This window comes from Rathayibacter sp. VKM Ac-2927 (assembly GCF_022815525.1).
GTDB classification, from domain to species: Bacteria; Actinomycetota; Actinomycetes; order Actinomycetales; family Microbacteriaceae; genus Rathayibacter; species Rathayibacter festucae.
In genome coordinates, this window is record NZ_JALGRT010000002.1 from 739144 (window position 1) to 796354 (window position 57211).

The following is a 57211-nucleotide window of genomic DNA, read 5'->3' on the forward strand; positions in this document are numbered from 1 at the left end:
CCGTCCGCAACCACACCGGCCGGGTCACCGCGCACACCGTCTCGGGCGACGTCACCACCGCCGGCGCGCTCACCCGCTTCTCCGTCGACGGCGTCTCGGGCAGCGTCTTCGTCGACGCCGAGGACGCACCGGACGAGATCCAGTGCAACACCGTCAGCGGCGACCTCACGATCCGGATCGACGAGGGCCTCGGCGCCCGCTACCGGATCAACACCGCCACCGGCACGCTCCAGCTCGACGGCGAGGTGGTCAAGGGCACGTTCGGCCGCGGCTACACCGCGACCACCGGCTCGCTCGACTCGAAGTGGGTCGACGTCACCGCCAACTCGGTGACCGGCGCCGTCACCGTCGTCCGCCGCTCCCCCGCCGCTCCCGCCGCGCAGCGCCTCACCGACGCGAGCGCGCTGTGAGCCCCGTCTTCGCGCACGGCCGCCTGCGCCTCTACCTGCTCAACCTCCTCGCGGAGTCGCCCAAGCACGGCTACGAGCTGATCCAGGCGCTCAGCGAGCGCTTCGGCGGCACCTACGCCCCGAGCGCCGGCACGGTCTACCCGCGCCTGGCGAAGCTCGAGGAGGAGGGCCTGGTCACCAAGGAGGCCGACGGCCGCAAGACCGTCTACTCCATCACCGACGCCGGCCGCGCCGAGCTGGCGAACCGCGCGACCGACCTCGGCGACATCGAGGAGGAGCTGACCGACTCCGTCCGCCGCCTGGCCGACGAGGTGCGGCTCGGCGTCGCGGAGGCGATGAAGAGCCTGCGCGCCGATCTGGCGAGCGCCGCCCGCGACTCGCGCCCGTCGCGCGGCGGTCCGGAGCACTCGGCCGAGACGCCCGCCCCGGCGGAGTCGACGCAGGACTCGACGTCGGGCTCGACCACCGGCGAGCGCCCGCAGGACGCCCCGCCCGCCGAGAACCCCGCCGCCGACACCGCCGCGGTCGACGCGCGCACCGCCTCCCGGCTCGCCCTGCGCGACGCCGAGGTGCTGCTCACCGAGTTCCGCGACGAGCTGCGCGCCGAGCTGCGCACGGCCGCTGCGCACGGCTCCGTGAGCGCGGCGAGCACGGACGCCCTGCGCAGCGCGCTCGACCAGGCGCGCGCGGCCGTCCGCTCCACGCTGAGCTGACGCCCGCCGCACCACCGCACCACCGCTGACGGCGGGGATCCCCTCGGGGGTCCCCGCCGTTCGGCTGTCCGCCCGCGCCGCCGCGCTGCACGACGAAGGACTCGTGGCCCCGGCCCGGTCCGACGGGATCGGCCGGCTCCTCCGTACCGGAGCGGTTCCGACGTGCCGGAGACACGCCGACTGACCGGTGCCGGAGGCTCGGCTCGCTCGATCGGCTCGGGCTCGTGGAATCAGCCGGTTCCGGCGTGCCGTACTGGTTCTCGCGTGCCGGAGGTGGCCGTGGTGAAACTTCGGCTCGCGGATCCGGCTCACGCTCGCGGAATCGGGCGGTTCCGGCGTGCCCAAGCGGTTCTCACGTGCCGGAGGTGGCCGGTGGCGGATGTTCGGCTCCCAGTTCCGGCCCGGGCACGCGGAATCGGACGGTTTCCACGTGCCGGAGCAGATTCCGCGCGCCGGAGGTGGCCCGGGCGTAAATCCGGCTCGCGGTTCAGGCCCGGGCTCGCGGGATCGCACGGTTCCGACGTGCCAGAGCTGTTCTCGCGTGCCGGAGGCGGCTGGGACGGATCTTCGGCTCGCGATTCAGGCCCGGGCTCGCGAGATCGCACGGTTCCGACGTGCCAGAGCTGTTCTCGCGTGCCGGAGGCGGCCGGGACGGATCTTCGGCTCGTGATTCAGGGCCGGGCTCGCGAAGTCTTCCCCGGCTGGCGGAATCGGGCGATTCCGGCATGCGGGGGAGGTTCTCACGCGCCGAGGATGGGCGGACTGTCCAGGACCGTAGGTTCGGCTCGCGAAGTCGGCCTCGGCTCGCGGAATCGAACGGTTTCAGCGTGCCGGAGGAATTTCCGCGTGCGGGAGGCAGCCGGGGCGAATCCTCGGCTCGTGGTTTCGGCCTCGGCTCGCGGAATCGGGCGGTTTCAGCGTGCCGGACTGTTTTCCACGTGCCGGAGGTGCCTGGGGCGGATGCTCGACTCGTGGTTTCGGCCTCGGCTCGCGGAATCGGGCGGCATCAGCGTGCCGGAGCGGCTGCCGCGTGCCGGAGGTGCTCGGCGCTGATGTTCGGCTCGCCGTTTCGGCCCGGGCTCGCGGAATCAAACGGCTTCAGCATGCCGGAGCGGTTTCCACGTGCCGGAGGTGGTCGGGGCGGCGGGCCGCCGACCGCTCGGTTCGGACGACGGCACCGCGCGCCACCCTCGCCGAACCTCGTCCCGCCGACCGCGCTCCCACCCGCCCCTTGCGCTCCGCCGCTCCAGGACTATATTTCCTATAGGATCTTTTGTGCGACCAACGCCGGTCGCAATCGAGCGCAATGGAGCACTGATGAGCGAGAGCACACCCGCGCGGGCCGTCCAGGGGGCGCCGAACCTCCAGGGGGCGCAGTCCTGGGACGGCGTCGACTGGAACCCCGACAGCTGGACCGCCGAGACCTGGCCGATCGCCACCTGCCTGCACGGCATCCCGCCCGTCGGCCGCGACGGCGTCGCCCTGCACGACGCGGCCCCCGAGGTCTGGGACGACATGTTCGCCCAGGTCGAGCAGGTCGGCTTCACCCTCGCCGAGCTGGCCGACAGCCACGTCCGCCCGGCGGACCTCGAGCCCTCGCGCCGCGACGAGTTCCTCAGCATCGCGAAGTCGCACGGCATCGGCATTCCCTCGGTGCACCTGCAGCGCCAGAGCGTGATCATGCCCGGGCACGAGGAGAAGAACCTCGCCTACGCGCACCGCACCATCGACGCAGCCGCCGAGTGGGGCATGCAGGTCTTCTCGACCGGACTGCACCAGCCGTTCAGCGCCGCGCAGAAGCGCGCGCTCTGGTTCTGGACCGCCGAGGGCCCCAAGGACCCCGACGACCCCGACGTCTGGAACGCCGCCGTCAGCCGCATCCGCGAGCTCGGGAAGCACGCCGCCGACGTCGGGCTCCCGCTCGCGCTCGAGCTCTACGAGGACACCTACCTCGGCACCGCCGACAGCGCCGTCCGCTTCGTCGAGGAGGTGGGTCTCGACAACGTCGGCCTCAACCCCGACGTCGCGAACCTCATCCGCCTGCACCGCCCCGTCGAGGACTGGCGCGAGCTGTTCGCCAAGACGCTCCCCTACGCCAACTACATGCACGTGAAGAACTACACCCGCGACGAGTCGGCCGACGGCTCCTGGGCCACCTCGGTCCCCTCGACCATGGAGGCCGGTCTCATCAACTACCGCCAGGTCCTGCGCGACGCGGTCGAGGGCGGCTTCCGCGGCATCCTCCTCGCCGAGCACTACGGCGGCGACAGCCTCGGCATGTGCTCGACCAACCAGACCTACATCCGCTCGCTGCTGCCCCGCGCGGCCCGGGCCTCGCAGTAAGGAACGACAGACATGAGCGACACCACCGGCACCACCACCCCGACCGCACGCACCATCGCCGTCGTCGGCTCCGGCTACATGGGCGGAGGCATGGCCCAGGTCCTCGCGCTCTCCGGCGCCACCGTCGTCATCGCCGACATCTCCGAGGAGATCGCCCGCAGCAACTACGAGCGACTGCTCACCGAGACCGCGCAGTTCGTCGCCGACGGCCTCTTCCCCGAGGACGCGGTCGAGCGCATCCGGCGGAACCTCTCCCCCGCCGCCTCGATCGAGGAGGCCGTCGCGACCGCCGACTTCATCGAGGAGGCGGTGCCCGAGAAGATCGAGATCAAGCACGAGACCCTCCGCCGGATCAGCGCCGCCGCGCGCCCCGACGCCGTGATCGGCTCGAACACCTCGACCATCCTGATCGGCTCGCTGGCCGAGGCCGTGACGAACCCCGAGCGCTTCCTCGGCGTGCACTTCTCCAACCCGGCGCCCTTCATCCCCGGCGTCGAGCTGATCCCGCACGAGGGCACCGCCGAGAGCGCGATCGCGCTGGCCGAGGAGATCGTCGCGGCGACCGGCAAGGAGACCGCCCGGGTCAAGGACTCCACCGGCTTCGTGCTCAACCGCCTGCAGTACGCGCTCTTCCACGAGGCGACGCAGATCGTCGAGGAGGGCATCGCCACCCCCGAGGACATCGACACGATCGTCCGCACCACCTTCGGCTTCCGCCTCCCCGTCTTCGGCCCGTTCGCGATCGCCGACATGGCCGGACTCGACGTCTACGCCTTCTGCTACGCCTCGCTGCAGACCCGCTGGCCCGAGCGCTTCGCCACCCCGGAGTCGCTGGCCGCGCTGGTCGACGCCGGGAAGTTCGGCACCAAGTCCGGCGCCGGCTACCTCGACGTGCCCGCCGAGCGGACCGCGGAGCTGATCGCGTACCGCAACCGCGCCTACGTCGCCATCAAGAAGCTCATGGACGAGCTCGGCCCCGCGCCGATCGCCTGACGCGCCGACCGAGAAGGAGCACCCTCATGACCGCATTCCCCGAGTCCCGGACCGTCGTCCTCACCGGCGCCGCGTCCCCGCGCGGCATCGGCCGCTACTCCGCCCACCACCTCGCCGAGCTCGGCTGGAACGTCGGCGTCATCGACCTCCACGCCGAGGCCGCGCAGGAGGTGGCCGCCGAGATCGCCGAGCAGCACGGCGTCCAGGCCGCCGGAGCCGGCGCGAACGTCGCCGACTACGCGCAGGTCCGCGCCGCCTTCGACACGCTCGAGGCCGCCCTCCCGCCCGTCGTGGCGCTGGTCAACCTGGCCGGGATCGCCTCCCCCGTCTCCTACCTCGAGGTCACCCCCGAGGAGTGGCAGCGGGTCCTCGACGTCAACCTCAACGGCGTGCACTTCAGCACCCGCCGCGCGGTGGAGTCGATGGTCACCCGCGGCGTCGGCCGCGTCGTCAGCCTCTCCTCCGTCTCCGCCCAGCGCGGCGGCGGCACCTTCAGCAAGACCGCCTACTCCGCGGCCAAGGCCGGCGTGATCGGCTTCACCCGCAGCGTCGCCCGCGAGCTCGGCGGACAGGGGATCACCGTCAACGCGATCTCCCCCGGCCCGATCGACACCGACATCATGGGCGGCACCCTCACCGAGGAGCGCAAGACGGCCATGGCCGCCGACGGCGTGCTCCCGCGCATCGGCACGCCCCGCGACATCGCCGCGGCGATCGCGTACCTCATCAGCGAGGACGCCGGCTTCGTGACGGGTCAGACCCTGAACGTCGACGGCGGCCTCTACATGCACTGATCCCCGATCCCTTCTCGCCCCGACTCGAACGGACACCCCATGAACAAGCTCACCGGAACCTGGTCGCTCGGCCGCTGGATCTTCCTCGGCGTCGGCGTGATCCTCGTCGCCGTCGGCATGGCGCAGATCCTGCCCGCGCTCGGCTCCTGACCCCTCCCACCCCTCACCGCATTCGGCCGACTCAAAGGAGAGCGCCTTGACCACCTCGTCCCCAGCCCTCGGATCCACCCGTGATCCCGCGCTGAAATCCGCCATCTCGAAGGCGTCCCGGCATCTGATGCCGATGCTCGTCATCCTCTACTTCGTCGCGTTCCTCGACCGCACCAACGTCGGCTTCGCCGAGGAGGCGCTCTCGGTCGACCGCGGCATCTCGGATGGAGCGTTCGCGCTCGGCGCCGGCATCTTCTTCATCGGCTACGCGATCTTCGAGATCCCGAGCAACCTGCTGCTCAAGCGCTTCGGCGCCCGGTTCTGGCTGGCCCGCATCGCGGTCACCTGGGGCATCGTCGCCGCCGCGTTCGCCTTCACCACCGGCGACACGATGTTCATCATCCTGCGCTTCCTGCTCGGCGTGACCGAGGCCGGGCTCTTCCCGGGCGTGATCATGTTCCTGTCGGAGTGGTTCCCCAACAAAGTGCGCGTGCAGATGTTCGCGATCTTCTACCTGGCGCAGCCGTTCTCGCAGATGCTCGGCGCCCCGCTCAGCGGCGGCCTGATCAGCGTCGGCAACCAGATCACCCCGTGGGAGGGCTGGCAGGTGATGTTCTTCACCGAGGGCGTGCTCGCGGTGCTCGCCGGCATAGCGGCGCTGAAGTTCCTGACGAACCATCCGCAGAAGGCGAAGTGGCTGACGCAGGGCGAGAAGGACTCGTTGACGGCGGCGATGGAGCGCGAGGACACCGTGCGCCAGGCCGACGGCCCGACCGGCATCTGGAAGGCGATGGCCAGCTGGAAGGTCTGGTACTTCACGATCATCTACTTCTGCCTGCAGATCGCGGTCTACGGCACCACGTTCTACCTCCCGCAGCAGGTCGCGAACCTGATCGGGCAGGACGTCGGCTTCCAGGTCGGCCTCGTCTCGGCCATCCCGTGGCTGGTGGGACTGTTCGCCTGCTACTACGTCGGACAGCACGCCAACACGATCCGCCGCCGCCGCTCCTGGGGCGCGATGTTCTACATCTTCACCGGCCTGTCGATCTTCGGCTCGGCCTGGGCGGGGTCGGCCGGCCAGCCGATCCTCGGCCTGCTGTTCATCACCCTCGCGGTGGCGAGCTTCCTCTCCGTCGGACCGATCACCTGGGCCTACCCGACCGCGTTCCTCACCGGAGCGGCGGCCGCGGCCGGCATCGGCCTGATCAACTCGCTCGGCAACCTGGGCGGCTTCGTCGCCCCGCTGATGCGCAACGGCTTCAACGAGGCCGTGCCCACCGAGAGCGGCGTGTGGGGAGTCGTCTCCCTCGGCGTCTTCGCCTTCCTCGCCGCCGCCATGATGTTCTGCACCAAGTTCTTCCGCGGCTCCAAGGCGGACGAGCTGCTCGAGACCACGAGCGTCCAGGCGGGCCACTGACCCGCCGCCACCGTGAAGGGCCCGACCGCACCCGCGGCCGGGCCCTTCGCCGTTCCGCCCTCCGCCGTCGAACGGAGCGGCTCGGTGCTCCCACGCCGAGCCGCCGACGCATGCTGATCGACCAGCCCGCGCAGCGCCATGCTGATCGAGTAGCCCTCATCGCGGGCGTATCGAGATCCACCCCCCTGCAGACGCCGGGTCTCGATACGCCGCTCCGCGGCTACTCGACCAGCATGGGTCGCCGCACTCGCGCACACCTCTCGCCCCGAGCGCGCACCGTCGGACCACCTCCGGCACGCGGAACGACCTCCGGCACGCGGAAACCGCTCGATTCCACGAGCCCGGGCCGATTCCCCGAGCCGGACCTCAGCTCCTGCCACCTCCGGCGCGCGGAACGACCTCCGGCACGCGAGAATCGCCGGGATCCACGAGCTCGGGCCCATTCCGCGAGCCCGAGCTCACCCCCGGCCACCTCCGGCACGCGGAACGACCTCCGGCACGCGGGAATCGTCAGATTCCACGAGCCGAGGCCGATTTCACGAGCCGGAGCTCAGCCCCGGCCACCCTCGGCACGCGAGACGGCCTCCGGCTCGCGGAAACCACCCGATTCGACGAGCCCAGGCGGATTCCACGAGCCCGAGCTCAGCCCCGGGCCACCTCCGGCACGCGGAACGACCTCAGGCACGCGAGAACCGCCCGATTCCACGAGCCGAGGCCGATTCCACGAGCCGAAGGTCACGCCCGGCGCCGACCCCCGCGCAGCCGCAGCGTCAGCGGACGGAGTCGCGGCGCGAGCGCTCGCGCACCCGCTCGATGTGCACGCGCATCGCCGCCGCAGCCGCCTCCGGCCCGGCCGCGAACGCGTCGACGATCGCGCGGTGCTCCAGCACGGCGTCGTCCGCATCGCTGACGCCGGTCTGCACGGTCTGGCGCATCCGATGCACGCGCGTGGAGATCGCCTCGGACATGTCGATCAGGAACGGGTTGTGCGTGCCCTCGAAGATCAGGTGGTGGAAGTTCCAGTCCACCGCGAAGTACTCGCGCAGCAGCGCCACCGGCAGCTCGCCCTCGGTCGAGGCCGCGCGCACGACGGCGGTCATCGCCTCGTGCGCGGCGAGCGCCTCCTGCAGCCGCGGCACCAGCGCCGCCTCGTGCGCCGAGGCGAGCGCCGCCGCGCCGCTCTCGAGCACCAGCCGCGCGTCGAAGAGCGCATCGAGCTGGTCGTCGGCGAGCGGCGGCGCCACCCGGTAGCCCTTGTTGGCCACCCGGGTGACGAGGCCGGTCCGCTCGAGCTGCACGAGCGCCTCGCGCACCGGCGTCGGCGAGACGCCGAGCTCGCGCGCCACCGCGTCGATCGACAGGCGCATGCCCGGCTCGATGTCCGGGCCGAGCAGCACGTCGAGCACGCGCTCGTAGACGTGGTCGCGCAGCCCCCGCCGCTCAATCGACTCCGCGCCGGTCAGGCGGAACACGGCGTCGGTCATCACAGCCTCGCGGGTCGGTGCGGAAGGGGCGCGCCGCGGATCACCCGGTTCGGGGCGCTCGGCACAGCGGTCGGCTCAGCTTACGCAGTCGCTCCCGAGCGCTCGTACGCGACGATCTCCTCCACCTTCGCGGCCGAGGCGCTCGACTCGTCGAAGACGTAGCCGAGCCACTCCCGCACGTTCCGCCGGGCGACCTCGATGCCGACGACGCGCTGCCCCATGCAGAGCACCTGCGCGTCGTTCGAGAGCACGCCGCGCTCCACCGAGAAGGAGTCGTGCGCCGTCACGGCGCGGATCCCCTCGACCTTGTTCGCCGCGATGGCGACGCCCAGGCCGGTGCCGCAGATCAGCAGCGCCCGGTCGGCCTCGCCGCGCGCGACCAGCTCGGCCGCCGCGATCGCGACGCTCGGGTACGGCGTGTGCGACTCCGCGTCCACGCCGACGTCGACGACCGAGACGACCCGGTCGTCGGCCTCGAGGTCGCGCTTCAGGATCTCCTTGTAGTCGTAGCCGGCGTCGTCGGATCCGACGACGATCCTCCAGGTGGTGCTCATGCGGTCTCTCCTTCGTGGGTGGTCGGTGCAGTCGTGGACGGTGCGTCCGTGGTCGATGCGGCGCCGGAGGCGGCACCGAGCTGCGGCGCGATCGCCTCGACGATCAGCGCGAACGAGATCGCGCCGGGGTCGGGCGTCCCGAGCGACTTCTCGCCGTGCGAGCGAGCACGCCCGAGTCCGGGCATCAGGTCGGAGGTGGCGTCGGCGGCCGAGCGCGCGGCCCCGGCGGCGGCGCCCCACGCGTCGGCGAGCGCGTCGCCCGCCCCGGCCTGCTCCGCCAGCGTCTCGGCGAACGGCACCAGCGCGTCCACCATCGTCTTGTCGCCGACGCTCGCCTTCCCGTAGCCGCGCACGGCGTCGGAGGCGGCGGTCACTCCCGCGCTCACCTCGCGCGCGCTCACGGCGCGGTCGTCGCCGAGCGCCTCGCCGACACTCCGGAGGATGACCCCCCACAGCGCGCCGGAGGTCCCGCCCGCGCGGTCCGACCAGGCGTCGCCGGCCCGGGTGAGCAGCGTCTGCGCGCCCGCCCCGCGCTCGAGCACGTCGGCGGCCTCCTGCGCGGCCGCCCGCGCCCCGCGCTGCATGCCGATGCCGTGGTCGCCGTCGCCCGCGATCGAGTCCAGACGGCCGAGCTCGTCGGCGTTCGCGTCGATCACGTCGCGGATCGCCGCGATCGCGTCGGACAGCCGTGCCGCCGCGGCGCGCGACTCCTCCGAGGCCTCGCCGACCTCGGCGGCGACCTCCTCGGCCTGCGTCGCGGTGACGGCCACGAGCGCGCCGCCGTCGACCGCCCCGGTGCGGAAGGCCGGCGTGTCGCTCGGCGCCGTCCACAGCGTCTCGAGCTCCTCGTCGACCCAGAACAGCGTCAGCGAGACGCCGGCCATGTCGAAGCTGGTGCAGAACTCGCCCACCTGCGGGTCGACGAGGGTGATCCCGCGCGCCTCGAGCAGATCGGCGATCGTGCTGAAGACGACGAACAGCTCCTCGCTCTTCACCGAGCCGAGCCCGTTCAGCACCGGGACGACCCGGGCGCCGTCGACGCTCACGCCCTCGGGGATCTCGGCGTCGGCGAGCAGGTGCGTCACGAACAGCTCGGCGAGCTCCGCAGCGCTCGGGATGTCGACCTCGTCGATCCCGGGCTCGCCGTGGATGCCCAGGCCGACCGCCATCCTGCCCTCGGGCACCGAGAACAGCGGCTCGTCGGCTCCGGGCAGCGTGCAGCCGGTGAAGGCGACGCCGAGCGAGCGGGTGCGCGCGTTGCCGAGCACGGCCACCCGCTCCACGTCGTCGATCGCGTAGCCCGCGGCGGCCGCGGCCCCGGCCACCTTGAAGACGGTGAGGTCGCCGGCGATCCCGCGGCGCTTGTGCGCCTCCTCGGGCTTCGCGCTGAAGATGTCGTCGGTGACGGTGACGGTGCGGCAGTCGATGCCGTCGGCGAGCACCGCGTCCTGCGCGGCGGTGAAGTGCAGCACGTCGCCGGCGTAGTTGCCGTAGCTGAGCAGCACGCCGCGGCCCTGCTCGCTCGCGCGGATCACCGACTCGACCTGGTGCGCCGAGGGCGAGGCGAAGAGGTTGCCCATCGCGGCGCCGTGGGCGAGGCCGGGACCGACCAGTCCGGCGAAGGCCGGGTAGTGGCCCGAGCCGCCGCCGATGACCACCGCGACCTCGGGCTCCTCGGAGCGGGTCGAGCGGGAGACGCCGCCGACCACCTTGCGGACCCAGCGGCCGTTGGCGCGGACGAAGCCGTCGACCATGTCGTCGGCGAAGTCGGCGGGTTCGTTCCAGAGACGGGTCATGCTCGTCGGCTCCTCATCATCGAGTGGGCCGGCCCTCCGGCCGGACCCGTCGATCCTATAGGATTTTCACCGCTCGCTCCAGGCGGCCGAGGCAGGTCGCCTACTGCCGCCCCACCGCCAGCGCCTCCTCCTCGACATCGAGGAACGCCAGCGCGCTGCGCACCGCCGGCTCCTGGTAGCGCCCCTCGGCGCGCGCCTTCAGCACCGCCTCGCGCTCGGCCGCGATCATCACGCGCCGCAGCCGGTTGTAGGAGTGGGTCAGCGGCTCCGCACCCTCCCCCTCCGGCGGGTTCTCCAGCGCGTCCGCGAGGAACACCGCGTTCCGCCGCAGCCGGTCGAGCACCCGCTCCTCGATGCCGTCCTGCGGCTCCTGGTCGAGCCGCGCCAGACCGGCCGACTGCGCCTCCGCCAGCAGCATCTGCTTCTCGACGTGCTCCTGCTGCTCGTTCGGCGCCGGCAGCTTGAGCAGCCGCACCACCCGCGGCAGCGCGAGCCCCTCGACCAGCGTCCCCGCGACCACCACGAACGCCAGGAACTGCAGGAACGCCCGCTGCGGCGTCTCCACCGGCAGCAGGAAGGCGGCGGCGAGCGTGACGACGCCGCGGATCCCGGCCACGGACACCCCGAGCGCCGTCGGCCAGGTCCAGCCGCGCTGCTGCAGCCGCCGCGGGCCGTGCCGGAAGAGGACGGTGGTCAGGCACATCCAGAGCACCCGGCTGCCGATCAGCGCCCCGAGCAGCGCGGCGCTGATGCCGACGCCCTGCCAGACGCCGATGTCGGAGTCGGCGGTCGCCGCGACCACCGAGGACAGGCTCAGCCCGATGAAGAGGAAGACGGCGTTCTCGAGCAGGAACTGGATGGTGCGCCAGTTCAGCGACTCCGCGATCCGCGCCTGCGCCGACTGGATGACCGGCGCCCGGAAGCCGAGGAACAGCCCCGCGACCACGACCGCGAGCACCCCCGAGCCGTGCAGCAGCTGCGCCGGGATGAACGCGACGTACGGCGTCACCAGCGAGAGGCTCGTGTCCAGCACCGAGGAGGACACCTGCTTGCGCACGAAGCCGAGGACGACCGCGATCAGGATGCCGACCCCCGCCCCGACCACGACGGCCAGCACGAAGTCGAGCGCGATCCCGCCGGGCGTCACGGTGCTGACGATCGCGAGCAGCGACGCGTTCAGCGCCACCAGCGCGGTCGCGTCGTTGAGCAGGCTCTCGCCCTCCAGCACCGTCAGCATCCGCCGCGGCAGCCGCAGCCGCCCCGCGATCGCGGTCACCGCCACGGCGTCGGTCGGCGCCACGATCGCGCCGAAGGCCAGGGCCGCGGCGATCGAGATCGCCGGCACCACCGCCCAGGCGACCGCGCCGACCACCAGCACCGTGAAGACCACGAGCCCGACCGAGAGCAGCAGGATGCTGTCGCCGCGGGCGCGGACGTCGAGCACCGAGGTGCGGATCGCCGCCGCGTAGAGCAGCGGCGGCAGGATCCCGTAGAGGACGACGTCCGGCTCGACCACCACCTCGGGGATCCCGGGGACGAAGGAGGCCAGCGCCCCGACGGCGACCAGCGCCACGGGAGCCGACCAGCCCGCCTTGCCCGAGAGCCCCGTCACCAGCACGGTGACGACCACGAACGAGACGATCCAGATGATGGCGACGACCGGTTCCTCCACGCGGCTCCCTCCCGAGAGCCGAGCCTAGGCCCGAGGGCCGACGCTAGGCACCGGCCTCGTGGATGTCGCGGGCCTTGGTCACGCGCCCCGCGTCGACCGGATTCATGCCGAGCACGATCTTGCCTCGGGAGTGCCGCTTCTCGAGGTCGTCGAACGCGTCCTGGACGAAGCCGTAGGGATAGAAGCCGGAGACCAGCACCCGCAGCTTCTGGTCGCGAACCAGCGCGACCAGCTCGCCGAGGATCTCGGTGTCGCGCCGCGCGGTCTCGGCGTCGGGCCAGACGGCGCGCAGCTCGATCTCCTTGCGGTCGTCGCTGGAGTGGAAGCGGGCCGGCTCGATCCCGAGCTCCTCGGCCAGCGCCGCGTTGTCGCCGCCGAAGTTGTCGAGGAAGACGGTCACGCCGTTCGGCGCCGCGGCGCGGATGCGGTCGGCGATGCCGTCGCCGTAGACGATCGGCTTCACGCCGATCTGGCGGAGGTAGTCGAAGTTGCGCTCGCCGCAGGTGCCCAGCACGGTCGCGCCGCGCAGATTGGCCAGCTGGATCTCCATGCTGCCCACGCCGCCCGCCGCCGCCGAGACGACCACGGTGTCGTCCGGTCCGATGTGGGTGGCCTCGATCGCGCGCCAGGCGGTGACGCCGGCGAGGAAGAGCGCGCCGCCGACCTCCCAGCTCACCGAGGCGGGCTTGGCGACCAGGTTCTCCCGCGGGACGACGATGTGGGTGGCGTGCGAGCCGACCAGCGCGTGGCCGACGACGTCGCTGCGGAGCTTGAGGTCGGTGACGCCGTCACCGAGGCCGACGACGATGCCGGAGAAGTCGGTGCCCTGGCGCATCGGGAAGGCCGCGGAGTGGTCGGAGTCGAACATCCCGCGCCGGATGAACGCCTCCATGTGGTTCACGCCGGCCGCGAGGACCTCGACCAGCACCTCCCCCGGCCCGGGCTGGGGCCGCGCGATGTCGGCGATCTCGAGCACGTCCACGCCGCCGAAGCGGGAGAACTGGACGGCACGGGCGGAGTCGGAGCGCAGACGGGACATGCGCTCATCATCCGCCCCCGGCGGCGCGACCCCGTGACCCCCGAAAGGGGACGTGCGACGCCGGAGGGGCCGATCGGGCCGTCAGGCGACGGTGCCGGCGTCCCCCTCGGCGACGGCGTCCGGGCAGTAGAGCTGCGTGCGCGGGCCGCTGCGATCGATCACGTGCTCCGACATCAGGCGGCCGCAGAGCGGGCAGGCGCGGCCGGCGGGAGCGTCGGGCTCGGGCTGGTCGTAGGGCCCGAGCGGCGGCGGGCCGAGCCAGGGGAAGAGCCGCGCGTTGAAGCGCTGGTAGAGGGAGCGGGTCGGCTTGGCCATATGCTTAGTGTACTAATGATCAGTGCGCGAGGGGAAAGGGAGGACGAATCCGTGGAGGACGAAGCCGTGGTGACCGATCCCGGGGACACCGATCCGCTCGCCCTGCGGAACCAGGTCTGCTTCTCGCTCGCCGTGGCCGCCCGCACCGTCATCGGCCTCTACCGGCCCGTGCTCGAGCCGCTCGGCCTCACCCACCCGCAGTACCTGGTGATGCTCGCGCTCTGGGAGCGCGCCCCGCGCTCGCTCGCCGACCTCGGTGCCGCCCTGCACCTCGAGCCCGCCACCCTCAGCCCGCTGGTGAAGCGCCTGGAGGCCGGCGGCTACGTCACGCGCGCCCGCAGCACCGAGGACGAGCGCCGCCTCGACGTCGCGCTCACCCCGGAGGGAGCCGCCCTCCGCGAGCGGGCGCTCCAGGTCCCGCCGCAGATCGTCGAGCGCCTCGACCTCCCCCTCGACGAGCTGATCGCCGTCCGCGACACCCTCACCCGCCTGATCGGCGCCGCCACCCGCCCCTGACGCTGCGGGCGAACCGACTCCGGCGGCGTCATGCCGGTCGAGTAGCCCCGCAGGGGCGTATCGAGACCCACCACCGTCAGCAGGGCGGGTCTGCAGACTCGCGTCCTGACCGTGGTGGATCTACTTGGAAGAGACACCCGGAGACATGCCGGTCGAGTAGCCCCGGAGGGGCGTATCGAGACCCACCACCGCCAGCAGGGCGGGTCTGCAGACTCGCGTCCTGACCGTGGTGGATCTACTTGGAAGAGACGCCCGGAGACATGCTGGTCGAGTAGCCCCGCAGGGGCGTATCGAGACCCACCACCGTCAGCAGGCGGGTCTGCAGACTCGCGTCCTGACGGTGGTGGATCTCGATACGCGCGCTCCGCGCGCTACTCGATCAGCATGGATGCGCCGCGCCCCGCTTCGCCGACCCTGCGCGTCGGAGACTTCCGCTTGCAGAACGAAGGTCTTAACCGAGAAGAGCGGTTCAGGGGTGTGCACACGGCACGCCCCTGAACCGCTCTTCTCGGTTCTCAGTAACTCAGTTCGCGACGCGGAGCGTGATCGCCGAGCTGGTCGTCACGTTGCCGGCCTTGTCCTGGGCCTTGGCCGTCACCTGGTAGCTGGCGTTCGGGTAGGACTTCGAGTTGGCGGACAGCGTCCACGTCCCGTTCGACTGCAGGACGCCGTTGCCGAGCTTCGTGCCGCCGGCGTAGAACGCGACGGCCGTCACTCCGACGTTGTCGCTGGCCGAGGCCACCAGGCGGATCGAGCCGACGACCGTGGTGTTGGTCGAGGGCGACGTGATGCTCACCGTCGGCTTCTGCGTGTCGGTCGCCGGCGGGGTGGTCGGCGTCGCGGTCGGCGTCGGGGTGGCGGTCGGCTTCGGAGTCGAGGTCGGGGTCGCCGTGGGCGTGGCCGTCGGAGTCGCGGTGGGCGTCGGAGTCGCGGTCGGCGTGGCCGTCGGCGTCGGGTCCGGCGTCGGAACGGTGCCGACGGGGATCGTGCTCACCGCGTAGCCGAAGTAGCGGCCGGCGACGGGGCGGGTCGGGTCGCCCTGGAAGGTGCGGCCGCGCTCGGTCGCCGCCTTCGCCTGCGCGATGACCTGGGCGCGGACCTGCGCCGGGCTCTTGCCCGCGCAGGATCCACCGGAGCTCATGCAGTCGAGGACGACGCCGCTGGTGCCGGCGGCCGCCATGCTGGTGCCCGACTGGATGTAGGCGTAGGTGCCGCCCTTCTTGGTGGTGTACGGGCACATGCCGGGGGCGGCGATGGTGTGCTTCTGGTCGGCAGCCGAGACGGCGAAGTTGCTGTTGGTCGAGACCGCGTCGTCCTTGGTCTGGACGCCGCAGGGCGCCGAGCCGAGTCCGCCGGGCTTGCCGTCGTAGTTGGCCATGTTGGTCACGGCGAGCACCTCGTCGTAGGCGGCGGGGATCCAGCCCGCGAGGTCCTCGGAGGTGTTGCCCGCGGAGCCGACGGAGACGATGCCCTTGGCCTCGAGGTCGCAGATCGCCTGGTGGATCACGTCGCCGTTCGAGCGGCCGCAGTTGCCGTCGTCGGTGCCGTAGGTGGCGAGCGACATGTTGACGACCTTGATGTTGTACTTCGCCGCGTTCGCGGAGACCCAGTCGAGGGCGCACATCAGGGTGCCGGTGTTGCCGCGGTTGTTCGCGTCGAGCGCGCGGACCGAGTAGATCGGAGCGCCGGGGGCGACGCCGACCGAGCCGGTGCCGTTGTCGAGCGCGGCCATGTAGCCCGAGACGCCGGTACCGTGGCCGTTGGCGTCGGCGGCGGTGCCCGAGCCGAAGCAGTTGATCTGCTCCTTGAGGTTGTAGTCGGGGTGCGAGCTGACGCCGGAGTCGATGACCGCGACGGCCGGACCGGTGTAGTTCGTCACTCCGTCGCCGGCGCGCACCGGGGCCTTGTCGGCCTCCGCGGTGAGCACGTGCGAGGGGGTGGTCTGCGCCTGACCGTCGACGACCTGGTCGGCGGGGGTGATGCCGAGGACGCGCGAGTCGGCCTCGAGGACCGCCTTCTGGCGCTCGGTGAGCGGGGCGGTGAAGCCCGCGACGCCGCCCTCGAACTGCACGTCGTCGGCGACGCCGAGCGCGGCGACGACCTGCTCCGAGATGGAGCTCGAGTCGACCGACACGAGGTACTGGCCGGTCGTGGCGGCCTGGGCGGGGGCGGAGCCGGCGAGGGCGATGCCGGCGGTCACGGCGAGCGCGGTGGCCAGGCCGGCTGCGCGCCAGAGGCGCGAGCGGGCCGGCGGCGCGGCGGTGCGGGAAGTGGACACGGGTTCCGTCGATTCTGTCGGCGTCTCGGCCGACCTGTCGTGGTGCGGGCGGGTCGACGCAGGCACTCCGAGCGAGCGCCCGCGCCGCTGCAGCGGGGCTCGGGTCAGAGGCCGGGAGGCGGCGGAACGGTGCAGGCCCCTCCGAGCGTCGACGGGCGGAACCCGTCGGCTCCCCCCATCGGAGTGACCTGTCTTCGACTTCAACAGACTTCGGGCGATTTCACAGCGTCGAGGGTGGCCCCAGTTCGAGGGTGATTTGACCCCCTGTCCCACAGATGGGGACCTCATTGGAACCGCTTGCCCGACAGCTGCGGAAATGCCCGGTCACAGCGCGGGTTCAGCGCTCGTCCGGCTGGAACGCGGGCGGCTTGACTGCCCCCGGCCACGGAGTAGTGTCGTCGCTCGTGACACACGAGGGCCCCCCTTCGGGCGCGAAGGCGTCCCCCACCGGTGCGGACGACGCCGACGCGAACGAGCTCCGCACCGCGAAGCACTTCTTCATCGGCGAACCGCTCTCCAGCGACAAGCTCGAGGGCCAGCTCCTGCAGAAGCGGCTCGCCCTCCCGATCTTCGCGAGCGACCCGCTCTCCTCCGTGGCCTACGCGCCGCAGGAGCTGCTGATGATCCTGCTGCTCGGCGGCCTCTCCTTCCTCACCTTCGCGCCCTGGGTCGCCGGCTGCGTCGTCGTCCTGCTGGTCGTCGTCGTCCTCAGCTATCGCCAGCTGATCAAGGCCTACCCCTCGGGCGGTGGCGACTACGAGGTCGCCCGCACCAATCTCGGCGAGACCGCCGGGCTGACGGTCGCCGCGGCCCTCCTGGTCGACTACGTGCTCACCGTCGCGGTCTCGGTCGCCTCCGGCGTCGACAACATCATCTCCGCGATCCCCGCGCTGGCCCCGCTCCGGGTCGAGCTCGCGATCCTCTTCGTGATCCTCCTGGCCGCCGTGAACCTCCGCGGCGTCTCGGAGTCGAGCAAGGCCTTCGCGGTCCCCACCTACCTCTTCGTCGCGAGCGTCTTCGTGATGGTCGTCGTCGGCCTCGGCCGCGCGGCCTTCGGCGACGCCCCCATCGCGGAGTCGGCCGGCTACACCGTGCAGGGCGAGCAGCTCACCCAGGCCGCGATCGTCCTGCTGCTGCTGCGCTCCTTCGCCAGCGGCTGCGCGGCGCTCACCGGTGTCGAGGCGATCTCGAACGGCGTTCCCGCCTTCCGCGTCCCCAAGGTCAAGAACGCACAGCGCACCCTCGTCGCGATGGGCACGATCGCGATCGTCCTCTTCGTCGGGCTGACCGCTCTCGCCCTCCTCTCGAACGTGCACTACGCCGAGAACGCCTGCCACCTCGTCGGCTTCACCGACTGCGCGACGACGCCGCAGCGCTCCGTGATCGCGCAGGTCGCGGCCGCCACCTTCGGCAACAACACGATCCTCTTCTTCGTGATCCAGGCCGCCACCGCCGCCGTCCTGCTGCTCGCGGCCAACACGGCGTTCAACGGCTTCCCGCTGCTCGGCTCGGTCCTCGCCCGCGACGGCTACGCGCCCAAGTCGCTGAACACCCGCGGCGACCGCCTCATCTACTCCAACGGCGTCATCATCCTGGCGCTCGTCGCGGCGATCATCCTGCTCGTCTACCAGGCCTCGCTGACGAGCCTCGTGCAGCTCTACATCATCGGCGTCTTCGTCTCCTTCACCCTCGGGCAGTCCGGCATGGTGAAGCACTGGATCCGGATGATCAAGAACGGCGAGGGCTCGCGCACCGTCAAGACGAGCCTCGCGATCAACCTCTTCGGCGCCACGCTCACCTTCGCCGTCCTCGTGGTCGTCACGATCACGAAGTTCACCCACGGCGCCTGGCTGGTCTATCTGGTGATGCCGATCCTCGGCGTGCTGATGGCCGGCGTCTACCGCTACTACCGCGATGTGGAGAAGGAGATCGAGGTCGACCCGACCACGACCTTCGGCGCGAACGGCGATCACGCCGTCGTCCTCGTCGGCCGGATGAACAAGCCGACCCTGAAGGCCCTCGACTACGCCATCGCCGCGCGGCACGAGTCGCTGGAGGCGGTGCACTCGTCGATCGACGACGCGCAGACCGCCCAGCTCAAGGCCGACTGGGCGCGGATGGACATCGAGGTCCCGCTGCGCTGCATCGCCTCGCCGTACCGCGACATCTCGTACCCGCTGATCAAGTACATCAAGGCGCACCGCCTCGAGCACGGCTCCGAGATCATCACCGTCTACATGCCGCAGTACATCGTCGGGCACTGGTGGGAGGGCTTCCTCCACAACCACAAGTCGCGCCGCATCCGCCAGAAGCTGCTGCTCGTGCACGGCGTCACCGTCGCGCTCGTGCCGTGGCTGCTCGACTCCTCCGAGCTGATCTACGGCCGCCGCTCGCGCCCGATCCCCGGCCAGTCCCGCCGCGGCGAGCCCGTGCGCCCCGTCACCCGCCGGCCCATCCCGCCCGCCTCCGTCCTGCCCAAGGGCGCCGCCGGCGAGGGCGCCCCGCGCAGCGGCTCGCGCACCGCCGCGGCCACCCGCCCGAAGAAGCCCGCCGGCAAGGGCGGCGGCAAGCGCCGCTAGCCCGGCGCCCGTCGGCGACGGCGGGGCGGACGCGAGCCACGGCTCGCGGCTGGTCCGTCGACCGCCGCTCCTGCCTCATGCTGATCGAGCAGCCCGCGCAGCGGGCGTATCGAGATCCACCAGCGTCAGTAGGCGAGTCTGCAGACCCGCCCTTCTGACGACGGCGGGTCTCGATACGCCCCTGGCGGGGCTACGCGACCAGCATGGATGCGCGAGGCGGCGAGTGGACGCGGAACGGGGTTCAGCAGGGCCGCAGAGCCCCACGCGCGTCCGTTCGCGCGACTCAGCGCTCTCGAATGGACCCGATTCGGGCCCCGCTCGCGTCCGGGGGCCCGATTCGAGTCCGTTCGCCGACTCCGGCAGACCGTGCAGCTGCGGAGCGCCCCCGCAGCCATGCTGGTCGAGTAGCCCCGCAGGGGCGTATCGAGACCCGCCCCCGCCAGCACGCCGAGCCCGCAGACAAGCGTCCGGACGACGTCGGCTGCTCGATCAGCGAGGACGCGAAGCGGTGTCCCTCACTCCGCAGACAGGTAGAGGGCCCGCGGCGACTCGCCGCGGGCCCTCGATTTCCCCTTGTGCCTTCCCCCGAAGGCGGCCCGCCCCAACGGGCCGTCATCGACGCTATCGGCGGGCTATGCACCCGCGCATCCTCCTCACGACGGATCCGCGTCAGCCCCTTGGCGTGGTGCGACGCCGAGCGCGAGGTGCCAGAGGACGGCCACCGCGAGCAGGGCGGCGGTCGTCCAGATCACCATGAGGACGGCCGCGTCGACGACGTAGGAGCGGTACGCCTCCTCGAACGGATCCAGCCCCGAGCCCGAGAGCACCACGCCGGCCGGGACGACCGCGGCGGCGAGGACGGCCGTCCACGCCGCGACCCGCGCGGGGCCTCGGTGGTCGACGGCGACGTGATGCGGCCGGCGGGCGACGTACCAGACGAGGGCGCCGATCCCGAGGCCCACGAGGCCGAGCACCCCGCTGGCGTACTGCGCCCACTTGTAGCCCGCGAACGGGCCGAGCTCCTCGCGGAGGAACGGCAGGGCCGCGACGAACGGACCGCCGTCGTGGGTGAAGGCGTCCCAGAGCACGTGCGACGCCGCGCCGATCACGATCCCGACGATCGCCAGGACGATCGCCGCCGTCCTCGCCCGCGCGGTGCTCGGCGGTGCCGGCGGCGGTCGCAGGCGCACCCGGACGATCCACGGCGCGAGGTCGCGCCAGGCGGGCCGGAGCAGCACCAGCCAGAGCACGAGGCCGACGGCGCCGACCGCGAGGTCGACCGTCACGACCCCGAGCATCGAGTGCGTCGCGTCCCGTGCCCAGCGCAGCGGCAGGTAGAGACCGATGTCCGGGGCCATCGCGCCGATCGCGACCGCCGCGGCGGGAATGCGGCTGTTCGTGAACGCCAGAGCGACGACGGCGTGGCTCGGCGTGAACGGCATAGTGCACGGTATCCCGTGCGCACCTCGCTCCGGCGGTCCCGGACGCCCCCCGCACGGCCCCCGCCCGGGGAGCTCGGAGCGCCGCGACCGTAGAATCGTCCGGACGTCCGGCCCTCCGGGCTGGTCGAGACGACGGATCGGAGCGGGTGTGCGGAAGGCGTTCGCGATCCTCCGTCTCGCGCTCGCGGGGCTGGGGGCCGTCGGGCTCGTCGGCGACTTCCTCTACACCCTCGGCTTCCGGCTGTTCCAGATCGACAACTTCTTCGCGTACTTCACCACGCAGTCGAACATGGCCGGCGTCGTCGTCCTCGGACTCTCCGGCATCGTCGCCCTCGCCCGCGAGCGCGAGCCGCGCTGGCTCAGCACCCTGCGCGCGCTGGTCCTGACCTACATGGTCGTCTCGGGCATCGTCTTCGGGCTGATCGCGGTGGAGGCGAACAACCGCGGTGTCCGCGTCGACGTGCCGTGGTCGAGCGCGCTGCTGCACTTCGTCATCCCGACGCTCGCGCTGCTCGACTGGCTCCTCGCCCCCGGCCGCCGCCCCGTCGCCTGGCGCGGCACCCTCACCGTGCTCGGCTTCCCGATCGTCTGGGGCGTCATCACGCTGGTGCGCGGCGCGCTGATCGGCTGGTACCCCTACTTCTTCCTCGACCCCGCCCAGGTCGACGGCCCGGTGATGTTCGTCGTCTACGACGTGATCGTGCTCGGCCTGATCTCGGGCATCGCGGCCTTCATGCTCGCGCTCAGCCGGGTCCGGCCGCTCGGTGCGGCGCGCGCGACGGAGTGGCGCGGCCCGCTCGCCCGGCTGCGCGAGCGGCTCAGCCGGCAGCGACGGCGAACGGCGTGAGCGCCGACTGCGCGACCACGAGCAGCTCGTCGTCGCTGAGCGACTGCAGCGACAGGGCCTGATCGGCGCCGACGAGCCCGACGAGCACCGCCTCGCCGGTGGACGGCTCGAGGTTCAGCCACTCCGTGATCCCGGCCGCCGAGCCCACCAGCGACCAGCGCGCGGGCAGGGCCGGATCGGTGTCCCAGAACGGCTCGTCGAAGCGGAGCCACAGCGTCTCGACGACCCCGGAGCCGATCGCCGCGATCGCGGTGCGGTGCGCGAACGGCAGCGGCGGATCGAACGCGATCGCGTCGCTCTGCAGCACCCCGATCGGCACCGTGACGAGGACGCGGTCGGCGGTGAACGACTCCCCCGTCGCGAGCCTGATGCTCGCGCCGGTGTCGCTGTAGCCGATGCCGCTGACGGCCGCGCGCAGCGAGATCTCGACGTCGGTCAGCAGCGTCTCGACGAGGGGCGCCAGGCCGTCGGTGAGGACCGCGGAGGCCTCGTCGGAGGAGTCGGAGACGTCCTCCGCGGTGCTGGCGGCCGAGGCGTCGCCCAGCCCGTACCAGGCGGAGAGCTCGGCGGGTGCGGCGCCCGTGCGCAGCACCGGGCCGCCCGCGAGGAACGCGGCGAGGCGGGCGGCGTCGCCGTCCCCGCTGCCGGGCTCGACGGCCGCCGGGTCGGGAGCGCCGGAGCCGGCGAAGGCATCGGCGAGCGGCAGGTCGGTGGGCTGCTCCGCCGCCCACTCGAGCGCACGGGTGAGCGCCTTCGCGGCGGTGTCGCCGACATCGGGGCGGTCGCCGTCCTCGGTGCTGGAGAGGACGGTCGCGAGGTCGACGGCGGAGGTGGTGATCCCGGCGTCGAGGACGCTCTCCCGCAGCGCGGGGCCGGCGCCGGCGAGCGCCCAGGCGCCGCTGTCGACGGCGATCGGCCAGCCGTCGGGGGTGCTGGTGGCGATGCGGCCGCCGACGCGGTCGCGCGCCTCGACGAGCGCGACGTCGTAGCCGGCGTCGAGCAGGCGGCGGGCGGCGACGGCGCCCGCGAGACCGGCGCCGATGATCGCGATCCGCTCGCCCTCCTCGGCGATCGCGGCGATCTCGCCGGCCGCGCGGACCCCGGAGTTCCAGGCGCCCTGCAGGGTGCCCGGCTCCTGGGAGTCGGTGGCCTCGCCGGCGAAGAACAGGCGGTCGAGCACGTTCCCGGCCAGGTCGTCGCGGTGCTCGGGGGTGGCTCCGACCGCGAGGTAGGAGACGGCGCCGAGTGCGTACGGGTCCTCGGCCCAGCCGGAGCGGACGAACGCGGCCGGCGTCGGCACGGCGGTGGTGCTGGGCGTGGGCACCGGGGCCTCGGTGACGGAGCGCGTGGGGGTCGGCCGCGGCGGAGTGCAGCCCGCGAGGACCAGGAGACCGGCGCCCGAGGCGGCTCCCGACAGGAAGAGGCGGCGTCCGATCGTCATCCCCGTCATCCTACGTTCTCGCCGCCCGGCGGGAGCCGCGGACACGGGCCGCCCGGCGGACGCTCGATCCCGAGTGGTAGACCTGTCCCATGAGCAACGACATCCGCGAACTCTCCGAGGGCGAGAGCTACCTCGCCTTCTTCCAGGGCGGGCCGTTCGACGGCCAGACCGAGACCCGTGTCAGCACCGAGGGCGGCTACGAGAAGTCGGTCGACGTCTACGCCGCCGTCGACGGCCAGGAGACGCACCTCGTCTACACGTCCGTCTCGGCCAAGGAGGTCGGCGAGTCGGTCCACGTGACCTACGCGCTCGACGCCCCCGACTCCGACCCCGTCGAGGACCCGGAGGACCGCGGCGGCGGATTCCAGTAGTCCGCAGCAGCGCCTCCCCGCTCCCGCGCGGGAGCACGGACGCCGTCCCGGTCGCGATCTCGCGATCCGGGGCGGCGTCTTCGTCTGCGCCGAGAGGCTCTTCATGACGAACCGTGACGTCGCCCAGGTCCGCTCCGAGTCCGCTTCCCTACGATCGCGCCGGAGCGTCCGATCCACGGCCGCCCGGACGGAGACGACGATGCCCACCGAGCAGACCACCGCGACGATCGGCGCGCAGACCGCCGACTTCACCACCGGCTTCAACGAGACGATCGGCGACGAGCTCGCAACGGTCTTCGCGAGCGAGCAGGCCGACCTCGTCGAGAACGGCGTCCCCGCCGGAGCCGTCGCGGCCGGGGAGCGGCTGCCGAGCGCGACCGTGGTCACCGAGGGCGGCGAGAGCGTCGCGCTCTCCTCCCTCCTCGGCGACGGCCCGGCCGTGCTCGTCTTCTACCGCGGCGCCTGGTGCCCGTACTGCAACATCACGCTGCGCCACTACGACGCGACCCTCGCCCCCGAGCTGGCGAGCCGCGGCATCGCCTTCGTCGCGGTCAGCCCGGAGACGCCCGACGCCTCCGCCACGCTGGGCGGCGAGCTCGGCTTCACCGTCGTCACCGATCCGGGCAACGCGCTCGCCACCGAGCTCGGCATCGTCACCGCCCCCAGCGACGCGGCGATCGAGGCGCACACGGCGCTCGGCTTCGCGGTGAAGGACTCGAACGCCGACGACACCCCGGCGATCCCGTTCCCGACCGTCCTGGTGCTCGACGCCGAGGGCGTGGTCCGCTTCGCCGACGTGCACGTCGACTACACGACGCGCACCGAGACCGAGGCGATCCTCGCCGCCGTCGACGCGCTCTCGTAGCCAGTACGGGGAGGGGCTGTCAAGGGCCCCTCCCCTCACGGCTCGCTCCCCATCCGCGGCGCCACACTCCTTCGAACAGACAGTTGACGCCGATCCACGGCGCCGGAAGGAGCACGACTCATGGCAGAGATCACCGCCCACCACGGCCTCTTCAAGGACACGGACCTCCACGTCGACGACACCGGCGGCTCGGGTCGCCCCGTCGTCCTGATCCACGGCTGGCCCCTCTCGGGCGAGTCCTGGAGCGAGCAGGTCCCCGCGTTCGCGGCGGCCGGCTTCCGCGTCATCACCTACGACCGCCGCGGCTTCGGCCGCAGCGACAAGCCGCTCACCGGCTACACCTACGACACCCTCACCGAGGACCTGCACACGCTGCTCACCGAGCTCGACCTGCAGGACGTCACCCTCGTCGGCTTCTCGATGGGCGGCGGCGAGGTCGCCCGCTACTTCTCGAAGTACGGCACCGAGCGCCTGCACAGCGTCGTCTTCGCGTCGGCCGTGCCGCCGTACCTCATGAAGACCGACGACAACCCGGACGGACCGCTCGAGAAGTCGGCCGCCGCCGAGATGACCGCCGGCCTGACCAAGGACGAGGACTCGTTCTACGAGCAGTTCACGACCGAGTTCTTCTCGGTGAACGGCGAGCTCAAGGTCACCGAGGCGCAGCGCCAGGACGCGCTCGCGCTCGCGAAGCAGTCGTCCAAGCACGCCGCGCTGGCCTGCATGGCCGCGTTCGCCGGCACCGACTTCCGCGAGGACCTGCCGAAGGTCACCGTCCCGACGCTCGTCATCCACGGCGACGGCGACGGCACCGTCCCCTTCGAGGGCTCCGGTGCGCGCACGCACGCCGCGATCCCCGGCTCCGAGCTCCACGTCGTCGCCGGCGCCCCGCACGGCGTCAACGTCAGCCACGCCGAGGAGTGGAACCGCGTCGTCCTCGAGTTCCTGAAGAAGTAGGACGGGCGAAGGGGCGCTCCGCTGCGGCGGGGCGCCCCTTCCGCGTTCCCTGATCTCGATACGCGCGCTGCGCGCGCTACTCGATCAGCATGGAGGGCGCGCTGCTCGCTCTCTCAGATCAGCATGAAGTGCATGCTGGTCGAGGAGCCGCGGCACGCGGCGTATCGAGACCCGGAAGCACAGCGCGCCGTGCGCGCCCTCGGCGTCAGCCCTTCTCCGCGCCCTCCGTGGTGTTCATGATCCGCCGCTGGAAGACGAAGAAGAGCACCGCGACCGGGATCGACATCAGCACCGCCGCCGCGAGCTGCAGCGGGTACTGGTTGCCCGTGCCCAGCTGCCCCGAGACCAGCGAGGCGACGCCCGTGGTCAGCGTGTTCAGCTCCGGAGACTGCCGCGAGACGACGAAGTGCGAGAACTCGTTCCACGAGCCCTGGAACGACAGGATGAACAGCGTCACGATCGCCGGCCGCGCCATCGGCACCACGATCGAGCGGAACGTCCGGAAGACGCCCGCCCCGTCGATCCGCGCGGCCTCCTCGATCGACAGGGGGATCGAGTCGAAGAACTGCTTCATGATGAAGATGCCCGCCGCGTCGACGATCAGCGGCACGATCATCCCCGCGTAGCTGTCGTAGAGCCCGAGCTGCTTGAGGATGAGGAACCGCGGGATCAGCAGCACCACCGCCGGCACGCTCATCACGCCGATGAACAGCGCGAAGAGCAGCCCGCGACCGCGGAAGCGCAGCCGCGAGAGCGCGTAGCCCGCGAGCGAGTCGAAGAACACCCGCCCGACCGTGACGAAGACGGTGACGATCACCGAGTTCAGCGTCCAGAGCGGCAGCGGCACGTCGGTGAACAGCCGCTCGTAGGAGGCGAACGACCAGGTCGCCGGCAGCAGCGACAGCGGGTTCGAGGTCGCGTCGGCGTCGGTCTTGAACGACGACGCCACCGAGATCAGGAACGGGTAGATGTAGACCAGGGCGAGGCCGATCAGCAGCAGGTAGCCGCCGATCAGCGAGGCGCGCCCGCGGGCACCGAGCTGCACGCGGCGGTGCGGCAGCGGTGCCTGGGGCGGCGGCTCCGCCTCGGTGCGCGGCTCGGAGTCGACCAGGGTGCTCATCGCACTCCTCCCGTCGTGAGGGTCGTCGCGGCGTCCGCGCGGGCGGCCCGGCGGGTCCGGCGGGCACTCGGCTCGCCCTTCTCGCGGAGGATCGCGCGCTGCAGCAGCGTCAGGACGACGATGATGAAGAACAGGATGAAGGCGATCGCCGCGCCCTGGCCCCAGCGGAGGTCCGTGAACGACGACTCGTAGGCGAGGTACGCCGGCGTGAGCAGCGTCTTGCCCGGAGCCCCGCCGCCGGTGAGGTAGATCTGGTCGAACACCTGCCAGGTGCCGATCAGCCCCAGGGTGAGCACGGTGAACAGCGTCGGCTTCAGCATCGGCAGCGTCACCGAGAAGAACTTCCGCAGCGGCCCCGCGCCGTCCATCAGCGCCGCCTCGTCGATCTCGGCGCCGATGTTCTGCAGCGCCGCGAGGAACAGCAGCATGAAGGTGCCCGAGGTGGTGAAGATCGCCATGGTGATCAGCACGCACATCGCGACCGACGGCCCGGACAGCCAGTCCCACCAGGTCAGCCCCAGCGGGGCGCCGCCGGCGAACCAGCTGCCGTCGACGCCGACGAGCCCGAGCAGCGAGTGCAGCACCCCGGTCGGGTCCGCCATCCAGGTCGGGCCGTCGGCGCCGAACCAGCCGAGCACCGCGTTCACGACGCCGGAGGCGCTGAAGAGGAACAGGAAGATCACGGTGATCGCGATCGACGAGGTCACGGACGGGAAGTAGAACGCGGTGCGGAAGAAGCCGCGCCCGCGCAGCACCCGGCGGTTGACCTGCACCGCCAGGAACAGCGCGAGCGCGGTCTGCAGCGGCACGACGAGCAGCACGTAGTAGACGTTGTTGCGGATCGCCGTGCCGAAGTCCTTCTGCGCCAGCCCGGAGTCCAGGAGCACCGCCCGGTAGTTGTCGGCGCCGACGAACTGCGCGGTCGGGCCCAGCGGTGAGCCGAGGCCGTTCCAGTTGCTGACGCTCACCCAGAGCGCGAGGGCGATCGGGACGACCAGGAAGACGCCGACGACGAGGATCGCGGGGAGGGTGAACAGCCAGCCGTAGCGGGCCTCGTTCCCGCGGATGCCGGAGCGGCGGCTCCGGGCGGCGGTGGCGGTGCTCATCGGCGTCGTCCCGCGCTACTTCGCGTTCGCGGTGTCGAGCGCGTCCTGCAGGTTGGTCTGCAGGTCCGCGAGGATCGCCTCCGGGTCGCCCGACGCCAGGCCCTCGAGGGCCGAGTTGAAGTCGGTGATCACGGTGGCGGCGCCGGCGAAGGCGACCGGGCTGACGGCGTAGTCGTTCCCGGTCACGAAGGCCGCGTTCTCCGGGTACTTGCTCGCGTACTCCGCCGCGCCCGACTCGGTCGAGGGGATCACGCCGAACGCGTCCGAGAAGGCGAGCTGCTGCTCGTCCGAGGTGAGCGTCGACACGAGCGACTCGGCCTGGTCGGCGGTGGTGCTGCCGGCCGGGATGCCCCAGCAGTTGCTGAAGGTGAAGGTCGACTTCCCGCCGGGGCCCGCGGGCAGCTCGGCGACCGTGTAGTTCACGTCCGGGTAGTCGGCCTCGAGCGCGCCGTTGATCCACAGGCCCTCGATCACCATCGCGGCCGCGCCCTTGCCGAACGCCTCGCCGGACCAGCCGGAGTCGAGGTCGGCCGGGAACTTCAGCACGCCGTCGCTCAGCAGCGTCTTCACCTCGGTGAGGCCCGCGACGTTCTCGGGGGTGTCCGCGGTGACGGTGGTGCCGTCCTCGGAGAGCAGCGAGCCGCCGGCCTGGTTCATGAAGGTGCCGACGCGGGCGTACTCGGGGCCGAAGGAGAGCCCGGTCACGCCGTTCGCGGTCAGCTTCTGCGCGGCGGACTGGAGCGACGCCCAGTCGGTCGGGATGTCGGCGTCGGTGAGACCCGCGGCCGCCCAGAGGTCGGTGTTGATCACGAGGCCGAGCGTCGAGAAGTCCTTGGGCTCGCAGTAGAACTGGTCGTCGTAGGTGAAGGCGTCGCGCAGCGCCGGGTAGAAGGCGTCGGCGTCGTCCGCGTCCTGCGCGTAGGGCTCGAGGTAGCGGTTGCTCGCGTAGGTCTGGAACTGGTCCCAGCTCATGTAGAAGAGGTCGGGCGGGTTGCCGCCCGAGAAGCCCTGGCCGAGCTGCTGGGTGAGGTCGCTGGCCGCGACGACGTCGACGGCGGTGTCATTCGCCTCGCCCCAGGAGTTCACGGCGTCGGTGACGGCGGTGGTCTCGGCGTCGCCGGACGAGCCGATCATCACGGTGAGCCCGGCGGAGTCGTCCGATCCGCCGCCGCCGCCGCCGCTCGAGCAGGCGCCGAGGGAGAGGGCGAGGCCGCCGGCGAGGACCGCGGCACCCCAGCGTGCCGTTCTGGTGCTGTGCGTCATGTTCTGACCTTTCATGGGTTTCGGGAGGGAGTCGTGGCGAGTCGTGGGGGAAGGTGGCGCCCGGTGTGCGGCGTCAGCTCTCGGAGTGGTGGAGCGGGGTGCGCACGACGAGGTGCGGCGTGATGAGGCGGTGCGCCTCCCCCGGTGCGAGGGGGCGGTGGACGACGTCGTCGCCCTGCTCGCCGAGGAGGAGCTCGAGGGCGCCGGCAGCGACCGCGCCGAGGTCCTGCTCGACGCTGGAGAGGCCGACGGCGCCGGCGACCGGGGTGTTGTCGAAGCCGACGATCGCAAGGCTCGGCCGGCCGACCGCGACAGCCGCCATCGAGGCGCCGAGGGCGAGGGAGTCGGAGACGCAGACGAGCCCGTCGACGCCGGGGTGCGCCTCGAGGAAGGCGATCGCGGCGGAGCGCGCGCGCTGCACGTCGTCCTCGGCCTCCGCGACGAGCAGCGGCACGCCGGCGAAGCGCTCCGCCATCACCCGCTCCCAGCCGCTGCGGCGGTCGTCGCCGGTCGCCGAGCCGTCCGGCCAGCCGAAGAACGCGATCCGCGAGCAGCCCTCGTCGGCGAGATGCGCGGTGGCCTGCGCGACGCCCGCGGCGCCGTCGACGTCGACCCAGAGGTGCTGGGGGTCGCCCTGGTCGTCGAGCCCCCAGGGGCGCCCGAAGGTGACGAACGGGACGCCCTGCTCGATCAGCCAGGCCGTGCGCCGGTCGCCGTAGAAGGTCGAGGTGAGCACGAAGGCGTCGACGTCGGCTCCGTCGCGGAGCTTGCCGATCCGCTCGATCTCCTCCTCGGGGCTCGCCGCCGTGTAGAGCAGGATCCGCATGCCGCGGGCGTCGGCCTGCTCGGTGACGGCGTGCAGGAAGCGGTCGAGCAGGCTGCCGGAGACGCCGTCGAGCACCCGGTCCATCCGGACGCCGATCGTCCCGGACTTGCGGGTGCGGAGGCGCCGGGCGGAGGCGTGCGGCCGGTAGTTGAGGTCGCCGATCGCCTTCTCCACCCGCTCCCGGGTGCTCTCGCGCACGATCTGCGGGCTGTTCAGCACGTTCGAGACGGTCTGGCGCGAGACACCGGCTGCGCGGGCGACGTCCTCGACGGTCGGCAGTGCCATGCGTCCTCCTCGACGGGTGTGCGGTGGTGCGATGCTCGGGCTTGATCGTTCAAATCCCCGCGGATCGAATTATTTGATCGATCAAATTCCTGGGTAATGTTACCTGCGGCGACGGCGCTGTCAACCGGCCGTACGCTCCAGTACCGACGATCCAGTGAGGAGTCGACCGTGACGACCGACCACGACGACCACCCCCGCCCGCCCCGGCAGCCCCTGCTGAACGACGCCGTCGTCCTGCTCCGGGCGCCCACCCAGCTCTGGAGCGACGACGCCGGCGAGCTCGGCGCGCTGCCCGCGCACGGGCTCTACCACGGCGACGTCCGCGTCCTGGCGGGCCTGCGCCTGCTCGTCGGCGGCGAGCCGCTCGAGTCGATCGCGGTCGGCCGCGACGGCGCCTCCTCCGCCCGCTTCACCGCCCTCGCGCGCCACCTCGACGACGACGCCGCCGACCCGCGCCTGCGCGTCGTGCGCCTCCGCACGGTCACCCCCGGCCGGCTCGAGGAGCGGATCCGGCTCGAGTCGGCGCTGCCCGGCTCCGTCGCCACCACCGTCGAGCTCGCGCTCGACCCCGACTTCTCGCTCGTGCACGTGGTGAAGGCCGGACTGCGGGACGAGACCGCGGTGGCGACCGCCGTCGACGGCTCCTCTCTGGTCTGGACGCACGCGGGCGCCCGCGCCGAGGTCCGGGCCGAGGGCGCCGCGATCTCTCCCGGCGGGACGCTCTCCTGGGACGTCGTCGTCCCGGCCCGCGGCTCGGTCGAGGTCGCCTGGAGCATCGCGATGACCGACTCCGCGGCCGTCGTCGGCGCCGCCCCCGGCCCCGCGGAGTGGGCCGGCGCCGTCGTCGAGGCCGGCGACTCGCGACTCGCCTCCTGGTGCCGCGCCGCCCTCGACGACCTGGACGCGCTGCGGATGGTGACCCTCGAGCGGCCGGACGAGCCGTTCCTCGCGGCCGGCGCGCCCTGGTTCTTCACGCTCTTCGGCCGCGACTCGATCTGGGCGGCGCGGATGCTCCTCCCGCTCGGCACAGAGCTGGCCGCCTCGACCCTGCGGGTCCTCGCGGGGCTGCAGGGCACCGAGCACGTCGCCGAGACGGCCGAGCAGCCGGGCAAGATCATGCACGAGCTGCGCTCGACGACCCTCGAGATCCCGGGCGAGGGCGTCTCGCTGCCGCCGCTCTACTTCGGCACCGTCGACGCGACCGCGCTCTGGGTCTGCCTGCTGCACGACGCCTGGCGCTGGGGCCTCGCGGACGAGGAGGCCGAGGCGCTGCTGCCGGCGCTGGAGGCCGCGCTGCGCTGGCTCCGCGACGAGGGCGACTCCGACGGCGACGGATTCCTCGAGTACGTCGACACCACCGGCCACGGCCTCGCGAACCAGGGCTGGAAGGACTCGGGCGACTCGATCCAGTGGCGCGACGGCAGCCTGGCGGAGGGTCCGATCGCGCTCTGCGAGGTGCAGGCCTACGCCCACGAGGCGGCGGTCGGCGGCGCGGCACTGCTCGAGCACTTCGGCCGCGACGGGGCGGAGTGGCGCGCGTACGCGGCCGCCCTCAAGGACCGCTTCACCGGCTCCTTCTGGATCGACGACGCCGACGGCGGGCATCCGGCGATCGCCCTGGACGCGGCCAAGCGCCCGGTCGACACCGTCACCAGCAACATCGGGCACCTGCTCGGCACCGGGATCCTGCAGCCGGAGCAGGCGGCCCGCGTGGCGCAGCTGCTCGGCTCCCCCGAGCTCGACTCGGGCTACGGGCTGCGCACCCTGTCGACCGACTCCGGCGGCTACTGGCCGCTCTCGTACCACGGCGGCTCGGTCTGGGCCCACGACACCGCGATCGCCGTCACCGGGCTCGCCCGCGAGGGCTTCGGCGCGGAGGCGACCGCCCTCTCCCGCGGGCTGCTCGCCGCCGCCGAGGGCTTCGGCTACCGGATGCCCGAGCTGCACTCCGGCGACGCCGCCGCCGAGGTGGCGGCTCCCGTGCCGTACCCCGCCGCCTGCCGCCCGCAGGCGTGGTCGGCGGCCGCCTCGATCGCGGTGCTCTCGGCCGCGCTCGGCCTCGCCCCCGGCGGCTCGACGCTCGTCGTCGCCCCGATCACGCCCGCCCTCGCCGGCTCGATCCGCGTCGACGGGATCCGCTACCGCGGCTCCGTCGTCCCCATCGACTGGCGCGACGCCCACTGAGCGGAGGAGGCCCGCGCCTTCTCTGCCGACCGAGCGGCCCGCGCCGCCCTCGCCGAATGAGCGGCCCGCGCCGCGGCCCGCGCCGTTTTCTGCTGATCGAGTAGGCCGCGCAGCGGGCGTATCGAGATCCACCATCGCCAGGACACAGACCCTGCGGACCACCGTCCTGACGACGACGGGTCTCGATACGCCCCTCCGGGGCTACTCGACCAGCAGGGAAGGGCGCCGCCTCACCGGGCCGCGCCGCCGTCAGGACAGCCGCGCCACGACCGCGCGGGCGATCCGCCGGCCGGAGCGGTTCGCGCCGATCGTCGACGCCGTCGGCCCGTAGCCCGCGAAGAAGACCCGGGGGTCCGTGAGCGACGCGCCGTCCTCGACCGCGACCCCGCCCTCGCGCTCGCGCAGGCCGAGCGGCGCGAGGTGCCGCAGCTCCGGGCGGAAGCCGGTGGCCCAGATGATCGCGTCGGCGCGGGTGTAGGAGCCGTCCGGCCAGCGCACCCCGTGCGGCTCGATCGAGGAGAACATGCCGCGCTCGTGCAGCACGCCGCGCTCGATGCCCGCCACGACCCGGCGCGTGCGCTGCACCCCGGTGCCGCCGACGATGCTCGGCAGCGCGCGGCCCGCCCGCGCCGCGCGGTCCTGCTCGGCCACCGCCTCCACCGCCGACTCCAGCGCGAGCTGCTCGCCGTCCCGGTAGACCACCGGTCGCCGCGTCGCCCAGGTCAGCGAGCGCGCGACCCGCTCCAGCTCGAGGAGGAAGCCGATCGCGGAGGTCCCGCCGCCGACCACGATCACCTGCTGCCCGGCGAAGTCGGCGGCGCGCAGGTACTCGGTCGTGTCGATCTGGACGCCCTCGAAGTCGTCCCGGCCCGGGTAGTACGGCAGGAACGGCGAGCCCCAGGTCCCGGTGGCGTTGACGAGGATCCGCGCGCGCTCGCTGCCGGCGTCGGTCTCCACGACGAGCGGTGCCGTCCTGTCGCCGATCGTCGCACTGCTGACGCCGCGCACCGCCACCGGCCGCCGGACGGCGAGCTCGTAGGCGCTCTCGTAGGCCTCGTAGTACTCCGTGACGACGTCGCGCGCGGGCCGGCGGCGGTCCGCGGTCGCGAAGGACAGGCCGAGCCGATCCATCCCGGGCAGGTCGTGCACGCGGTGCGCGGAGCCGAGCCGGAGCGCCTCCCAGCGGAACTGCCAGGCACCGCCGGCCCGCGGCCCGCGGTCCAGGACGACGAAGTCGACGCCCGGGCGCAGGCCCAGACGGCGGAGGTAGTAGGCGACCGAGAGCCCCGCCTGACCGGCGCCGACCACGACGACGGGCCGCGGATCGAGCGCACTGTCCACGGTGCTCCCCACGCGGTCGGGAGGCGCCGCTCACTCCGCTGCTCGCGCACAGGGGGGCCGGTGCCTCGTCTGCTAAACTACCGGCTAGATTTCATACTTCCTGTCTGCTTCTTTTTCTCCAGCCGGCTCACCGCCCGTCTGGCCTGTCATCGTGAGGGGGTCACCCATGGGGCGCGGCCGTCAGAAGGCAAAGAACACCAAGATCGCTCGGGAGCTGAAGTCGTTCAGCCCAACGGTCGATTACAGTGCGCTCGAGCGCGAGCTCAGCCACCCGGACGAGCCGGACTACTCGAAGTGGATCGACGACGAGGACGAGGGCGACGACACCGACCTCGTCGAGGAGCAGCACCAGAAGCGTGCCTGATCCCTCCTCCGCCGCGGGGCCGCTCCAGTCGAGCGACCCCGCGGCTTCTGCGTTCCCGGAGCAGTCCGGGCAGCACGGCCGCGTCGAGCAGCTCTCCACCCGTGTCGCCTACGAGACCCCGTGGATCCGCGTCCGCGAGGACGAGGTGCGCTGGCCCGGCGGCGTCGAGGGCGTCTACTCCGTCGTCGAGCGCGCCGACTACGCGCTGATCGTCCCGCGCGAGCGCGACGGCTTCTGGCTGGTCGAGCAGTACCGCTACCCGATCGGCCGCCGCACCTGGGAGTTCCCGTCCGGCGGCTGGCCGCACGACTCGCCCGGCGGCGACGCCGAGGCGCTCGCGCGTGCCGAGCTGCGCGAGGAGACCGGCCTGCGCGCCGGACGACTCCGACCGCTCGGCCGGCTCAGCGAGGCCGACGGGTTCGTCGCGCAGTCGTTCGACGTCTTCCTCGCCGAGGACCTCGACCACGGCGAGCCCGAGCGCGAGGAGACCGAGCAGGACATGCGGCAGCAGTGGTTCCCGGACGCCGAGGTGGCGGCGATGGTCCGCTCCGGCGCGATCGTCGGCACCTCCGACGTCGCCGCGCTCGGGCTGTTCTGGCTGGACCGGGGGCTCGGCTCGTGAGCGCGCCGACCGCCCGGGCGCGCTCGATGTCGGTCGTCGCTGCCAGGATGTCGAGATGAAGCCCGCGTCCGCGCCGTCGCCCGTGTGGCACTCGGAGACGCGCGGCCGCGACCTCGACGAGGCGCGCGCGTTCTACTCCCGCGGCTACAACGGGTCGGGCTTCCGTGCCGAGCACACCCGCGTCCCGTTCGCCTACCGCTACGCGTCGACCGGCCCGGGCCCCGTGAGCCTGCACGCGGCCTCCTTCCTCGGCTCGGTGCGCGGCACGGTCGAGCCCACCGGCGTCTACATCGTGCTCTGGCTCAACGAGGGGCGCGCGAGCCTCGACCTCGGCCGCGACGAGAACCGGCTGGTCGCCGGCCGGCCGGCGATGTTCCCCTCCGGCCGCCCGTTCGGCTTCGAGACGAGCGAGTACCGCGACGCGCTGGTCCACTTCGACTCCGCCTACCTGGAGCGCGCCGCCGCCGAGCGGCACGGCACCGCGCCCGGCCCGATCCGCTTCGCCCCGCTCGCGCACTCGCCCGCCCCCTGGTGGGCGGCGGTGCGGGTGCTCCGCGACACGCTCACCGGAGTGAAGGCCCCCTCGTCGCTGCAGCGCGAATCCGCGTCGCAGGTCGCCGCCGCGGCCGTGCTGCAGGCCTTCGCGCACCGGGTCGTCCCGCTGCCCTCCGCACCGCACTCGGTCAGCGCCCGGCGGCTGCGACGGGCGGTCGAGTTCGTGCACGCGAACGCCGACCTGCCGCTCGGCGTCGCCGATATCGCCGACGCCGCCGGACTGACCGTGCGGGGCGTCCAGCTCGCCTTCCAGCGCGCCTACTCGATGACGCCGCGGCAGTACCTGCGCGGCGTGCGCCTCGACCTCGCCCACGACGAGCTCGTCGCCGGCGGCCCGCAGACCCTCGTCGTCGGCGACGTGGCCGCGCACTGGGGCTTCATCAGCGGCGGCCGGTTCGCCCAGCACTACACCCAGCGCTTCGGCGAGCTGCCGAGCGAGACCCTGCGGCGCTGAGTCGGCCTCGCTGAGCCTGCGGCGCTGAGTCCGCTGGCCTGTGTCCGGGCTGCCGTGTCCGCGTCATCGAACCGGCCTCACCGACTCCGCGACGCCGCAGGACGCAGCATCGGCCGCCGCTCCCGAGCGTCGGCCCGGCGGACCTGGCCGCACCGCGAGGACTCCGCCGCGCCGACCCCGCCAGGGCTCTCGGAGGCGTAGTGTCCGAAGTCCACCCGCGGAACGACCCGCGGGTCCGCGTCGATGGAGCCGCGATGTTCGAACCCGAAGGATCCGTGCGCCCGGTCGCCCGGATCATGTCCGTGACCGCCGCACTGCTGATCGGCGCCGTCCTCGTCGGCGGCGCGGTCGGAGCCGCGGTCGCCCTGGCCCTCTACCTCCCGAGCGCGCTCGCCGCCGGAGCGCTCGACCCCTCCGCGCTGGTCGGCTTCGGGATGCTGATGGGCGTCGCCTCCGGCGCCGGCCTCGGCGCGGTGGGAGGCCTCGGCGCGATCGCCGGCATGGTCACCGTCCGCGCGATGAGCCGCCGGAGCGGCGCCTTCATCGCCGGGACGAGCGTCGGCGCCGCGTTCGGCGTGCTGATCCTCGCCGCGAACCTCCTCGTCAGCCGCGACGCCGCCACCTGGATCACCGCACTGCTCGCCACGGCGGCCGCCTTCCTGCTCTGCGCGTGGGGCTCCTGGCTGCTGACCCGCCGCGAGCACTCCTGGGAGCGGGCGCACGCCCCCGAGCGCCGGCGCCCTCCCGCGCAGCCCGCCGCCCCGGGTGCTCCGTCGCCGGCGACCCGCCACCGCCCGGCCTGACGCGCCCCGCCCCTCCGGCACGGACCTCCGGCACGCGAAACCACCTCCGGCACGCCCGATCAGCCGATTCCGACGAGCCGAAGCCCGATTCACGAGCCGAAGGTCGAACCGGACGGCTACGCGGTCAGCCCGCGTACGAGCCGACCAGGCGCACCGCGCCGCCGTCGACGCCCTTGGCGCCCTGCTCGAAGCCGTCGAGCGAGCGCTCGCTCAGAGACACCCGGCCCGCGACCCAGGACGGCACGCCCGACGCCTCGAGCGCCGCGATCACCGCGGGCGCCGCGTCGGCGTCGACAACGGCGAACATCCCGATGCCGAGGTTCCAGGTGCCCTCGGTGCTCTCCAGCGTCGCCCCCGACATCGCGGCGAGCGCGCGGAACACGTCGGCAGGGCTCCAGCTCGACCGCTCGACCTCGACCCAGGAGCCGCGCGGCAGCACCCGCGCCAGGTTCGCCGCGATCCCACCGCCGGTCACATGGCTGATCGAGTGCACGCCCGCGCCGAGCGCGTCGTCCTCGAGCACGCGGAGCAGCGGCGCCGTGTAGAGGCGGGTCGGCTCGAGCAGCACCTCGCCCACGATTCCCCCGAGCTCGGCGGAGGTGTCGGTGAAGCGGATCTTCTTGTCGGCGAGGATGTGGCGCACGAGCGAGTAGCCGTTGGAGTGCAGCCCGGAGGAGGCCATCGCGATCACCAGGTCGCCGTCGCGCACCCGGTCGGCGCCGCGCACCGCGTCCGCCTCGACCGCGCCGACGGCCGCACCGGCCACGTCGTAGTCGTCCGGGCCGAGGAGCCCCGGGTGCTCGGCGGTCTCGCCGCCGACGAGCGCGGTCCCGGTGGCCGAGCAGGCGCGGGCGATCCCCGCGACGATGTCCGCGATCCGCGCGGGGACGACCTTGCCGCAGGCGATGTAGTCGGTCATGAAGAACGGGCGGGCGCCGACCACGACGATGTCGTCGACGACCATGCCGACGAGGTCCTGCCCGATGGTGTCGTGCTTGTCGATCGCCTGCGCGATGGCGACCTTCGTGCCGACGCCGTCGGTCGAGGTCGCGAGCAGCGGCGCCCGGAAGTCCTTGAGGAACGAGACGTCGTAGAGCCCGGCGAACCCGCCCACTCCCCCGAGCACGTTGCGGTCGTGGGTCGCGGACACCGCCGCCTTCATCAGCTCGACGGCGAGGTCCCCGGCCGCCGTGTCGACTCCCGCGCGGGCGTAGCTGCTCGTCTCGTTGCTCACGCGACGACCCTACCGAAGGGCCGCGCCGTGCAGACGCTGCGATCCGCCGGGGACGACCCGCGATCCCCGTCTGCGCCAGGATCGTCTCCGTGCTGCTCGCTCCCGCCCTGCCCGAGGACCTCGCTGCACTCCGCGCCTTCCTCTCGGAAGCGGATCTCACCCTCGCAGGCCTGGAGGACCACTCGGTCCGTCTCTGGATCGAGCGCCGCGAGGACGGGACGATCTGCGGCAGCACCGGTTTCGAGCTCAGCGGAGACGGTGCTCACGCGCTGATCCGCAGCGTCGCGGTCTCGGCCGATCGCCGGAGGACGGGAGCCGGGACATCCCTCGCGCGCTACGCGCTGAGAGCAGCCGTGAAGAGCGGGGCGAGGGAGGCCTGGCTGTTCTCGCGCCGCTCGGGCGCCTTCTGGCAGACGCTCGGCTTCACGCCCGCTGATCGGGCCGCGCTGACGGAGGCCCTCCCCGGCGCGCACCAGGTCGCCCTCTTCGCGCGGACGGGACAGCTCGAGAACGAGGTCGCCTGGCGGCGGTCACTGCGCGATCCTCTCGTCGTCGAGCCGGAGTCGCCCCCACCCGCCGAGGACGGCTGCAGCTGAGACGCACTCCCGAGGAGCAGCCGCAGCGCACCCCCTTCAGGGGTTGATCTCAGAATTGCGACTGACACAGCAATGGTTGCGTTGCCATGATCGGCGCAGTCCCCTCCTTCATCCGGGACGGCGCCGCGCTGCACGCCGTCCTCCGCACCCCGAGGAATCCTGATGGCCGACTCCGCCTTCCCGTCCGGCTCGCCGCTCCGCCGCCGCTCGATCGTGGCGGCCGCCGCCTGGTCGGTCCCCGCGGTGGCCGCCGTCGCCTCCGCCCCGACTGCTGCCGCCTCGACACCACCCGAGCCCGTCGGGCCGCCCGGCCTGCGCGACGTGTCCGGGTTCGAGGCCGTCCGCTGCGAGGTCGTCCCGGCCGGCACGGTCGTGTTCCAGGCCCTCGACGGGACGTCCCCCGCGGCGAGAGGCGGCTCGGTGACCGTCTCGCTCCCGCCCGGCCTGAGCTTCTCCGCCGGCGACAGCACCGGCGGCGGCGCCTCCGCCGTCGTGCCCGTCGGCGCGGAGGGCGTCGTCTCCGTGCCGGCGTTCACGGCCTCGGGCTCCGCGGGCGCGTACACGGTCACGGCCGCGTACGGAACGGCGATCGCCTTCGCGGAGGGGACCGTGACGGCGAGCCCGGGGCAGGTGCTGGAGCTCACGCGCTCTCCCGGCGGAGCGAACCAGCGGCCGACCTTCTCCACCGCCATCGTGCCGGGCGTCGCCGACGGGGTCCACGGAGCGATCTCCGGCGACGAGGTCGCGGCGAGCGCCGGCCGGAACGCCGCCGTGCTGACCGCTGATGGACGGGTGCGCTACTGGGGCGCGAACTTCGGCGCTCCGGTGACGACCCCGGGCACGCTCACTCTCGGCCAGAGCCCGGTGACGGGGATGGTCTACGTGGACACCTGGACCTGCGCGCAGGCCGGCAACACCTCCGCCGGTGGGATCGCCGCCGGCGTCCGAGCGGACTCCGTCCACCAGTGGGCGCGCACCGGCACCGGCACGGGCCCGCTCACGGTGGCCGCCGTGACCGGCGTCAGCGGCACCGTGCTCGCCGCGGAGTCCAACGACGGCTACAGCTACGCCCTCACGAGCAGCGGACTGCACTGGTGGGCGAACGCGACCTCGGGCGACCGGGTCGCCGCGACGCTGATCGCGGGCACGGCCGGCTCGACGGCGATCAGCACCTGGAGCTACCGCCGCGTCAACGGCGTCCTCGTCTTCGGCGGCGCGATCCTCCTCGCCGACGGCAGCGTGAGCCTCTGGAGCGGAAGCCACGCCCTCGCCCCCTCGATCGGCGCACCCGCCGACATCGTGGAGTTCCAGGCCGGCCAGTCCTCCACCTATGCCCGTACAGGCTCCGGCGAGCTGTGGACGCAGGGGGTCGCCTTCACCCCCTCGCCCGGCGGAGCGGCGTGGACCCGACGCGCGGAGAACGTCGCGACCAGCAACGCCTGGTCCTTCGAGGAGTACACCGGCGGCGTCTACGTCACCACGGCGGGCGCGGTCGTCCAGTTCATGGCCGCGCAGCCCGTCGGCGGCATCGTCTTCAGCACCGAGGCGCGGACGATCCCCGCGGGAGTCTCGCTGACGAAGGTGTTCAGCACCGACGGCACGTACCTGGCCCTCGCCTCGAACGCGACCGTGTACGCGTGGGGCGGCAACCTCGACAACTCCGGCCGCTCGCAGCCCACGCTCGTGGCCGGAGTCGCGAACGCCACCGACCTCAACGCCTGGGGCTTCCACGGGCCGGCCTATGTCGGCGGCGGGTACGTCATCTCCTCGATCGGCTGCTGACGCCGTGCGATCGGCCCGCGCCGCGACCCGCGAGCGCCCCCGCCCGGGCGGATCCGCCGGGAGCGAACCGTTAGGGGATGCGTCCTCCGCGTGCCAGGATGGACCGTCAATCCCCCCTGCTATCCCCTTGGGAGCCCCTCCGGCATGTGCGGAATCGTTGGGATCGTGTCCTCCGGACCGGTCAACCAGTCCATCTACGACAGCCTCTCCCTCCTGCAGCACCGCGGCCAGGACTCGACCGGCATCGCGACCGCCGACGGCAGCACGCTGCACATCAAGAAGGCGGCGGGGCAGGTCCGCGAGGCGTTCCGCACCCGCGACATGCGATCGCTGCTCGGCACGATGGGCCTCGGGCACGTCCGCTACGCCACCAAGGGCAACGCGGAGCGCGAGGAGGAGGCGCAGCCGTTCTACGTGAACGCGCCCTACGGCATCATCCTCATCCACAACGGCAACCTGACGAACACGCGCGAGCTCACCGAGGAGCTCTTCACCGTCGATCGCCGCCACCTCAACACCACCTCCGACACCGAGCTGCTGGTCAACGTGCTCGCGAACGAGCTGCAGGCCTCGATCTCGGGCCGCGACCTCGACGCGGACGAGGTGTTCGACGCGGTCGCCCGCGTGCACGAGCGGGTCGAGGGCTCCTACGCCACGATCGCGCTGATCGCCGGCCACGGACTGCTCGCGTTCCGCGACCCGTTCGGCATCCGGCCGCTGATCGTCGGCCGCCGCTTCAACGTCAACGGACCGGACGACTGGGTGGTCGCCTCCGAGTCGCTCGTCCTCGAGGCCCAGGGCTTCGAGATCGTCCGGGACGTCGCTCCGGGTGAGGCGATCTTCATCACCCCCGACGGCCGGATGACCAGCCGCCAGTGCGCGAAGAACCCGCGCCTCATCCCGTGCTCGTTCGAGTACGTGTACCTCGCGCGGCCCGACTCGATCCTCTCCGGGATCTCGGTCTACGAGGCCCGGCTGCGACTCGGCGACCGGCTCGCCGACACCATCGCCGAGTACACGCCGGGCGGCGCGATCGACGTGGTCATGCCGATCCCGGATTCCTCGCGCCCCGCCGCGATGCAGGTCGCGCAGAAGCTGGGCATCCCGTACCGCGAGGGCTTCTACAAGAACCGCTACGTCGGCCGGACGTTCATCATGCCCGGGCAGGCGGTGCGCAAGAAGTCGGTGCGGCAGAAGCTCAACGCGATGTCGAGCGAGTTCAAGGGCAAGAACGTGCTGATCGTCGACGACTCGATCGTGCGCGGCACGACCTCGAAGGAGATCGTCGACATGGCCCGCACGGCCGGCGCGAACAGCGTCACCTTCGCCTCCGCGGCGCCGCCGGTGCGCTACCCGCACGTCTACGGCATCAACATGCCGTCGCGGCAGGAGCTCGTCGCACACAACCGCCGGATTCCCGAGATCTCGGAGGCGATCGGCGCCGACTACCTGATCTACCAGGAGGTCGCCGACATGAAGGCGGCGATCCTGGAGGGGTCGGACGTCACCGACCTCGAGACCAGCTGCTTCACCGGCGAGTACGTCACCGGCACCGTCACGCCCGAGTACCTCGACTGGGTGGAGCGCACGCAGCTGAGCTGACGCTGGGAGCGCGCGCATCCGGCAGGCACAGCGCCCGGATGCGCGCAACGGGGTGCCCTGCGGCGGCGCATCGTCCATGATCGTGGGGCGCCGCTCCGTGCGCCCGAGACGAGGAGTCCCCGTGATCTACCGCCTGCTGCCCCTGCTCCTGACGTTCATCGCCGGTCGCCTGAAGAAGTCGCAGAAGGCCAAGCGCGCCACGCAGAACGCCGCGCGCTCGACGAGCCGCAGCAGCCGCAAGCGCCGCTGACCACTGCGCGTGGAGAGCGTCGTCTCTAGCGCGTCGAGGCGTCCGGCTCCGTGCCGGGCGCCTCGTCCTCGTCCGGGGCGACGTCCGAGTCGTCGAGCTCGTCCGTCGGCTCATCGTCGATGTCCGCCTCGCGGGCGACCGTGCGCTCGGCGGTGGTGCGGACGACGCGGCGGCCGACGACCCGGTCCAGGATCACGACGACGAGCGCGGCGAGACCGCCGAAGATCGTCACGAACAGCAGCAGACTGAAGCCGAAGACCTGCGCCTGGCTGAAGCCCTCGGTCTCGGGCAGCGCGAAGGTGAGCACGAAGGCGACGATCGCGCCGAGGCCCGCGCCGAGTGCGAGGATGCGCCAGACCCGCGGCGAGCGGCGGACGTCGACCTCCTCGCGGGTGATCTCGACGTCGTCGGGGCGCGGCGAGGAGTCGAGCGGATCGGTCATGCCTCCATTGTCCCCTGTGCCCGGCCGGGCGCGGGCCGAGTGGCGAGGCGTCGTCGGATCGGGTAGCGCGCGGTGCGGGGCGGGACCGCAACATGGCGATCGAGTAGCCGGCGGAGCCGGCGCATCGAGATCCACCGTCGTTCGGTGGGCGGGTCTCGATACGCCGCTGCGCGGCTACTCGACCAGCATGAAGAGGGCGCTGCGCGACTGTTCGACCAGCACGGAGGCGCAGCCGCATGCTGATCGAGTAGCCGACGAAGTCGGCGTATCGAGATCCACCGTGATCGAGACGCTGGTCTGCATCATGTTGATCGAGTAGCCGACGAAGTCGGCGTATCGAGATCCACCATCGTCGGAACGGTGATCTGCAGGCCCCCGCTTTGGAGGACGGTGGGTCTCGATACGCCGCTGCGCGGCTACTCGACCAGCATGAAGCGGCGCCGCATCGCGGCTCCGCAGCCGCGGTCACATGGAGTGGAGGAGGCGGCCCGCCTGGGCGCGGAGCTCGCGGACGACGGTCCGCACGGAGAGGCGTTCCGCGCGGTCGGGACGCATGAGGGCGACGATGTGGCGCACGGAGTTGACGCCGCGGAGGGGCTTCACGACGATGCCGGCCGTGCCCGCGGTGTAGCGCGGGACCACGGCGATGCCGAGGCCGGCCGCGACGAACGCCTCCGTCACGCGCGTCGAGGCGAAGCGCTGCTCCACCCGCACCGGCTCACCGGAGGTCGTCTCGATCTCCTGCATGATCCGCTCGAAGGGGAAGCCGTCGGGCACCCCGATCCAGGTCTCGCCGACGAGATCGCCCGCCGTGACGGTCGCGCGGTCGGCGAGCCGGTGGCCGAGCGGCAGGGCGATGTCGAGCGGCTCGACCATCAGCTCGGCCATCGCGAGCCCGTGCCCGGCCCAGGCGCTGCGGCCGGTGGGCGAGTGCGCGAGGACGATGTCGAAGTCGGCGGTGAGATCGAGGAACTCGTCGGTCCCGGGATCCGCGTCCTCGCAGTGCACGACGAGCCCCTCGACGCTGCGCAGAGCGACCAGCGCGTCCGGCAGCAGCATCTGCCCGGCCGTCGGGAAGGTGGCGATCGTCACCTCGCCGATCGGATTGTTCTTGAAGGTCTGCCACACCGCGTCGGCGCGTTCGAGAGCGGTCGCGATCTCCGTGGCGCTGCGGGCCAGCTCGCGGCCGGCCGCGGTGAGGACGACGCCGCGTCCCGAGCGCTCGATCAGCGGCACTCCCGCCTCGCGCTCGAGCACCTTGAGCTGCTGCGACACCGCGGAAGGAGTGCGGTGCGTCGCCGCCGCCACCGCGGTGATCGAGCGCCGCATCGAGAGCTCTCGGAGCAGTTCCAGCCGTCGCACGTCCATGTAGGAACGCTACACGTCAGGCCAAGAACAGTGCGATTGTCCTAAGGAACAGAAAGCCCGAGAGTGGACGTTGTACAGAGCATCCCGGCGGATGGATCGCCAAACCTGGCAGACACGTCGGAGCAACGAAAGGCAGAACACTCATGAGCATCGCAATCCTCGTCGTCCTCGGTGCCGTCGCCGCATGGGGCACGGTGTCGACGGTGCTCGTCGCCAGCCGTGACGGATACCGTCAGGTCCCCGTCCGCCACTGAGCCCCACGCTCCGCGACAGCACCTCATCGCGTTCCGACGCCGTCTCCCCCTGCGGGGAGGCGGCGTTCTCGCGTTTCCAGGGGGCGCCCGCACGTCACGCTCCCCCGGAGACGCAGAAGAGGCCCCGCGGCGCGAACCGCGGGGCCTCTCCTGTGCGAGTGCTACTTCGCGGCGGTGCGGCGGCGCAGGCGCGCCACGGTCATGCCGAGGCCGAGCAGCAGGGCCGCGATGCCGGCCGCGAAGGCCGGAGTCGCGTCGACGCCGGTCGCGGCGAGGTGACCGGTCGAGCCGCCCGAGGCGCCGGGAACGGCGGGAGCCGTCGTGGCCGGGGTCGTCGGGATGACGGTCTCGGTGGGCTCCGGAGACGGGGTGGGCGTGGTGGCGACGGCCGCGACGGCGAAGTCGAGGCTGATCGTCGTGCCGGTGGCGTCGCCGAGGGCGAAGCTCGCGGTGTGGGTGCCGCCGGCGAGGCTCTCGCCGATCGGCACGGCGACGGAGGCGCGACCCGTCGAGTCGTCGGTCACGGCCCGCGTCGGGTCGATCTCGGCGGTGGTGACGACCGCGTCGTCGACCGAGACGGTCACGACCGTGTCGGTGGGCGCTCCGGTGCTGAACAGCAGCGAGGAGAGGTCGACGGTCATCGTGTCGCCGACCGCGTACTCGCCGGACTCGGGCAGGTTGGCGGTGAGGCCGATCGAGCGCTGGACCGGGTCGGGGCTGACCGTTCCGAGGTCCTGGATGTAGGACACGAACGCGTCGAGGTCGATGCGGCCGGAGTCGGCCGTGCCGGTGCCCTCGGTGAAGGTGCTGAAGCCGTCGCCACCGGTGGAGAGGAAGCTGTTCGTCACGATCGTGAAGGTCGCGGCCGGGTCGATCGGAGCGTTCTCGAAGAAGACCTCCGAGATGCGCGAGCCCTCCGGGGCGGCCGGGTCGAAGACGTAGGTCAGCGCCGCCGAGGTCGCGAGCTTGAGCTGCGGGTGGCTCGAGCTGCCGACCCACTGCTCCTCGAGCAGGTCCTCGATCTGCGCTCCGGTGAGCTGGAGCGTCACGAGGGTGTTCGCGAACGGCTGCGCGTCGGAGGCCTCCGCGTAGGTGACGACGCCGTCGGCGTCGCCCGGGGTCTCGGCGCTGGCGGCGAAGTCGAGGTCGTCGCGCAGGCCGCCGGCGTTGGTGAAGGCGATCTGGGTGCCGAGCTCACGGGTGGCCCAGAGCTGCGCGTCGGCGACGAGGTTGCCCAGCGTCGACTCGGAGCCGCGGTTCGTGGTGATGCCGTCCTCGCGGTAGGCGCGCGAGATGTCGTCGGTGATGGTGCCGACCTGGACGCTGCCCTCCTCGACGGCGACCGCGGAGGCCGCCTCGACGATGGCGGCGACCTCGGGGTCGGCCGGGTAGGCGCCGACGTCGATGGTGTCGGCCGGGTCGTCGGACTCGGGGTCGTCGGCGACGACCGTCAGCGGCAGGACCTCGCTGGTGAGCGAGGTGAGCTGCTTGGTCGCCGGGTCGACGGTGAGGGCCATGTGGCCCAGGTTCTCGGCGTAGCTGCCGGTCTGCGAGACGACGGTCGGGAAGGTGCGGCCGGCGTCGATCGTCGCGTTGTACTCCTGGTGGCTGTGACCGGAGACGATGGCGTCGACGTTCGGGGCGACGGCGTTCACGATCGCGCCGAACTTGGGGTCGTCCGCGGGGGCGTTCGCCTCGGCGGCGTCGGCGTCGGCGCCCTCGTGCAGCAGGAGGACGATGACGTCCGCCTCGCCGTTCGCGGCGTCGCCGTCCTGGAGCTCGGTCGCGACCTCGTTGACGTTCTCGACGATCGGCTCGATCGAGAGGGTCGAGATGCCGCCGGGGCTGACCAGCGTGCCCAGGTCCTCGGTGATCGCGCCGATGAAGGCGACCGAGACACCGCCCTGATCCGCGATGAAGTACGGGTCGTAGGCGCGCTCGCCGGTCGTCGTGTCGAAGAGGTTCGCGTTGACGTACGGGAAGTCGGACTCGTCGGTCACGCGGCCGTCGATGTCGGAGCGGCCCTTGTCGAACTCGTGGTTGCCGAGGGTGCTGACGTCCAGGCCCATCTCGTTGAGCACGTCGAGGGTCGGCTGGTCGTCCTGCACCTTCGAGGTGAAGGTGGAGGCGCCGATGTTGTCGCCGGCCGAGACGAACAGCGTGTTCGGGTTGGCGGCGCGGTAGGAGTCGACCGCGCCGGCGAGGACAGCGGCGCCGGCGGTCGTGCCGTCGGCCTCGATCCGGCCGTGGAAGTCGTTGATCGAGAGGATGTCGATCGCGACATCGCCCTCTGCGGCACTCGCGGGGGCCGCTCCGAGGAGGGCCGCTCCGGCGACCGCGCTGACGGCGGTGACGGAGAGGAGTCTGGTCAGGCCGCGACGGCCGGAGGTAGTGCTTCGCATCTGTGGGAGGTCTCCAAGCATCGAGCGGCGATTCGGAGAGAACTCCTGCCGCAGTGGGGGAACTTTCCCAGACAACCCGACGCGAGCCTGCTCGTCAAACGTCGACCGGGGCGGCGGCGGTGCGTTTACGAGATGTTAATTCGCCGACGGCCGGCGGACGTGGAGCAGCGGGAGGAACGGCGAGAGGTCGGCGCGGACGCCCGAGGCGTGGATCCGGCCGCTCGCGAGGCCCTCGCTCCAGGGCAGGGAGCCGGTCGCGAGGGGCAGCCAGGTGGCGGCGTCCATCTCGATCACGTTGGGCGGAGTGCCGCGGGTGTGGCCCGGGCCCTCGACGCACTGGGCGGCACCGAACGGCGGCACGCGGACCTCGACGCTGCGGCCCGGGACGTTCGTCTCGATGATCTGCAGGAGGAAGCGCACGGCGGTCGCCGTCGTGTTGCGGTCGGCCCCGCCGGCGAGCGCCGCCCGCACGGCGTCCTGCCCGGTCGCCTCGTCGATCTTCCCCTTGGCCATGCTTCCAGTCTGCCGTGCCGCCCGGTGCCCCCCGGTGCCCGGCGGCCCCGCGAGATGCCACTTGTGCACGCGACACGCCGCAGAAGGCGTGCACAACCGGCATCTCGCGGAGGTGGGGGCGGGCGCCGGCAGGGGCGCGCGGCGACGGGGCGCGCACCCGGGCGGGGGCGCTCCGGGGCGGGCCTATCCTGTCAGGGTGAAGATCCTCGTCCTCGGCTCGGGTGCCCGTGAGCACGCCATCATCACCGCTCTGCTCGCGGAGGAGGAGGCGCACGAGATCATCGCCGCCCCCGGCAACGCGGGGATCGCGCGCGACGTGGAGGTCATCCACTTCGACACCAACAGCCCGCGCCTGGTCAGCGACTTCGCGGTCGAGCAGGGCATCGAGCTCGTCGTCATCGGCCCGGAGGCGCCCCTCGTCGCGGGAGTCGCCGACGCCCTGCGCCGCCGCCGCATCCCCACCTTCGGCCCCGACCGCGCGGCCGCCGCCCTCGAGGGCTCGAAGACCTTCGCCAAGCGCGTGATGGACATGGCGCGCGTCCCCACCGGCCGGGCGACCCGCGTCTCGACGCTCGTCGACGCGACGCGCGTCATCGACGAGTTCGGCGCCCCCTACGTCGTGAAGGCCGACGGCCTCGCCGCCGGCAAGGGTGTGCTGGTGACCGAGTCGCGCACCGCCGCCGTCGCGCACGCCGAGTTCTGGCTGCAGTCGGGCGACGTGCTGATCGAGGAGTTCCTGGCCGGCCAGGAGGTCTCGCTCTTCCTCCTCTCCGACGGCCACGACGTCGTCCCGCTCTCGCCCGCCCAGGACTACAAGCGCCTCGCCGACGGCGACGAGGGGCCGAACACCGGCGGCATGGGCGCCTACTCCCCGCTCCCCTGGCTCGCGGACCGCTGGGAGAGCGAGCGCGCCTTCGTCGACGAGGTCATCGACACCGTCGCCATCCCGACCATCCGCCAGCTCGAGCGCGAGCGCACTCCGTTCGTCGGGCTCCTCTACTGCGGCCTCATCGTCACCGACGCCGGCATCCGCGTGATCGAGTTCAACGCGCGCTTCGGCGACCCGGAGACGCAGGTCGTGCTGCCGCGCCTGGTCTCCCCGCTCTCGGCGCTGCTCTTCGCCGCGGCGACCGGCGCGCTCGCCTCCGTCCCGTGGCCGGCCTTCTCGGAGGACGTCGCCGTGACGGTCGTGCTCGCCAGCGAGGGCTACCCCGAGAACGCCGCAACCGGTCGCGCGCTCGGCGGCCTGGAGGCGGCGGCCGAGGTCCCCGGCGTGACGATCGCGCACGCCGCGACCCAGCTGGTCGACGGCCGCTTCGTCGCCACCGGCGGCCGGGTTCTCAACGTGGTCGCCCGCGGCGCCGACTTCGCCGAGGCCCGCGAGCGGGCGTACCGCGCCCTCGACCTGATCACCCTCGACGGCGGCCAGTACCGCCGCGACATCGCGCTGCGCGTCGCCGGGCGCTAGCACGGAGGCTCCCGCCGGCGCCTCGCCCCGGTCGCCGGAGTGGGACGACGTGTCTCGCTGCGCCGCTCGCGTCGGCGGTCGTCGCTAGCGTGTGGCGCATCCGGCAGCCCGTCGCCCCGACCGAGCCGCCTCCGTCGCTCCGGAAGGCCACCGTTGTCCCCTGCAGCCCGCTCCCGGTCCCGCGTCCGCCTCCTCGCCACCGCGGGGGCGGTCCTGTCGCTGCTCGCGGGAGCCGTCGCGGCGGGGTCACCGGCGCAGGCCTCTGCGGCCGGGACGATCGAGGTGTCGGGTCTCCTCCGCCCCGGCAGCGTCGACGCCGCCACCCCGGATCCGACCGGCGAGGCGTACCGGGTCCGGGCAGTGGACGAGGCCGGAGCCGTGGTCGAGGAGATCGTCACGGATGAGACCTACTCGCTGACCCTCCCCGCGGGTGGGAGCTACGCCGTGCGCGCCGAGGTGATCGACGACGACGCCTGGTACCCGACCTGGTACGCCTACAACCCCTTCGGCGGCGTCTACGGCAGTCCGTTCGAGCGGGAGGCCCAGCGGTTCACCGGATCGAACGACTCCGTCGACATCCAGCTGGCCGCCGCAGGAACCGTCACCGGAACGGTGACGCCCGCCGCCGCCCCCGGAGTCACGACGACGGACTTCATCGTCGAGGCCTGGTACTCCAGCAACGCGGGGGATCTCGTCAAGCTCGCCTCCCTGGCCACCAGCGGCACGCCGGGCGCGGAGGACCGCTACTCGTTCAGCGGCGCGGACCGCCTGCCCACCGGCGTCTACGTCTTCCGGCTCGCCGAGGCGGACGTCCCCGACTACGACGACGAGTACTTCCAGGAGACGGCGCGCCTCGACAAGTACGTCTACCAATCCCTCGAACCAGAAGGCCTCACCGGCATCGACTTCACCCCGACCGCCTACGGCTCGGACGTCGAGCGCGTGGCGGGATCGGACCGCTACGAGACCGCGACACTGGTCTCACGCGCCGGATACGTGTCCCAGAACTCGCCGATGTACATCGCGAGCGGGGCGAACTGGCCCGACGCCCTGTCCGCCGGGCCCGCCGCGTCGCTCCAGCGTGGCAGCCTCCTCCTGACCGACCCGCTGGTGCTCCCCGAGACCGTCGCCCGCCAGGTCGAGGACCTGCGGCCGAGCCGGATCGTGGTGGTCGGCAGCGCCCTCTCGGTCAGCGACGCCGTCCTGCGGAGCCTGGACGACCTGACCGACGCTCCGGTCGTGCGGATCGCGGGCCGGGACCGCTACGAGACGTCGCGGCGGATCGTCGCCGACGCGTTCCGCGGCTCCGACTACTCGACGGTCTTCCTCGCCACCGGCACGGACTTCCCCGACGCCCTCTCGGCCGCGCCGATCGCCGGGCGTCGGCTCGAGCCCGTCCTCCTCGTCGACGGTGCCCGGATCGATCTGGACAACGCGACGCGGAACGCGATCCGCCGGCTCTCGGCGGAGTCGGGCCAGCTGCTCGGCGGAACCCCGTCGATCAGCTCCGGCATCGAGTCGGCCCTGCGCGCGTCGACCCTCGTCGAGTCCGTCCACCGGGTGGCGGGGACGGACCGGCACGACACCAGTCGCCTCCTCAACGCCCTCTATCCGCCGTCGGAGCTGGTCGACGAGGCCTTCGTCGCCTCGGCGACGAGCTTCGCCGACGCTCTGGCCGCGGGGCCCGCGGCGGCGGAGCGGGGAGCGCCGCTGTACCTCAGCGAGCCGACCTGCCTCCCGGGCGCGACGAAGACGGCGATCGCGAGACAGGACCTCGACTACGTGACGATCCTCGGCGGCACTCCTACGCTCTCGGCCGCGGTCGGCCGGCTCCGGGCCTGCTGAGCGGGCGACTCCTCAAGAGTCGTCGTAGCGGGAGCTCGAGGACGACGATCTCTGGAGAGCGGATCCGGCGGACGGGGGGGGTCAGGCGGTGCGCAGGGGCGTGCGGCGGGTCGCGGACCACCAGAGCGCCGCGCAGCCGAGGACGACGGCGCTGCACAGGGCCATGACGGTGCGCGGCTCGAGGAGCAGGATCCCGAGCGAGACCAGGGCCTGGCTGAGGGCGATCGCGAGCATGGCGATCATGGTGTCGACGGCGAAGACGCGGCCGCGCAGGTCGTTCGCGGTGATCGACTGCAGGCCGTAGCCGCTGAGACTCGCGTTCATGCTGCCGCCGATGTGGGCCAGCAGGACGAGGGCGATCGCGAGGACGACCGAGGTGCTGATCGACACCAGGGCGTAGCCGAGGCCGAAGAGGAGCACGGCGGCGACGATTCCGCCGCGGAGGTCGGGCGAACGCTCCGCCACGGACCGCGCGACGCGGGGCCCGATCACGGCGCCGACGCCGCGCGCGGCGAAGAGGAGACTCGCGGCGACGGCGGGGTCCGCCGCCATCGTCAGAGCGAGCGCCGGGAAGAGCGCGATGGCGCCGTTGCCGAGGTGGCTGCCGGGCTTCGCCAGCAGGAGGGCCGGGATCCGCCGGTCGGAGCGGCAGAAGGCGGCGACCTCGCGGACGTCGCGGGCGAACCGGGCGAGGCCTCCGCGGCGGCCGGCCTCGCGCCCCGCCCCCTGCCCCGCCCCGCGCTCGGTGCCGCGCGCCGCGGGCAGGCCGAGCAGCAGCAGCGCGGAGAACCCGTAGGCGCCGGCAGTGATCGCGAAGCAGAAGTGCGGCGAGACGAGCGCGGAGGCGATGCCGCCCAGGGAGGCGCCGAGCGCGAGCATCACTCCCCAGACCGAGTTCAGCCCGGTGCTCGGGACGAGCAGGCTCTCCCGCGGCACGATCTGCGGGACGATCGCGTTCACGGCCGGGGTGAAGAACGCCTTGCCCGCCGCGAGCAGCGCGAAGGTGAGCACCGCGAGCCACACCGTCCCCGCCGACTGCAGCAGGAACAGCGGCAGCACGGCGAGCGCCGACCCCGCCTGCGCGACGACCAGCACCGTGCGGCGCGACGTGCGGTCGACGAGCCCGCCGGCCCAGAGCGAGAGCACGGCGATGACCGCGGTCTCGGCCGCGAGCAGCAGCGCGCCGAGGGCGCCGTCGCCGGTGAGGCGCTGGAGCAGGACGATCAGCGGGATCATCGTGAACCAGTCGCCGCCCTGGCTGACGATCTGGGCGAGGAAGACGCGGCGGTAGTCCGGGTTCGCGCGCAGGATCCGCCGGACGCTCTCGCGCGCGGTCGTCATCGCGGCGGGGTCCGTCCGGTCGGTCATCGGGCGTCTCCGTCGGCGTCGCTGGGGTGCGGCCGGAGCTCGACGGCGAGAGTGAGCACGGTCCCGGTGCCGAGGTCCAGGCGGTGGACGCCGCTCGGGAGGGAGCGCAGCCTGGGGACGCAGACCTCGGCGAGGATCGAGCGCGTGCCGAGGACGGTCCGCTTCTGCTCCGAGCGCAGGACCAGCTCGGTCGAGAGGGTCGCGTTCACGATCTGGCAGCAGTCGGCCGGCACGGTGACGACGCGGCTCGGCTCGGTGCAGATCAGGACGACGCCGACGTCCGTGCGGAGCAGGAGCACGCCGTCCCGGTCGCTCTCGCGGTGGGCGCCGGCGCCGTGGTGCAGGAGCGCGCGGTACCAGCGGTGCACGCGGAGGAGGCAGACGCGCTGGCCCGGATCGAGCGCGGTGAGGTCGCGTCCCCAGGCGGGGACTCCCCCGGCGACCATCCGCAGGGCGATGACGCACACCTCGGCGGGCGACGCCGAGCGGGGGAAGGTCTGGTAGTCGTTCAGCCCCGGCATCCCCCGGGCCTGGAGGTGGTCCATCCGCACGAGGTTGGTCCGCGACGCGTACGGGGAGTCGCCGCCGCGCACGACCGAGCCGAGCCCGGCGATGGCGGCGGTGGCGTGGTCCTGCTTCATCTCGACGACGACCGGCCGCGGCTGCGCCTCGGTGATCGCCGCGCACTCGGCGAGGACGCGGTGCAGTCCGACGATCGTCGAGCCGAGGTCGTGCGCGTGCTCGGGGGACTCGCACTCCTCGGACGGCAGCCCGTCGAAGAGGTCGTACGTGACGCCGTCGAAGGGGTGGCGCCGGAAGAGGTCCCGCACGACGTCGACCATGACCCGCCGGGCGCGCTCGCTGCGGAAGCACAGCGAGGAGAACATCGCCGGGTTCAGGATCGGGGCGCCGTGCGCGTCCTGGACGAGGAGGTCGCCGACCCGCCCGAAGGCCGCGGAGGCGGGACCGACGGCGTGCGGGGCGCACCAGATGATCACCCGGCTGCCGAGCGCGTGGATCGACTCGATCAGCCACGGCAGGTCCGGGTACTTGACCGGATCGGGGGTCCAGTCGCCGATGTCCATCGGCACGTCGTCGCTCGAGTCCCGTCCGCGGCCGAACCAGCCGTCGTCGATGACGATGTTCGGGATCCCCAGCTCCGCGGCGAGGCGGGCGTTCCGCAGGACGAGCTCCTGCGTGACGTGCTCGGAGCTCCAGTCGACCCCGGTGCACCAGTAGGGCTCGAGCGCCTCGGGGCGGGTGGAGTAGCGCACGTCCAGGGCCAGCCGCTCGCAGGCGGAGAACCGCCGCAGCACCGAGCGCCAGTCGGCGTGCTGCGACGCGGGGAGGACGGCGATCCAGAACCGGTGCACGGCCTCGCCGTCGGCACCGGCCTCCGCGGTGTCGGCGAGGTGGAGCAGCGTGAACTCCACCCGGAGCCGGCGGAAGTGCACGTTCAGCGCCCGGTTCGAGGCGGGCTCGTGCAGGGTGATGTCCATCTCCGTGGGCGCGGCGATCACGCCCACGCCGTGGACGCCGCCGCCGAGCCGCTCGAAGACGTAGACCGGCGTCTTCAGCGAGTTCGCGCGGACCTGCAGGTCGCCGCTGAAGCGCCACGCGGAGACGGGGTGGCTGCTGTTCATGTGCCAGCGGCCCGTGTCCGGGACGACGACGTGGTCGAGGGTGTCGAGGGTCGTCGTGTAGACGACGCTCACGTCGCGCAGCCCGGGGCGGGCGGGCAGGCGGACCTCGAGCAGCTCGTCCGCGGCGCCGGTGAACCGCCAGCCCGTCGGGACGGGAGTGCTGTCCGCGACGACGAGGCGGCCGTCGCCGGTCGCGACCAGCACGGCGCGGAATCCGACGGACGTCCCGTCGAGGCGCCGGGCACGGACCTCGACGCTGCCGGCCGCGGTATGCCGGGCCGTGCTGTCGCTGGATCCCACGGTGCGCTGCTTCCTTCGTCGGCGGTGCCCGGCGGAGTCGGCGGCGCCGCGACGATCCGTGACCGTTCACGGAGCGCAGGGCCGCCTCGTACCGCGACACGGTGATCCGCGCCGTTCAGGGCATGGTGACGTTAGCATTCGAGCGCGTGCGATGAGTACCCGCGGGATCGGGGAGGGGCGCGGCGGGGGCGGGGCGCCGGTGTCGGGAGGGCGGTGTCGGGAGGGCGGTGTCGGGAGGGCGGGCGATCCCGGCCCGGGGTCAGCGCGCGGTCGCGACGATGTCGCGGAGGGCCTCGCCGAGGTCGGGGTGGGCGAAGGTGAAGCCGGCCTCCTCGAGGCGGCCGGGGACGACCCAGCGGCTCTTGAGCAGCAGCTCGGACTCGGTGCGCAGGGCGAAGGTCGCCGGCTCGAGGACGAAGCGCGGAGCGGGCAGGCCGATCCGCCGGCCGACCGCGGCGCGCAGGAGGCGGGAGAGCTCGGTGTTGTCGCTCGGGTTGGGCGCGGCGAGGTTCACGGGGCCGTCGAGGGGCTGCTCCTCCGGGCCCTGCTCCTCCAAGAACCGGATCGAGCGGTAGACGTCCTCGACGTGGATCCAGCTGAAGTGCTGGCGTCCGTGGGTGGGGCGGTACTCGTGGTGCACGCCGGCCGCGCGCCGGGCGCGGGTGGCCGGCCAGCGGCCGTCGAACTGCGGGCCGCCGAGGCCGAGCCGGGCGAGCTTCAGCAGGATGCCGGTAGCCGGGCCGTCGCCGAGCACGATCGTCATCCGCAGGGCGAGGCGGCGGACGCCGGGGGTCTCGCCGGCGAAGAACGCCTTCTCCCAGGCGCGTGCGACGTCGACGGAGAAGCCCTCGCCGAGCACGCCGTCCCGCTCGGTGTTGGCGCGCTCCTCCTCGTGGCGGTAGATGGTGGCCGTGCTCGCGTTCATCCAGACCGGCGGCGGGGTCGCGGCGGCCGCGGCGGCGCCGTGCAGCTCCGTCGTCGTGTCGATCCGGGAGCGCAGGATCTCGGCGCGGTTGGCGGCGGTGTAGCGGCAGTCGACGCTCTTGCCGGCCAGGTTGACGAGGAGGCGGGCGCCGTCGATGGCCCGCGTGATCGCGGCGGTGTCGCCCCAGCGGGCGTCGGGGCCGGAGCGGCCGATCCGGCGGACGGTCCAGCCGTCGGCCTCGAAGCGGCGGGCGAGGTCGGTGCCGAGGAAGCCGCTCGCTCCGGCGAGGACGACGACGGGGCGCGCGGGGTCGGGCATGCGTTCATCGTGCCGCATGGCGGGCGTTCGTCGCGGCTCCGGATCCTCAGAGCTTGCGGGCCGCCGCCAGCGCGCCGGCGAGGCGCTCCGGGAAGCCGGGCGGGACGTCCTCGGGCAGGGCGTCGACCGGCCACCAGGCCAGGGCGTCGCTCTCGTCGCTGACGGCGAAGGGCTGCGCGGGGTCGGCGATCGCGCCGTAGCCGATGTCCCAGTGAGTGCTGCAGCGGCCGAAGCCGCCGCCGAGACCGTGCCGGTCGAGGTCGAGCGGGACGTCGCCGAGCAGGGTGAGGGCTGGCAGGCCGCTCTCCTCGCGGACCTCGCGCTCCGCGGCGGCGGGGACGGAGGCGTCGGCCGGCTCGACGTGCCCGCCGAGCTGCACCCAGAAGCGGCCCTTGCGGTGGTAGCAGAGCAGGACGCGGTCGAGGCCGGGCGAGAGCACGAAGCAGCTCGCGGTGACGTGCTCGGGGCCGCCGTCCCGCTCGAGCGCCGCGTCGCCGTGCTCCGCGAGGAAGGCGAGGTACTCGTCCCGGAGCCCGGCGAGCGCCGCGGGCGCCGCCCACTCCGCCAGCTCGATGCTCAGCCTGCCTCCACGCGCGTTCTCCACCCGCACGAGCGTAGGCGTACGCCCCCTCCCGCGGTGCGCGTGCAGCCCGCAGTTCGCGAGATGCCACTTATGACGGCGACACGCCGAGACGGGGGCTCATAAGTGGCATCTCGCGGGGCGAGCCGGGGGTGCGAGCCCCGGCGGCAGTCCGCGAGATGCCACTTCGGTACGCGACACGCCGAGTGAGCCGTACCCAAGTGGCATCTCGCGGGGAGGGCCCGGGGTGCCCGTGCGGCCGCAGCCCGCGAGATGCCACTTACGAGGGCGACACGCCGAGACGGGGGCTCACAAGTGGCATCTCGCGGGAGGGGGGTCAGACGGCCAGGCCCGAGAGGCCCTCGCGGTCGACGCGGCGGTGGAAGCGCATGCCGGCGAGGCCGCCGAGGACGGCGCCGACCAGGGAGACGACCAGGGCGGCGAGGACGGTCACGATCGCGGTGACGGTGGCGTCGCCCGCGTCGAGCGGGATCTGCGGGAAGCCGCTGACGGCGGAGAGGATCTGGCTGCCTCCGGTGAGCGCGGAGACGATGCCGACGACGATCGCGACGACGACGGCCCAGGCCCAGACCGCGACGCCCTGCTTGGCGCCGCTGAAGCGGGCCATCCGGCCGGCGACGTAACCGCCCGAGTAGTAGGCGACCAGCAGGATGACGAGCAGCGCGATCGCGCCGACCCAGCCGAAGGCGGCGGGGTCCGCGGCCAGGTCGGCCGTGACGTCCTGCGTGCCGACGACGGCCGCGCCGATCGCGGTGACCAGGGCGGTGAGGATGACCGCGAGGCCGGTCGCGGCGAGCCAGCCGAAGAAGGCGCAGCCGATCTTGAGGCCGCCGAAGCGGTCCTTCTCGCGCTGGTGGATGTCCTTGCGGGCGGCGGTGCGGGCCTTCGCGGCCTCCGCGGAGTCGGGGTCGACGGGGGCGCGGTGCGCAGCGGGCTGGTCGTCGGGGGCGGTGGTCGCGGTGGCGCCTGTGGCGGTCGAGGCGGTGCTCGTCGTGTCGAAGCGGGTGGTCGCGTCGTGGTCGGCGCCGCTCGGCTCGCTGCGGAAGCGGTCGCTGCGGTCGGGACCGGTGCTGTCGGAGCCGGGGCCCCGATCGGTGGGCGTGCTCATGTCGGCCTCCTCGTGCGCCCCGGTGCGGAGCGTCGGCTCAGTCAACTCCCCGGCGGCTCCCGGTGTCTCGGGCTTGACGGCGCGGATCGACGGGCGGCTCGGGTGCCGGCGGGGTCGTCGCCTCCTGCTGATCGAGTAGCCCGCGAAGCGGGCGTATCGAGATCCACCGTGGTCGGCAGGTGGGGTCTGCAGAGCCCGACTGCTGGTGACGGTGGGTCTCGATACGCCCCTGCGGGGCTACTCGACCAGCATGCAGGGGGGGCTGCTCATCAGAGCGGAAGAAGGCGTCAACCCCGTGGCGCGGCGGGGCGCGAGCGGCTTGCATGGGAGGACCGACCCACGACGAGAGGGAGCACCATGACTCCGGAATCCCCCGAGCAGACCCCGCCTGGCACCGAGGCCGAGCTGACGCCGAAGGCCGACCACGGCGAGACCAGCTACCGCGGCTCCGGCCGCCTGAGCGGCAAGGTCGCCCTGGTCACCGGTGCCGACAGCGGCATCGGCAAGGCCGTCGCGATCGCGTTCGCCCGCGAGGGCGCCGACGTCGCGATCTCGTACCTGAACGAGCACGAGGACGCCGAGGACACCGCGAAGTGGGTGCGCGAGGCCGGCCGCGAGGCGCTGCTCCTCCCCGGCGACCTGCAGGACCCGGCGCACTGCCGCTCCGTCGTCGCCGAGACCGTCGAGAAGCTCGGCCACCTCGAGGTGCTCGTCAGCAACGCGGCGTTCCAGATGAGCCGCGAGGAGGTCACCGACATCCCCGACGAGGAGTGGGACCGCACCATCGCGACCAACATCAGCGCCTACTTCCACCTCGTGAAGTCCGCGCTGCCGCACCTGAAGAGCGGCGCCTCGATCATCGCGACGAGCTCGGTGCAGTCCGACCAGCCGTCGTACCAGCTGCTGCCCTACGCGGCGACGAAGGCCGCGATGCTCAGCATGACCGCCTCGCTCGCGCAGGCCCTCGGCGAGAAGGGGATCCGCGCGAACGCGGTCGCCCCCGGCCCGATCTGGACCCCGCTGATCCCGGCGACCATGCCGCCGGAGGCCGTCGCCTCGTTCGGCGAGCAGGTCCCGCTCGGCCGCCCCGGCCAGCCCGCCGAGGTCGCGCACGCCTACGTGCTGCTCGCCTCGGACGACGCCAGCTACATGAGCGGCTCGACGATCGCCGTCACCGGCGGGAAGCCGATCCTCTGAGCACCGCCACGCGGAGCCTCCGGAGCGCCGCTCACCCGCAGGAACGTGCGGTAGGTTCCCGCGGGTGAGCGTCCACATCCGCAGCATCGAGACGGC

General features: G+C 72.7%; 50 protein-coding genes (2 of these 50 running past the window's edge). 25 read left to right on the plus strand and 25 right to left on the minus strand.

Annotated features, from left to right (window positions below; translation table 11 throughout):
- The 6 genes from MT353_RS08555 to MT353_RS08580 all read left to right on the plus strand — a co-directional run.
- Window positions 1-410 carry the 3' end of a hypothetical protein gene (locus MT353_RS08555; protein ID WP_123736549.1) on the plus strand. The gene continues 442 nt to the left of window position 1, outside the view, so only the last 410 of its 852 coding nucleotides appear in the window; its start codon lies off the left edge, out of view; the stop codon is at window positions 408-410.
- Window positions 407-1123, plus strand: coding sequence for a PadR family transcriptional regulator (locus MT353_RS08560; protein ID WP_243624147.1), 717 nt, complete (start codon window positions 407-409; stop codon window positions 1121-1123). Before MT353_RS08555 ends, MT353_RS08560 begins: the two co-directional genes overlap by 4 nt.
- A gap of 1317 nt (window positions 1124-2440) precedes the next feature.
- On the plus strand, window positions 2441-3466 hold the full coding sequence (locus MT353_RS08565; protein ID WP_243624148.1) for a sugar phosphate isomerase/epimerase: 1026 nt from the start codon (window positions 2441-2443) through the stop codon (window positions 3464-3466).
- Window positions 3467-3478: 12 nt separating this feature from the next.
- A complete protein-coding gene (locus MT353_RS08570; protein WP_123736552.1) occupies window positions 3479-4459 on the plus strand; it encodes a 3-hydroxyacyl-CoA dehydrogenase family protein in 981 nt (326 codons plus the stop codon).
- Between the two features lie 26 nt (window positions 4460-4485).
- The gene (locus MT353_RS08575; RefSeq protein ID WP_243624149.1) at window positions 4486-5253 is read left to right on the plus strand and encodes an SDR family NAD(P)-dependent oxidoreductase; all 768 of its coding nucleotides are present in this window, start codon (window positions 4486-4488) and stop codon (window positions 5251-5253) included.
- Window positions 5254-5449: 196 nt separating this feature from the next.
- Window positions 5450-6820 (plus strand): MFS transporter, encoded by a 1371-nt coding sequence (locus MT353_RS08580; RefSeq protein WP_243600689.1) that lies wholly within the window; start codon window positions 5450-5452, stop codon window positions 6818-6820.
- Between the two features lie 770 nt (window positions 6821-7590).
- Here the strand turns inward: MT353_RS08580 and MT353_RS08585 are convergent.
- The 6 genes from MT353_RS08585 to MT353_RS08610 all read right to left on the minus strand — a co-directional run bounded on the left by MT353_RS08585 (window position 7591) and on the right by MT353_RS08610 (window position 13680).
- Complete coding sequence (locus MT353_RS08585; protein ID WP_123448089.1) at window positions 7591-8304, minus strand: GntR family transcriptional regulator; 714 nt, start codon at window positions 8302-8304, stop codon at window positions 7591-7593.
- 80 nt (window positions 8305-8384) lie between these two features.
- Window positions 8385-8858 (minus strand): ribose-5-phosphate isomerase, encoded by a 474-nt coding sequence (locus tag MT353_RS08590; RefSeq protein ID WP_123741040.1) that lies wholly within the window; start codon window positions 8856-8858, stop codon window positions 8385-8387.
- A complete protein-coding gene (locus MT353_RS08595; RefSeq protein ID WP_243624150.1) occupies window positions 8855-10654 on the minus strand; it encodes a dihydroxyacetone kinase family protein in 1800 nt (599 codons plus the stop codon). Before MT353_RS08595 ends, MT353_RS08590 begins: the two co-directional genes overlap by 4 nt.
- A 100-nt stretch (window positions 10655-10754) precedes the next feature.
- Window positions 10755-12326, minus strand: coding sequence for a sodium:proton antiporter (locus MT353_RS08600; RefSeq protein WP_243624151.1), 1572 nt, complete (start codon window positions 12324-12326; stop codon window positions 10755-10757).
- Between the two features lie 43 nt (window positions 12327-12369).
- Window positions 12370-13365, minus strand: a complete 996-nt coding sequence (locus tag MT353_RS08605; protein ID WP_243624152.1) for an NADP-dependent oxidoreductase — start codon at window positions 13363-13365, stop codon at window positions 12370-12372.
- Window positions 13366-13446: 81 nt separating this feature from the next.
- On the minus strand, window positions 13447-13680 hold the full coding sequence (locus tag MT353_RS08610) for a hypothetical protein (RefSeq protein ID WP_243624153.1): 234 nt from the start codon (window positions 13678-13680) through the stop codon (window positions 13447-13449).
- A 51-nt stretch (window positions 13681-13731) separates the two neighbouring features.
- Between MT353_RS08610 and MT353_RS08615 the strand changes: the two genes are divergently transcribed.
- Complete coding sequence (locus MT353_RS08615) at window positions 13732-14196, plus strand: MarR family winged helix-turn-helix transcriptional regulator (protein ID WP_243624154.1); 465 nt, start codon at window positions 13732-13734, stop codon at window positions 14194-14196.
- A gap of 523 nt (window positions 14197-14719) precedes the next feature.
- On the opposite strand, the gene MT353_RS21930 is transcribed toward MT353_RS08615, so the two are convergent.
- Entirely contained in the window at window positions 14720-16474 is a 1755-nt protein-coding gene (locus MT353_RS21930) for an Ig-like domain-containing protein (RefSeq protein WP_308197513.1), read from the minus strand.
- Between the two features lie 500 nt (window positions 16475-16974).
- Between MT353_RS21930 and MT353_RS08625 the strand changes: the two genes are divergently transcribed.
- Window positions 16975-19053: an APC family permease gene (locus tag MT353_RS08625; RefSeq protein WP_243582199.1), complete on the plus strand. Its 2079-nt coding sequence runs from the start codon at window positions 16975-16977 to the stop codon at window positions 19051-19053.
- 653 nt (window positions 19054-19706) lie between these two features.
- On the opposite strand, the gene MT353_RS08630 is transcribed toward MT353_RS08625, so the two are convergent.
- Entirely contained in the window at window positions 19707-20495 is a 789-nt protein-coding gene (locus MT353_RS08630; RefSeq protein WP_243624155.1) for a DUF4184 family protein, read from the minus strand.
- A gap of 148 nt (window positions 20496-20643) precedes the next feature.
- Here MT353_RS08630 and MT353_RS08635 point away from each other — a divergent pair, with 148 nt between their 5' ends.
- Window positions 20644-21342: a Pr6Pr family membrane protein gene (locus MT353_RS08635; RefSeq protein WP_123706324.1), complete on the plus strand. Its 699-nt coding sequence runs from the start codon at window positions 20644-20646 to the stop codon at window positions 21340-21342.
- Here MT353_RS08635 and MT353_RS08640 read toward each other — a convergent pair.
- Complete coding sequence (locus MT353_RS08640) at window positions 21314-22783, minus strand: NAD(P)/FAD-dependent oxidoreductase (RefSeq protein WP_243624156.1); 1470 nt, start codon at window positions 22781-22783, stop codon at window positions 21314-21316. The genes MT353_RS08635 and MT353_RS08640 overlap by 29 nt on opposite strands.
- A gap of 89 nt (window positions 22784-22872) precedes the next feature.
- Here MT353_RS08640 and MT353_RS08645 point away from each other — a divergent pair, with 89 nt between their 5' ends.
- The 3 genes from MT353_RS08645 (at window position 22873) to MT353_RS08655 (ending at window position 24976) form a co-directional block, all read left to right on the plus strand.
- A complete protein-coding gene (locus MT353_RS08645; protein WP_123448078.1) occupies window positions 22873-23154 on the plus strand; it encodes an oligoribonuclease in 282 nt (93 codons plus the stop codon).
- Between the two features lie 199 nt (window positions 23155-23353).
- On the plus strand, window positions 23354-24019 hold the full coding sequence (locus MT353_RS08650; RefSeq protein ID WP_123741054.1) for a peroxiredoxin-like family protein: 666 nt from the start codon (window positions 23354-23356) through the stop codon (window positions 24017-24019).
- A 120-nt stretch (window positions 24020-24139) separates the two neighbouring features.
- Entirely contained in the window at window positions 24140-24976 is an 837-nt protein-coding gene (locus MT353_RS08655; RefSeq protein WP_123448076.1) for an alpha/beta fold hydrolase, read from the plus strand.
- A gap of 205 nt (window positions 24977-25181) precedes the next feature.
- Here MT353_RS08655 and MT353_RS08660 read toward each other — a convergent pair whose 3' ends face one another.
- The 4 genes from MT353_RS08660 to MT353_RS08675 all read right to left on the minus strand — a co-directional run bounded on the left by MT353_RS08660 (window position 25182) and on the right by MT353_RS08675 (window position 29576).
- Window positions 25182-26096 carry a carbohydrate ABC transporter permease gene (locus MT353_RS08660; RefSeq protein WP_123706320.1) on the minus strand — a complete coding sequence of 305 codons (915 nt, stop codon included), beginning with the start codon at window positions 26094-26096 and terminating at the stop codon, window positions 25182-25184.
- The gene (locus MT353_RS08665; RefSeq protein ID WP_243582157.1) at window positions 26093-27202 is read right to left on the minus strand and encodes a carbohydrate ABC transporter permease; all 1110 of its coding nucleotides are present in this window, start codon (window positions 27200-27202) and stop codon (window positions 26093-26095) included. The genes MT353_RS08660 and MT353_RS08665 overlap by 4 nt, the downstream gene beginning before the upstream one ends.
- Window positions 27203-27217: 15 nt before the next feature.
- Window positions 27218-28465 (minus strand): extracellular solute-binding protein, encoded by a 1248-nt coding sequence (locus tag MT353_RS08670; protein WP_243624157.1) that lies wholly within the window; start codon window positions 28463-28465, stop codon window positions 27218-27220.
- 73 nt (window positions 28466-28538) lie between these two features.
- Window positions 28539-29576 carry a LacI family DNA-binding transcriptional regulator gene (locus MT353_RS08675; RefSeq protein ID WP_243600699.1) on the minus strand — a complete coding sequence of 346 codons (1038 nt, stop codon included), beginning with the start codon at window positions 29574-29576 and terminating at the stop codon, window positions 28539-28541.
- Window positions 29577-29744: 168 nt separating this feature from the next.
- Here MT353_RS08675 and MT353_RS08680 point away from each other — a divergent pair, with 168 nt between their 5' ends.
- On the plus strand, window positions 29745-31760 hold the full coding sequence (locus tag MT353_RS08680) for a glycogen debranching N-terminal domain-containing protein (RefSeq protein WP_243624158.1): 2016 nt from the start codon (window positions 29745-29747) through the stop codon (window positions 31758-31760).
- A gap of 249 nt (window positions 31761-32009) precedes the next feature.
- On the opposite strand, the gene MT353_RS08685 is transcribed toward MT353_RS08680, so the two are convergent.
- Window positions 32010-33101, minus strand: coding sequence for an NAD(P)-binding domain-containing protein (locus MT353_RS08685; RefSeq protein WP_243624159.1), 1092 nt, complete (start codon window positions 33099-33101; stop codon window positions 32010-32012).
- Window positions 33102-33267: 166 nt separating this feature from the next.
- On the opposite strand from MT353_RS08685, the gene MT353_RS08690 reads away from it, so the two are divergent.
- The 4 genes from MT353_RS08690 (at window position 33268) to MT353_RS08705 (ending at window position 35899) form a co-directional block, all read left to right on the plus strand.
- Complete coding sequence (locus tag MT353_RS08690) at window positions 33268-33465, plus strand: DUF3073 domain-containing protein (protein WP_123448069.1); 198 nt, start codon at window positions 33268-33270, stop codon at window positions 33463-33465.
- Window positions 33458-34087, plus strand: coding sequence for an NUDIX hydrolase (locus MT353_RS08695; protein WP_243624160.1), 630 nt, complete (start codon window positions 33458-33460; stop codon window positions 34085-34087). Before MT353_RS08690 ends, MT353_RS08695 begins: the two co-directional genes overlap by 8 nt.
- A gap of 55 nt (window positions 34088-34142) precedes the next feature.
- Window positions 34143-35096, plus strand: coding sequence for a helix-turn-helix transcriptional regulator (locus tag MT353_RS08700; protein WP_243624161.1), 954 nt, complete (start codon window positions 34143-34145; stop codon window positions 35094-35096).
- 254 nt (window positions 35097-35350) lie between these two features.
- On the plus strand, window positions 35351-35899 hold the full coding sequence (locus MT353_RS08705; RefSeq protein ID WP_243624162.1) for a hypothetical protein: 549 nt from the start codon (window positions 35351-35353) through the stop codon (window positions 35897-35899).
- 124 nt (window positions 35900-36023) lie between these two features.
- On the opposite strand, the gene purM is transcribed toward MT353_RS08705, so the two are convergent.
- Window positions 36024-37133, minus strand: coding sequence for a phosphoribosylformylglycinamidine cyclo-ligase (gene purM, locus MT353_RS08710; protein WP_243624163.1), 1110 nt, complete (start codon window positions 37131-37133; stop codon window positions 36024-36026).
- 89 nt (window positions 37134-37222) lie between these two features.
- Between purM and MT353_RS08715 the strand changes: the two genes are divergently transcribed.
- The 4 genes from MT353_RS08715 to MT353_RS21530 all read left to right on the plus strand — a co-directional run bounded on the left by MT353_RS08715 (window position 37223) and on the right by MT353_RS21530 (window position 41363).
- A complete protein-coding gene (locus tag MT353_RS08715; RefSeq protein WP_243624164.1) occupies window positions 37223-37729 on the plus strand; it encodes a GNAT family N-acetyltransferase in 507 nt (168 codons plus the stop codon).
- A gap of 162 nt (window positions 37730-37891) precedes the next feature.
- On the plus strand, window positions 37892-39511 hold the full coding sequence (locus tag MT353_RS08720) for a hypothetical protein (RefSeq protein WP_243624165.1): 1620 nt from the start codon (window positions 37892-37894) through the stop codon (window positions 39509-39511).
- A gap of 144 nt (window positions 39512-39655) precedes the next feature.
- Window positions 39656-41113, plus strand: coding sequence for an amidophosphoribosyltransferase (purF, locus tag MT353_RS08725; protein ID WP_123448060.1), 1458 nt, complete (start codon window positions 39656-39658; stop codon window positions 41111-41113).
- 121 nt (window positions 41114-41234) lie between these two features.
- Complete coding sequence (locus MT353_RS21530) at window positions 41235-41363, plus strand: hypothetical protein (RefSeq protein WP_260303555.1); 129 nt, start codon at window positions 41235-41237, stop codon at window positions 41361-41363.
- 25 nt (window positions 41364-41388) lie between these two features.
- Here the strand turns inward: MT353_RS21530 and MT353_RS08730 are convergent, their stop codons facing one another.
- The 5 genes from MT353_RS08730 to MT353_RS08745 all read right to left on the minus strand — a co-directional run bounded on the left by MT353_RS08730 (window position 41389) and on the right by MT353_RS08745 (window position 46342).
- Window positions 41389-41805, minus strand: a complete 417-nt coding sequence (locus tag MT353_RS08730; RefSeq protein ID WP_243624166.1) for a hypothetical protein — start codon at window positions 41803-41805, stop codon at window positions 41389-41391.
- A 174-nt stretch (window positions 41806-41979) separates the two neighbouring features.
- Window positions 41980-42111: a hypothetical protein gene (locus MT353_RS21535; protein ID WP_279400584.1), complete on the minus strand. Its 132-nt coding sequence runs from the start codon at window positions 42109-42111 to the stop codon at window positions 41980-41982.
- A gap of 159 nt (window positions 42112-42270) precedes the next feature.
- Window positions 42271-43173 carry a LysR family transcriptional regulator gene (locus MT353_RS08735; protein WP_123448058.1) on the minus strand — a complete coding sequence of 301 codons (903 nt, stop codon included), beginning with the start codon at window positions 43171-43173 and terminating at the stop codon, window positions 42271-42273.
- A gap of 415 nt (window positions 43174-43588) precedes the next feature.
- On the minus strand, window positions 43589-45829 hold the full coding sequence (locus MT353_RS08740) for a bifunctional UDP-sugar hydrolase/5'-nucleotidase (protein ID WP_243624167.1): 2241 nt from the start codon (window positions 45827-45829) through the stop codon (window positions 43589-43591).
- A 135-nt stretch (window positions 45830-45964) separates the two neighbouring features.
- Window positions 45965-46342, minus strand: a complete 378-nt coding sequence (locus MT353_RS08745) for a sterol carrier family protein (RefSeq protein ID WP_123448056.1) — start codon at window positions 46340-46342, stop codon at window positions 45965-45967.
- 196 nt (window positions 46343-46538) lie between these two features.
- On the opposite strand from MT353_RS08745, the gene purD reads away from it, so the two are divergent.
- Window positions 46539-47810 carry a phosphoribosylamine--glycine ligase gene (gene purD / locus MT353_RS08750; RefSeq protein ID WP_243624168.1) on the plus strand — a complete coding sequence of 424 codons (1272 nt, stop codon included), beginning with the start codon at window positions 46539-46541 and terminating at the stop codon, window positions 47808-47810.
- A gap of 153 nt (window positions 47811-47963) precedes the next feature.
- Window positions 47964-49655 carry a cell wall-binding repeat-containing protein gene (locus MT353_RS08755; protein ID WP_243624169.1) on the plus strand — a complete coding sequence of 564 codons (1692 nt, stop codon included), beginning with the start codon at window positions 47964-47966 and terminating at the stop codon, window positions 49653-49655.
- An 81-nt stretch (window positions 49656-49736) separates the two neighbouring features.
- On the opposite strand, the gene MT353_RS08760 is transcribed toward MT353_RS08755, so the two are convergent.
- From MT353_RS08760 to MT353_RS08780, 5 genes are all read right to left on the minus strand, one after another.
- On the minus strand, window positions 49737-51023 hold the full coding sequence (locus MT353_RS08760) for an MFS transporter (protein ID WP_243624170.1): 1287 nt from the start codon (window positions 51021-51023) through the stop codon (window positions 49737-49739).
- Window positions 51020-52966 (minus strand): alpha-galactosidase, encoded by a 1947-nt coding sequence (locus MT353_RS08765; protein ID WP_243624171.1) that lies wholly within the window; start codon window positions 52964-52966, stop codon window positions 51020-51022. The genes MT353_RS08760 and MT353_RS08765 overlap by 4 nt, the downstream gene beginning before the upstream one ends.
- Window positions 52967-53225: 259 nt before the next feature.
- Window positions 53226-54209 (minus strand): epimerase, encoded by a 984-nt coding sequence (locus MT353_RS08770; RefSeq protein ID WP_243624172.1) that lies wholly within the window; start codon window positions 54207-54209, stop codon window positions 53226-53228.
- A gap of 46 nt (window positions 54210-54255) precedes the next feature.
- Window positions 54256-54813: an NUDIX hydrolase gene (locus MT353_RS08775; RefSeq protein WP_243624173.1), complete on the minus strand. Its 558-nt coding sequence runs from the start codon at window positions 54811-54813 to the stop codon at window positions 54256-54258.
- 313 nt (window positions 54814-55126) lie between these two features.
- Complete coding sequence (locus MT353_RS08780; RefSeq protein WP_243624174.1) at window positions 55127-55918, minus strand: hypothetical protein; 792 nt, start codon at window positions 55916-55918, stop codon at window positions 55127-55129.
- A gap of 357 nt (window positions 55919-56275) precedes the next feature.
- Between MT353_RS08780 and MT353_RS08785 the strand changes: the two genes are divergently transcribed.
- Both MT353_RS08785 and MT353_RS08790 read left to right on the plus strand, forming a co-directional pair.
- Entirely contained in the window at window positions 56276-57115 is an 840-nt protein-coding gene (locus MT353_RS08785) for an SDR family oxidoreductase (protein ID WP_243624175.1), read from the plus strand.
- Between the two features lie 64 nt (window positions 57116-57179).
- Window positions 57180-57211, plus strand: the 5' end (the start) of a protein-coding gene (locus MT353_RS08790) for a 3-oxoacyl-[acyl-carrier-protein] synthase III C-terminal domain-containing protein (RefSeq protein WP_243600720.1). It continues 1084 nt past the right edge of the window; only the first 32 of its 1116 coding nucleotides appear in the window; the start codon lies at window positions 57180-57182; the stop codon falls past the right edge of the window.

What these genes read in the sequence shown, in the direction of transcription:
- MT353_RS08565 (WP_243624148.1), top strand. Translation starts at nt 2,441, where the DNA reads ATGAGCGAGAGCACACCCGCGCGGGCCGTCCAGGGGGCGCCGAACCTC.
- MT353_RS08570 (WP_123736552.1), top strand. Translation starts at nt 3,479, where the DNA reads ATGAGCGACACCACCGGCACCACCACCCCGACCGCACGCACCATCGCC.
- MT353_RS08575 (WP_243624149.1), top strand. Translation starts at nt 4,486, where the DNA reads ATGACCGCATTCCCCGAGTCCCGGACCGTCGTCCTCACCGGCGCCGCG.
- MT353_RS08585 (WP_123448089.1), bottom strand. Translation starts at nt 8,304, where the DNA reads ATGACCGACGCCGTGTTCCGCCTGACCGGCGCGGAGTCGATTGAGCGG.
- MT353_RS08590 (WP_123741040.1), bottom strand. Translation starts at nt 8,858, where the DNA reads ATGAGCACCACCTGGAGGATCGTCGTCGGATCCGACGACGCCGGCTAC.
- MT353_RS08595 (WP_243624150.1), bottom strand. Translation starts at nt 10,654, where the DNA reads ATGACCCGTCTCTGGAACGAACCCGCCGACTTCGCCGACGACATGGTC.
- MT353_RS08605 (WP_243624152.1), bottom strand. Translation starts at nt 13,365, where the DNA reads ATGTCCCGTCTGCGCTCCGACTCCGCCCGTGCCGTCCAGTTCTCCCGC.
- MT353_RS08610 (WP_243624153.1), bottom strand. Translation starts at nt 13,680, where the DNA reads ATGGCCAAGCCGACCCGCTCCCTCTACCAGCGCTTCAACGCGCGGCTC.
- MT353_RS08630 (WP_243624155.1), bottom strand. Translation starts at nt 20,495, where the DNA reads ATGCCGTTCACGCCGAGCCACGCCGTCGTCGCTCTGGCGTTCACGAAC.
- MT353_RS08640 (WP_243624156.1), bottom strand. Translation starts at nt 22,783, where the DNA reads ATGACGATCGGACGCCGCCTCTTCCTGTCGGGAGCCGCCTCGGGCGCC.
- MT353_RS08645 (WP_123448078.1), top strand. Translation starts at nt 22,873, where the DNA reads ATGAGCAACGACATCCGCGAACTCTCCGAGGGCGAGAGCTACCTCGCC.
- MT353_RS08650 (WP_123741054.1), top strand. Translation starts at nt 23,354, where the DNA reads ATGCCCACCGAGCAGACCACCGCGACGATCGGCGCGCAGACCGCCGAC.
- MT353_RS08655 (WP_123448076.1), top strand. Translation starts at nt 24,140, where the DNA reads ATGGCAGAGATCACCGCCCACCACGGCCTCTTCAAGGACACGGACCTC.
- MT353_RS08660 (WP_123706320.1), bottom strand. Translation starts at nt 26,096, where the DNA reads ATGAGCACCCTGGTCGACTCCGAGCCGCGCACCGAGGCGGAGCCGCCG.
- MT353_RS08665 (WP_243582157.1), bottom strand. Translation starts at nt 27,202, where the DNA reads ATGAGCACCGCCACCGCCGCCCGGAGCCGCCGCTCCGGCATCCGCGGG.
- MT353_RS08670 (WP_243624157.1), bottom strand. Translation starts at nt 28,465, where the DNA reads ATGACGCACAGCACCAGAACGGCACGCTGGGGTGCCGCGGTCCTCGCC.
- MT353_RS08675 (WP_243600699.1), bottom strand. Translation starts at nt 29,576, where the DNA reads ATGGCACTGCCGACCGTCGAGGACGTCGCCCGCGCAGCCGGTGTCTCG.
- MT353_RS08690 (WP_123448069.1), top strand. Translation starts at nt 33,268, where the DNA reads ATGGGGCGCGGCCGTCAGAAGGCAAAGAACACCAAGATCGCTCGGGAG.
- MT353_RS08700 (WP_243624161.1), top strand. Translation starts at nt 34,143, where the DNA reads ATGAAGCCCGCGTCCGCGCCGTCGCCCGTGTGGCACTCGGAGACGCGC.
- MT353_RS08705 (WP_243624162.1), top strand. Translation starts at nt 35,351, where the DNA reads ATGTTCGAACCCGAAGGATCCGTGCGCCCGGTCGCCCGGATCATGTCC.
- MT353_RS08720 (WP_243624165.1), top strand. Translation starts at nt 37,892, where the DNA reads ATGGCCGACTCCGCCTTCCCGTCCGGCTCGCCGCTCCGCCGCCGCTCG.
- purF (WP_123448060.1), top strand. Translation starts at nt 39,656, where the DNA reads ATGTGCGGAATCGTTGGGATCGTGTCCTCCGGACCGGTCAACCAGTCC.
- MT353_RS08730 (WP_243624166.1), bottom strand. Translation starts at nt 41,805, where the DNA reads ATGACCGATCCGCTCGACTCCTCGCCGCGCCCCGACGACGTCGAGATC.
- MT353_RS21535 (WP_279400584.1), bottom strand. Translation starts at nt 42,111, where the DNA reads ATGATGCAGACCAGCGTCTCGATCACGGTGGATCTCGATACGCCGACT.
- MT353_RS08735 (WP_123448058.1), bottom strand. Translation starts at nt 43,173, where the DNA reads ATGGACGTGCGACGGCTGGAACTGCTCCGAGAGCTCTCGATGCGGCGC.
- MT353_RS08740 (WP_243624167.1), bottom strand. Translation starts at nt 45,829, where the DNA reads ATGCGAAGCACTACCTCCGGCCGTCGCGGCCTGACCAGACTCCTCTCC.
- MT353_RS08745 (WP_123448056.1), bottom strand. Translation starts at nt 46,342, where the DNA reads ATGGCCAAGGGGAAGATCGACGAGGCGACCGGGCAGGACGCCGTGCGG.
- MT353_RS08760 (WP_243624170.1), bottom strand. Translation starts at nt 51,023, where the DNA reads ATGACCGACCGGACGGACCCCGCCGCGATGACGACCGCGCGCGAGAGC.
- MT353_RS08770 (WP_243624172.1), bottom strand. Translation starts at nt 54,209, where the DNA reads ATGCCCGACCCCGCGCGCCCCGTCGTCGTCCTCGCCGGAGCGAGCGGC.
- MT353_RS08780 (WP_243624174.1), bottom strand. Translation starts at nt 55,918, where the DNA reads ATGAGCACGCCCACCGATCGGGGCCCCGGCTCCGACAGCACCGGTCCC.
- MT353_RS08785 (WP_243624175.1), top strand. Translation starts at nt 56,276, where the DNA reads ATGACTCCGGAATCCCCCGAGCAGACCCCGCCTGGCACCGAGGCCGAG.